This is a genomic window from Sphingomonas sp. M6A6_1c (genome assembly GCF_053345135.1).
Genome location: NZ_JBKEZO010000005.1, coordinates 1 through 55,387, shown reverse-complemented (window position 1 = coordinate 55,387; position 55,387 = coordinate 1). Strand labels below are relative to the sequence as shown.

General features: G+C 66.3%; 54 protein-coding genes, 1 tRNA gene and 1 other annotated feature (1 of these 56 cut by a window edge). Of the genes, 19 read left to right on the top strand and 36 right to left on the bottom strand.

From position 1 onward, the window contains the following. Positions 1–131 carry the final stretch of a restriction endonuclease gene (locus ACLBWH_RS11405; protein ID WP_447798903.1) on the top strand. Its footprint begins 1,012 nt before the window's first position, so only the last 131 of its 1,143 coding nucleotides appear in the window; its start codon lies beyond the left edge, outside the window; the stop codon is at positions 129–131. 197 nt (positions 132–328) lie between these two features. On the opposite strand, the gene ACLBWH_RS11400 is transcribed toward ACLBWH_RS11405, so the two are convergent. The 3 genes from ACLBWH_RS11400 to ACLBWH_RS11390 form a co-directional block, all read right to left on the bottom strand. After that, positions 329–1,522, bottom strand: coding sequence for a hypothetical protein (locus ACLBWH_RS11400; RefSeq protein WP_447798902.1), 1,194 nt, complete (start codon positions 1,520–1,522; stop codon positions 329–331). Positions 1,523–1,801: 279 nt separating this feature from the next. Then, positions 1,802–2,935, bottom strand: coding sequence for a DNA cytosine methyltransferase (locus ACLBWH_RS11395; RefSeq protein WP_447798901.1), 1,134 nt, complete (start codon positions 2,933–2,935; stop codon positions 1,802–1,804). After that, the gene (locus ACLBWH_RS11390) at positions 2,932–3,870 is read right to left on the bottom strand and encodes a hypothetical protein (protein ID WP_447798899.1); all 939 of its coding nucleotides are present in this window, start codon (positions 3,868–3,870) and stop codon (positions 2,932–2,934) included. Before ACLBWH_RS11390 ends, ACLBWH_RS11395 begins: the two co-directional genes overlap by 4 nt. Positions 3,871–4,180: 310 nt before the next feature. On the opposite strand from ACLBWH_RS11390, the gene thpR reads away from it, so the two are divergent. Continuing rightward, positions 4,181–4,717, top strand: a complete 537-nt coding sequence (gene thpR / locus ACLBWH_RS11385; RefSeq protein WP_447798897.1) for an RNA 2',3'-cyclic phosphodiesterase — start codon at positions 4,181–4,183, stop codon at positions 4,715–4,717. 516 nt (positions 4,718–5,233) lie between these two features. Here the strand turns inward: thpR and ACLBWH_RS11380 are convergent. The 3 genes from ACLBWH_RS11380 to ACLBWH_RS11370 all read right to left on the bottom strand — a co-directional run bounded on the left by ACLBWH_RS11380 (position 5,234) and on the right by ACLBWH_RS11370 (position 8,367). Further along, positions 5,234–6,160 carry a metallophosphoesterase family protein gene (locus ACLBWH_RS11380; RefSeq protein WP_447798896.1) on the bottom strand — a complete coding sequence of 309 codons (927 nt, stop codon included), beginning with the start codon at positions 6,158–6,160 and terminating at the stop codon, positions 5,234–5,236. Positions 6,161–6,218: 58 nt separating this feature from the next. Beyond that, entirely contained in the window at positions 6,219–6,467 is a 249-nt protein-coding gene (locus tag ACLBWH_RS11375; protein ID WP_447798894.1) for a hypothetical protein, read from the bottom strand. Positions 6,468–7,317: 850 nt separating this feature from the next. Further along, complete coding sequence (locus ACLBWH_RS11370) at positions 7,318–8,367, bottom strand: LysR family transcriptional regulator (RefSeq protein ID WP_447798892.1); 1,050 nt, start codon at positions 8,365–8,367, stop codon at positions 7,318–7,320. On the opposite strand from ACLBWH_RS11370, the gene ACLBWH_RS11365 reads away from it, so the two are divergent. Then, the gene (locus ACLBWH_RS11365) at positions 8,360–9,217 is read left to right on the top strand and encodes an alpha/beta fold hydrolase (protein ID WP_447798890.1); all 858 of its coding nucleotides are present in this window, start codon (positions 8,360–8,362) and stop codon (positions 9,215–9,217) included. The genes ACLBWH_RS11370 and ACLBWH_RS11365 overlap by 8 nt on opposite strands. Before the next feature lie 564 nt (positions 9,218–9,781). Here ACLBWH_RS11365 and ACLBWH_RS11360 read toward each other — a convergent pair. Beyond that, positions 9,782–10,738, bottom strand: a complete 957-nt coding sequence (locus tag ACLBWH_RS11360) for an AraC family transcriptional regulator (protein WP_447798888.1) — start codon at positions 10,736–10,738, stop codon at positions 9,782–9,784. 59 nt (positions 10,739–10,797) lie between these two features. Here ACLBWH_RS11360 and ACLBWH_RS11355 point away from each other — a divergent pair, with 59 nt between their 5' ends. From ACLBWH_RS11355 to ACLBWH_RS11345, 3 genes are all read left to right on the top strand, one after another. Continuing rightward, a complete protein-coding gene (locus ACLBWH_RS11355) occupies positions 10,798–11,685 on the top strand; it encodes an SDR family oxidoreductase (protein WP_447798887.1) in 888 nt (295 codons plus the stop codon). 67 nt (positions 11,686–11,752) lie between these two features. Next, entirely contained in the window at positions 11,753–12,403 is a 651-nt protein-coding gene (locus tag ACLBWH_RS11350; RefSeq protein WP_242141143.1) for an NAD(P)-dependent oxidoreductase, read from the top strand. Between the two features lie 339 nt (positions 12,404–12,742). Then, on the top strand, positions 12,743–12,985 hold the full coding sequence (locus ACLBWH_RS11345) for a hypothetical protein (protein WP_447798886.1): 243 nt from the start codon (positions 12,743–12,745) through the stop codon (positions 12,983–12,985). Positions 12,986–13,017: 32 nt separating this feature from the next. Here ACLBWH_RS11345 and ACLBWH_RS11340 read toward each other — a convergent pair whose 3' ends face one another. From ACLBWH_RS11340 to ACLBWH_RS11275, 14 genes are all read right to left on the bottom strand, one after another. After that, positions 13,018–15,180, bottom strand: coding sequence for an integrase (locus ACLBWH_RS11340; RefSeq protein WP_447798884.1), 2,163 nt, complete (start codon positions 15,178–15,180; stop codon positions 13,018–13,020). After that, positions 15,177–16,964, bottom strand: coding sequence for a hypothetical protein (locus tag ACLBWH_RS11335; protein ID WP_447798882.1), 1,788 nt, complete (start codon positions 16,962–16,964; stop codon positions 15,177–15,179). The genes ACLBWH_RS11340 and ACLBWH_RS11335 overlap by 4 nt, the downstream gene beginning before the upstream one ends. Beyond that, positions 16,961–18,310 carry a tyrosine-type recombinase/integrase gene (locus tag ACLBWH_RS11330; RefSeq protein WP_447799433.1) on the bottom strand — a complete coding sequence of 450 codons (1,350 nt, stop codon included), beginning with the start codon at positions 18,308–18,310 and terminating at the stop codon, positions 16,961–16,963. Before ACLBWH_RS11330 ends, ACLBWH_RS11335 begins: the two co-directional genes overlap by 4 nt. Positions 18,311–18,430: 120 nt before the next feature. Further along, positions 18,431–18,931 (bottom strand): tail tape measure protein, encoded by a 501-nt coding sequence (locus tag ACLBWH_RS11325; protein ID WP_447798880.1) that lies wholly within the window; start codon positions 18,929–18,931, stop codon positions 18,431–18,433. After that, positions 18,924–19,073, bottom strand: a complete 150-nt coding sequence (locus ACLBWH_RS11320; protein ID WP_447799431.1) for a phage tail assembly chaperone — start codon at positions 19,071–19,073, stop codon at positions 18,924–18,926. Before ACLBWH_RS11320 ends, ACLBWH_RS11325 begins: the two co-directional genes overlap by 8 nt. A 47-nt stretch (positions 19,074–19,120) precedes the next feature. Beyond that, the gene (locus ACLBWH_RS11315; RefSeq protein ID WP_322850001.1) at positions 19,121–19,438 is read right to left on the bottom strand and encodes a gene transfer agent family protein; all 318 of its coding nucleotides are present in this window, start codon (positions 19,436–19,438) and stop codon (positions 19,121–19,123) included. Continuing rightward, on the bottom strand, positions 19,435–19,842 hold the full coding sequence (locus ACLBWH_RS11310) for a phage major tail protein, TP901-1 family (protein WP_322850002.1): 408 nt from the start codon (positions 19,840–19,842) through the stop codon (positions 19,435–19,437). The genes ACLBWH_RS11315 and ACLBWH_RS11310 overlap by 4 nt, the downstream gene beginning before the upstream one ends. Positions 19,843–19,854: 12 nt before the next feature. After that, entirely contained in the window at positions 19,855–20,238 is a 384-nt protein-coding gene (locus ACLBWH_RS11305; RefSeq protein WP_447798878.1) for a tail completion protein gp17, read from the bottom strand. Further along, the gene (locus ACLBWH_RS11300) at positions 20,235–20,426 is read right to left on the bottom strand and encodes a hypothetical protein (protein WP_447798876.1); all 192 of its coding nucleotides are present in this window, start codon (positions 20,424–20,426) and stop codon (positions 20,235–20,237) included. The genes ACLBWH_RS11305 and ACLBWH_RS11300 overlap by 4 nt, the downstream gene beginning before the upstream one ends. Continuing rightward, positions 20,423–20,548 (bottom strand): hypothetical protein, encoded by a 126-nt coding sequence (locus ACLBWH_RS11295; protein WP_447798874.1) that lies wholly within the window; start codon positions 20,546–20,548, stop codon positions 20,423–20,425. Before ACLBWH_RS11295 ends, ACLBWH_RS11300 begins: the two co-directional genes overlap by 4 nt. Further along, positions 20,536–20,838 carry a DUF6127 family protein gene (locus ACLBWH_RS11290; protein ID WP_322850007.1) on the bottom strand — a complete coding sequence of 101 codons (303 nt, stop codon included), beginning with the start codon at positions 20,836–20,838 and terminating at the stop codon, positions 20,536–20,538. Before ACLBWH_RS11290 ends, ACLBWH_RS11295 begins: the two co-directional genes overlap by 13 nt. After that, positions 20,835–21,938: a phage portal protein gene (locus ACLBWH_RS11285; protein ID WP_447798872.1), complete on the bottom strand. Its 1,104-nt coding sequence runs from the start codon at positions 21,936–21,938 to the stop codon at positions 20,835–20,837. Before ACLBWH_RS11285 ends, ACLBWH_RS11290 begins: the two co-directional genes overlap by 4 nt. 281 nt (positions 21,939–22,219) lie before the next feature. After that, entirely contained in the window at positions 22,220–23,545 is a 1,326-nt protein-coding gene (locus tag ACLBWH_RS11280; protein WP_447798870.1) for a DNA-packaging protein, read from the bottom strand. Next, entirely contained in the window at positions 23,542–24,054 is a 513-nt protein-coding gene (locus tag ACLBWH_RS11275) for a hypothetical protein (protein WP_322850010.1), read from the bottom strand. Before ACLBWH_RS11275 ends, ACLBWH_RS11280 begins: the two co-directional genes overlap by 4 nt. A 407-nt stretch (positions 24,055–24,461) precedes the next feature. On the opposite strand from ACLBWH_RS11275, the gene ACLBWH_RS11270 reads away from it, so the two are divergent. Next, positions 24,462–25,160 carry a PAS domain-containing protein gene (locus ACLBWH_RS11270; protein ID WP_447798868.1) on the top strand — a complete coding sequence of 233 codons (699 nt, stop codon included), beginning with the start codon at positions 24,462–24,464 and terminating at the stop codon, positions 25,158–25,160. A 241-nt stretch (positions 25,161–25,401) separates the two neighbouring features. Here the strand turns inward: ACLBWH_RS11270 and ACLBWH_RS11265 are convergent, their stop codons facing one another. The 4 genes from ACLBWH_RS11265 to ACLBWH_RS11250 form a co-directional block, all read right to left on the bottom strand. Beyond that, complete coding sequence (locus tag ACLBWH_RS11265; protein ID WP_447798866.1) at positions 25,402–25,689, bottom strand: hypothetical protein; 288 nt, start codon at positions 25,687–25,689, stop codon at positions 25,402–25,404. 47 nt (positions 25,690–25,736) lie between these two features. Continuing rightward, positions 25,737–25,955: a hypothetical protein gene (locus ACLBWH_RS11260; RefSeq protein WP_447798865.1), complete on the bottom strand. Its 219-nt coding sequence runs from the start codon at positions 25,953–25,955 to the stop codon at positions 25,737–25,739. Positions 25,956–26,061: 106 nt separating this feature from the next. After that, positions 26,062–27,006, bottom strand: coding sequence for a diaminopimelate epimerase (gene dapF, locus ACLBWH_RS11255; RefSeq protein ID WP_447798863.1), 945 nt, complete (start codon positions 27,004–27,006; stop codon positions 26,062–26,064). A 74-nt stretch (positions 27,007–27,080) separates the two neighbouring features. Then, the gene (locus ACLBWH_RS11250; protein WP_447798861.1) at positions 27,081–27,512 is read right to left on the bottom strand and encodes a DUF6456 domain-containing protein; all 432 of its coding nucleotides are present in this window, start codon (positions 27,510–27,512) and stop codon (positions 27,081–27,083) included. 86 nt (positions 27,513–27,598) lie between these two features. On the opposite strand from ACLBWH_RS11250, the gene ACLBWH_RS11245 reads away from it, so the two are divergent. The 3 genes from ACLBWH_RS11245 to ACLBWH_RS11235 all read left to right on the top strand — a co-directional run bounded on the left by ACLBWH_RS11245 (position 27,599) and on the right by ACLBWH_RS11235 (position 30,772). Then, positions 27,599–28,162 (top strand): helix-turn-helix domain-containing protein, encoded by a 564-nt coding sequence (locus tag ACLBWH_RS11245; RefSeq protein ID WP_322850016.1) that lies wholly within the window; start codon positions 27,599–27,601, stop codon positions 28,160–28,162. 74 nt (positions 28,163–28,236) lie between these two features. Next, the gene (locus ACLBWH_RS11240; protein ID WP_447798859.1) at positions 28,237–30,093 is read left to right on the top strand and encodes an ABC-F family ATP-binding cassette domain-containing protein; all 1,857 of its coding nucleotides are present in this window, start codon (positions 28,237–28,239) and stop codon (positions 30,091–30,093) included. Positions 30,094–30,442: 349 nt separating this feature from the next. Then, positions 30,443–30,772, top strand: a complete 330-nt coding sequence (locus ACLBWH_RS11235) for an ArsR/SmtB family transcription factor (protein WP_447798857.1) — start codon at positions 30,443–30,445, stop codon at positions 30,770–30,772. Between the two features lie 66 nt (positions 30,773–30,838). Here ACLBWH_RS11235 and ACLBWH_RS11230 read toward each other — a convergent pair whose 3' ends face one another. The 6 genes from ACLBWH_RS11230 to fucP all read right to left on the bottom strand — a co-directional run bounded on the left by ACLBWH_RS11230 (position 30,839) and on the right by fucP (position 36,206). Continuing rightward, positions 30,839–31,114, bottom strand: a complete 276-nt coding sequence (locus tag ACLBWH_RS11230) for a DUF3297 family protein (RefSeq protein ID WP_322850019.1) — start codon at positions 31,112–31,114, stop codon at positions 30,839–30,841. 95 nt (positions 31,115–31,209) lie between these two features. Beyond that, on the bottom strand, positions 31,210–31,575 hold the full coding sequence (locus ACLBWH_RS11225) for a hypothetical protein (protein WP_322850049.1): 366 nt from the start codon (positions 31,573–31,575) through the stop codon (positions 31,210–31,212). A 161-nt stretch (positions 31,576–31,736) separates the two neighbouring features. Further along, complete coding sequence (locus ACLBWH_RS11220) at positions 31,737–32,468, bottom strand: SDR family oxidoreductase (protein WP_447798856.1); 732 nt, start codon at positions 32,466–32,468, stop codon at positions 31,737–31,739. Further along, positions 32,465–33,676 (bottom strand): UxaA family hydrolase, encoded by a 1,212-nt coding sequence (locus tag ACLBWH_RS11215; protein ID WP_322850021.1) that lies wholly within the window; start codon positions 33,674–33,676, stop codon positions 32,465–32,467. Before ACLBWH_RS11215 ends, ACLBWH_RS11220 begins: the two co-directional genes overlap by 4 nt. Then, on the bottom strand, positions 33,673–34,959 hold the full coding sequence (locus ACLBWH_RS11210; protein WP_416222424.1) for an aldo/keto reductase: 1,287 nt from the start codon (positions 34,957–34,959) through the stop codon (positions 33,673–33,675). The genes ACLBWH_RS11215 and ACLBWH_RS11210 overlap by 4 nt, the downstream gene beginning before the upstream one ends. After that, positions 34,956–36,206, bottom strand: a complete 1,251-nt coding sequence (gene fucP, locus ACLBWH_RS11205) for an L-fucose:H+ symporter permease (protein ID WP_447798853.1) — start codon at positions 36,204–36,206, stop codon at positions 34,956–34,958. Before fucP ends, ACLBWH_RS11210 begins: the two co-directional genes overlap by 4 nt. Positions 36,207–36,717: 511 nt before the next feature. Between fucP and ACLBWH_RS11200 the strand changes: the two genes are divergently transcribed. From ACLBWH_RS11200 to ACLBWH_RS11180, 5 genes are all read left to right on the top strand, one after another. Then, positions 36,718–37,500 carry an IclR family transcriptional regulator gene (locus tag ACLBWH_RS11200; RefSeq protein ID WP_322850023.1) on the top strand — a complete coding sequence of 261 codons (783 nt, stop codon included), beginning with the start codon at positions 36,718–36,720 and terminating at the stop codon, positions 37,498–37,500. Further along, positions 37,497–38,417 carry a GDSL-type esterase/lipase family protein gene (locus ACLBWH_RS11195; RefSeq protein ID WP_447798850.1) on the top strand — a complete coding sequence of 307 codons (921 nt, stop codon included), beginning with the start codon at positions 37,497–37,499 and terminating at the stop codon, positions 38,415–38,417. The genes ACLBWH_RS11200 and ACLBWH_RS11195 overlap by 4 nt, the downstream gene beginning before the upstream one ends. Then, positions 38,417–39,214 carry an SGNH/GDSL hydrolase family protein gene (locus ACLBWH_RS11190; protein WP_447798848.1) on the top strand — a complete coding sequence of 266 codons (798 nt, stop codon included), beginning with the start codon at positions 38,417–38,419 and terminating at the stop codon, positions 39,212–39,214. The genes ACLBWH_RS11195 and ACLBWH_RS11190 overlap by 1 nt, the downstream gene beginning before the upstream one ends. Beyond that, positions 39,211–40,893, top strand: a complete 1,683-nt coding sequence (locus ACLBWH_RS11185) for an alpha-L-fucosidase (protein ID WP_447798846.1) — start codon at positions 39,211–39,213, stop codon at positions 40,891–40,893. Before ACLBWH_RS11190 ends, ACLBWH_RS11185 begins: the two co-directional genes overlap by 4 nt. A gap of 49 nt (positions 40,894–40,942) precedes the next feature. After that, positions 40,943–40,998, top strand: a sequence feature (sul1 is cis-regulatory element that is thought to sense ions involved in sulfur or methionine metabolism; They are found in Alphaproteobacteria). A gap of 67 nt (positions 40,999–41,065) precedes the next feature. Further along, positions 41,066–42,547 (top strand): SulP family inorganic anion transporter, encoded by a 1,482-nt coding sequence (locus tag ACLBWH_RS11180; protein WP_447798845.1) that lies wholly within the window; start codon positions 41,066–41,068, stop codon positions 42,545–42,547. Positions 42,548–42,557: 10 nt separating this feature from the next. On the opposite strand, the gene ACLBWH_RS11175 is transcribed toward ACLBWH_RS11180, so the two are convergent. Together ACLBWH_RS11175 and ACLBWH_RS11170 are read right to left on the bottom strand one after the other, a co-directional pair. Further along, positions 42,558–43,565: a ferritin-like domain-containing protein gene (locus tag ACLBWH_RS11175; RefSeq protein WP_447798844.1), complete on the bottom strand. Its 1,008-nt coding sequence runs from the start codon at positions 43,563–43,565 to the stop codon at positions 42,558–42,560. A 25-nt stretch (positions 43,566–43,590) separates the two neighbouring features. Further along, positions 43,591–44,595 carry a ferritin-like domain-containing protein gene (locus tag ACLBWH_RS11170; RefSeq protein ID WP_447798843.1) on the bottom strand — a complete coding sequence of 335 codons (1,005 nt, stop codon included), beginning with the start codon at positions 44,593–44,595 and terminating at the stop codon, positions 43,591–43,593. Between the two features lie 274 nt (positions 44,596–44,869). Here ACLBWH_RS11170 and ACLBWH_RS11165 point away from each other — a divergent pair, with 274 nt between their 5' ends. The 3 genes from ACLBWH_RS11165 (at position 44,870) to ACLBWH_RS11155 (ending at position 49,913) form a co-directional block, all read left to right on the top strand. After that, entirely contained in the window at positions 44,870–47,539 is a 2,670-nt protein-coding gene (locus tag ACLBWH_RS11165; protein WP_447798841.1) for a TonB-dependent receptor, read from the top strand. 3 nt (positions 47,540–47,542) lie between these two features. Continuing rightward, complete coding sequence (locus ACLBWH_RS11160; RefSeq protein ID WP_447798839.1) at positions 47,543–48,643, top strand: Ca2+-dependent phosphoinositide-specific phospholipase C; 1,101 nt, start codon at positions 47,543–47,545, stop codon at positions 48,641–48,643. Positions 48,644–48,770: 127 nt separating this feature from the next. Further along, on the top strand, positions 48,771–49,913 hold the full coding sequence (locus tag ACLBWH_RS11155; protein ID WP_447798837.1) for an endo-1,4-beta-xylanase: 1,143 nt from the start codon (positions 48,771–48,773) through the stop codon (positions 49,911–49,913). A gap of 15 nt (positions 49,914–49,928) precedes the next feature. On the opposite strand, the gene ACLBWH_RS11150 is transcribed toward ACLBWH_RS11155, so the two are convergent. After that, positions 49,929–51,128 carry an MFS transporter gene (locus ACLBWH_RS11150; protein ID WP_447798835.1) on the bottom strand — a complete coding sequence of 400 codons (1,200 nt, stop codon included), beginning with the start codon at positions 51,126–51,128 and terminating at the stop codon, positions 49,929–49,931. 251 nt (positions 51,129–51,379) lie between these two features. After that, positions 51,380–53,833: a glycosyl hydrolase 115 family protein gene (locus ACLBWH_RS11145; RefSeq protein WP_447798833.1), complete on the bottom strand. Its 2,454-nt coding sequence runs from the start codon at positions 53,831–53,833 to the stop codon at positions 51,380–51,382. Positions 53,834–53,927: 94 nt separating this feature from the next. On the opposite strand from ACLBWH_RS11145, the gene ACLBWH_RS11140 reads away from it, so the two are divergent. Continuing rightward, positions 53,928–55,220 (top strand): SGNH/GDSL hydrolase family protein, encoded by a 1,293-nt coding sequence (locus ACLBWH_RS11140; RefSeq protein WP_447798831.1) that lies wholly within the window; start codon positions 53,928–53,930, stop codon positions 55,218–55,220. 68 nt (positions 55,221–55,288) lie between these two features. Here ACLBWH_RS11140 and ACLBWH_RS11135 read toward each other — a convergent pair. Beyond that, positions 55,289–55,365, bottom strand: a tRNA-Met gene (locus ACLBWH_RS11135). Positions 55,366–55,387 lie beyond the last annotated feature (22 nt).

Here is a 55,387-nt window from a genome sequence, read left to right as displayed (position 1 = left end):
GCGCGATGCTCGTGACGACCTCATCTTTCTCCCAAGACGCGCATACCTTCCAGCGGCGCCACGCATTCCAGCTCTCGCTCCATGACTATGGAAATGTCGCGAGCTGGATCCAGCGCCACAAAGCGCACTGATTCGCGGCTCCCGCCGATTCAAGTCGGTTCGCAGGAGCTCGTCGCGCCCAAGACAGGCGAGTGAGCGTACGCGCGAACATCCGTCAAGCAGCAGGCAGGTCCGGTGGCCGAGCGGAGATGCTGCTTGCCAAGATGGAGACCGTGATCGTCGTGTGGCGGGCGCGGTTTGCTAGTAAAAAGGGGTTCAACATCGCAGGTTATGACCTGCTCGGCAGGACCGGTTCGATCTTGCCGAGCGCGGTGCCGGTGGCACCTGTCAGCTGATAGACCTGCCATCCCAAGCCCTTGATGTCCTCGGTCACAGTGAACTGCGTGACGATGGTTTGAAAGCGGCACTCGCTGCTCGAAAAATAGTCGAGATAGACAGCGAACCCGGCTTCATCGATCCCGAGATTAGGCCGCTCGACGATGAGCAACGCCGGGGCGACCGAAGCGACACTCGCCATGTGCGTGATCGCAAACTCCATAATGACGCGCCCCTGTTCGCCACCCGACAACGTGCCGAAAGCCACCTCCACGCCGCTTTGAAGGGTGCAGCGCAGGACGTTCTGCACCTCGCCATCGTCGTCGGCATCGCGCTCGAACCGCGCTGCGCGCAGGTAGAAGGTCGTGCTGTTGATCATTGTAGCGAGCGAACGGACGCTGATCTCGTCCAGATGAAAGAGACCCATCATATTGGTGAGATCGTCTTCCGCGCGATGATCGCGGCGCTTGGTCAGGGCGGTCATAGCGATGCGATGATGGTTGAAGGCCACTCGGCGGCTATCAAGGTCAAATCGGACCGCGCCATTGCCCGTCTCGATCTCCAGACGATGTTCGCCGGGTGCATCGAACAGCAGCGCATAGTGCAGCGGATGGGGTTTCATCCACCGCCACAGGCGGCGTGGGCTATCAAGCACCGACAGCCAGTCGAGCAGCGCGGTCTTGCCGCTCTCATTTGCACCGATGAGGAACGTCGTCTTGCCGAACTCAATCGTCGCGGGTTCAAAACGTGGCGATGCTAGCAACGTCAACGAGCGCACGAATCCGAAAGCGGTCGCGCGCCCGCTATGCTCATAGGCGGTGCGATACTCGTGAAGCGCCTTCCAGCTCTTGAGCACCGCGACCAGGTACCGCTCGCCGCTATTCTTGTCGATCAGATCGGCGTGATGGCCGCACATCCAGATACCGTTGGTGATCGCCTTGAGTTGTTCCGAAGTTAGTAACCCCTGCCCGCGTGGGCCATATTCGGATGCGGCATAGATGTGCGCGGCCTTGCCGCTGTTTTCGATCTGGTCGTCTTGCTCGCCGGGACCGATGGTCAATCGGTTGCAGCCCGGAAAGGCGCAGCGATAGGCAGCGCGCTGCGCGAGCTTGAGACGGATCGGTGCCGTGAATGCTTCGCGTGCCATGCTTCCCCCTGACGGCCCGCTAAAACACCGATCCCGACTACGCCAGCGTCGTTGCATTGACAACCGGCACCCGCCACCTCCGCGTGAGTAGGCAGCAGGTGCCGCGAATTTCCCCCAGACAACATGGCGGCGTTTCCGCGCCGCCTTTGCCTTATGCCGCGAGCGGTAGCGACTCGCCTTCGCCGGGCCAGTCTTTATTTGGCCCCGGCTTGCAGTTCGCTTCCGCGGCGATGACACTCAAAACTGCAACGCCCCGCGGGCAGACCCCGAAGCTACGAGTCACTTCTTGCCCAGCGCAACCTTTCCCAGCGAAGCACCACGCATGCGAGAAGTCCGCTGCGCCTTCCGTTCTGCGTCGGTTAGCGTGATCGCCGGCTCACGGTTGGAAGGATTGCCAGCAAGAGCGGCCACATCGCCAATCCACCCCATCTGATCGGCAAGGCATTCCGCGAATGCTCGCGCTAATGGTGGCGGCACAGCGTTTCCGACCTGGCGATACTGCTGCAGGCGCGGGATACGATCGGGCCAGAGGAACTCGTCCGAAAACCCCTGCAACCGTGCACTTTCGCGTACGGTGATGACCCGATGGTGCTTGTAGTGAACCGGGCGAAGTGGACTGAAATTTCCCGATCCTGCCCGTAAGGTATACGACGGGCGTTCAGGATGAAGCCGGTCATGAAACGAGCCGCGTTCGCGTTTTCCTGGTTGCAACGTGCTGAGGCGTGCAATCATGTCCTCTGAATGCGCCGTCGGTTCGTGATTGAAGATTCCAGTTTCACCGAACTCGCCTGCATCCGGCAAGTCATCAATCGCAACTGACGACGACACGAAGGGCTGTTCTTCCGTTCCGTGTGTTGCCGCGGGAAAGCGAACATTCTTTCTCCCCCGCGCGCCGATCACGACGAGGCGCTTACGATTTTGCGGAACGCCAAAATCTGCCGCCGACACAACCGCGTGATCTACGGCATAGCCCAACGCGCGCAGTTCGGCTTTGATGTCGTCGAGGAACGCGCCGTTGTCAATCGATGCAAGATTTGGGACGTTCTCCAGCATGAAAGCAGACGGTTTGAGCTCGTCCACGATGCGAATGAAATGTCCGATAAGGTCGGAGCGGATGTCTCGCTTGCCCTGGCGCTTGCCGGCGATCGAAAATGGCTGGCATGGCGGTCCGCCGATTACGAAATCGGCTCGCTCGATCCCGGCAAGCTTTAGGAGTTCCGCTCCGGAGGCGAGATTGAGGTCTGTGATGAAGCCGCGGCTTCCGCGGTATGCGTGGTTGTAATTGTAGGCATCGACGGCACGAGCGTCGAGCTCGAAGCCAGCGGCGACATTGAGGCCTGCATCAAGGAAGCCAGTCGACAGCCCACCGCAGCCGGCAAAAAGTTCAATTCCGGTCGGCATCTTCTTCGTCATTGCTTGGGTACATTCGTTGCGCGGATCATGGCCAACTGAGCCTCCGAGGTGTTGATAGCGTAACTCGCAGAACGAATGATCCGAAGATCGCCCGGGCGCGCAGCAATATTGAATTCCATGAGATGAACGGCCGATTGGTAATCGACCTTCAAGGCAAGCGGCCGGACCTTCAGTCCTGGGAAATAGTGCGCCGCGTATTGGATCATGTTGAATATCTGGACCCGGTTCAGCTCGTCCGAAACGGCCTTTGCCTCGATTGGAAAAATGACCGGCACGTCATCGTCGCCAGAGGCGATTCCAACGTCAATAGCGTCAAGCTCCGCCTGCCCGATCCCTGGAACGCTCTTGCGGACATGCGAGCGAAGCCGATAAATTTTCATGCCAGTGAAGTGGTCGAGAAGCTGGCAGTAGCCGACGACCGACAGCAGCGCCTGCTCGTCCATTTCAGCCACCGTTTCCGGTAACAGCCGTCGCACTGGCATCGGCGTTTGGTCGATCGCTGGAGTTAGTTCGCAAACCGGAACTTCCAAAATGCCGCTCGAAGCCTTCTCGAACTGATAAAGCCCTCGCCCGATCGCGCGCAAGACGTGGAAGCCCTTGGAAAGGATTTCCTCGGGCAGCACAGTTCGTGATCGCATACGATAGACGACATCGGCGGCGTTGCGTGCGGAAATGCTATCAGGATTCTCTGAGACGGCCCGCACTGCCTCGACAGCGGTGCGGACATCGTCGAGCGAGAACACGACCGTTGCAGCGCCGGGCCGCCAACGATCCTGAAAAAGCTTCAATACGACCGGAACATACACCTTCGAGTTTCTGCCGTGGCTTTGAAGGCTTCTACCCTTTGGTGCTGCCACGACGGGCGTAACTGCGTCCTTCTTTGTCGCAAGACGGCGCTTGGGCGCGGTCGCGTCAAGGTCGGTTTCGTCAGTCATGGATCCCCGCTAGCACATCTGGAACGTAATGAGAACATTCGATCCAGTTTCCGTCGTACCCGAGCGATGCCGTTGCGTCATCATCTGACCTTGGCTCGTGGAAAATATCGGTCCTGCCTGACTGGCGATGACGGCGCACCGTTGGTCGATCCGGTAACCTGACGGACTCAGATACCCTGCGCATAACACCATCAATTGACGATGGGCGCGCCGGAACGCGCCTGATTCTACGCGTGGGCATTTTGAGCGATGCCCGCTCCCCTGGTACGCGGGACGCTGGCAAGTCAGACTACTCATGGTAGTGAAGGTGATGAGCCAGCGCCTCTTCATCGGTATTCGACCCCCCACTGTGGTCCGACAAGCGCTTATGGATACGATGAAGGGGCTCGAAGGCGCGCGCTGGCAGGGCGATGAGCAACTGCATCTGACCTTGCGCTTCATCGGTGAAGCCGATCATGACGTCGCAAATGATCTCGCGGCGGCCTTGGCGTGCATAGTAATGCCGTCATTCAAGTTGGAGCTGGACGGCGTATCGCATTTTGATCGCAAAGGCATACCCACCGCTATCTGGGCACGGGTCCCGCCCACTCCCGATCTTCAGCGGCTACGGACAAGAGTCGAGCATGCGTGTGAACTGGTGGGATTGGGCTGCGAAGCTCGCCACTTCACGCCACATATTACGATTGCACGGCTGCCGCGTTATGCTGGGCCGATTGCCGATTGGCTGGCCCAAAACATCGGCTTAAGTTTCTCCTGGCAAGCAGAAGGATTTACTTTGTTTGAAAGTCACCTTCTGGAGTCCGGGGCGCAATACGAAGTTATCAAGCATTATCGCTCGGTGGACTGACCCAAGCTCACCGTTCAGGAAAGTATACAAATCTCCTCCGATAATGTGCCTTTAGACTATGCTTCCGATTTGAGCTCCTCGTTACATTGGGCGCATGGCGTGATTGTATCACCGCGCTTCCCCGAAAATAATAAGAAATCTGACTTTGGGTCGGGGCGACACTGCCGTTACGAACCCGTATAGCGGCTGTGACAGGGGAAATTCTGATGGCTGAGCCTATTGACGATATCGTGACATGGTCGACGAAGCTGTCGCCATGGCGTCGTGACTGTTTGAGGCGGCTCGCGCTGGCAGATGAGCTCCTCCAACAGGATCTGACCGACCTGTTGGGTATGGTGAAAGCCACCGCAGGCATCCCGATCGAGACATCACCGCCTGTAGCCAACCCGTTTGAAAAAGCCCATTTCGGCGGAGGTGCTAAGCAGGCCGTCGTTCTTAAAAGGATGGCCAATGTCGAGAATATCAATCGCCTGATCCCACAGGCAGGCCTGTCATTCTGTCCGAATAATCTCACCGTCATCTACGGCCGCAATGGAAGCGGAAAGAGCGGGTTTGTGCGCATTCTGCGTACTGCGTGTCGGACCCGCATCGAAAACGCGGCCAAACTGCGTGTACTCGCTGACGTCTAGCCGCGGGATCGATCTCCGCCAGCAAGCGACCGCATTCGCTGTCGAACGCCGCGCAATCATTGACCAGCCAGTCGCGGCGAAGCCATTGGAACCGCCCCGTGCGCAGCGGAGTGACCTCGGGATCGCGCCCGTCGGCAAGATTCACGAGAAGGGCATGGCCTGGTTCGTCGCGCTGGAAGCGATCCGTCTCGGGGCTGCCGGCATACCATGTGCGCGCGTCCACCCTCAAAACGCCGTGCCAATCTCCGAGCGCCAGATAATCCAGATTGGACCGGCGCGCTCGATCGGGTGCGATTTGGTTCTTGGTTTCGCCCTGGCTCCCAAAATCGTGGATCGAACCATGGGCGAGGCCAATGCGCAAGGTCGCGCCTGGTGTCTCCATCCCGTCGAATTGCGCGGTCGGATCCTCCAGGTTGTGACGATGAGTCAGCGGCGCAGGCAGCACCCATACCCCCGGCTCCAGTTCTTGCGGCCGCGCCTTCGACAGGATGCCAATTCCCTGGCCTGCGCGCTGACGCACGCGGTCCCACAAACCGCCGTTTCGCGCGAAATCATGATTGCCGGGTAGCAGCCACCATTTTACATCATAGCGACCCATGCGCGAAACCGCTTGGACGATCGTGCGGTCCTCCGGCCCCTCCGTGTCGAAGATATCGCCAGCCACCAAAATATGTCCAACGCCGAACTCCGCCGCGGCTTTTCCGATCGTGTCGATAGCGTCAAACCGGGCATCGCTCAGTGCTGCGCGTACATCCAGTTCAAAGCGCCCAAAGGGTTTGCCGAGCTGCCAGTCGGCCGAATGTAGAAACTTCATTGCGTCACCATAGACCAGCCGTCTCGCGCAGCGAGACGGAAGTTTCAAAGCGGTCAAATCAGGTGTGCGAGCCCAACGCTTCGTAGATCCGTTGAGCGATCGCATAGTCGATTTTCGTCGCTCCGCTATGCGGTGAAACCGAGATAAACGCACTAATTTCCGCAGGCGTAAAGGACCACGTTGCCGGCAAACCGAGCTTGCGCTTGGCGGCACCATCGGCGGAGTTGCAATCGCCACAGATCAACGTCTTGGGAAAGCGACCGGCACCATGACAATGATGGCCGGTGAGGGTGACCGTGAACCCCATGCCATACTCGTCCGCGTGGCGTGCGCGCCACGATGGCCCCCGGATTTCGGTCCACCGCACTAGCTCCTGCGCGGATCTTTGACATGATGGGCACCGCCATTGGGTCTGAACGGCTTCCAGGTATAGGTTCCGGCAGTGCATGCCTGTGAAGGCAGCAAGCTCATTCTCGTTTGGCACTCGGGAGAATTTGGCGGTCTTTGGCATAATGAGGCTACCTCTGACCATCATACAGAAACCGCCGCCGGCAACCGCGCCAAGATAGCAGCGGGAAGTAATCACAACGAAGACGGTGTCGGCAGCCGACCGAGCAATCGAGCCTGCGGGTCTCGCTCTGCAAAATAGCCTCCTAGCTGTCGTCGCACCTTCTAAGACCAACTGTCGACTTACGCCATCTTAGTGCCCGAAAGCGGTCGGGATGCTATCCACCACCGGCGATCGTCGCTGTCTATGGCCTCGCGGTATGAACGAACGGCGCATTACCGCGATCACCGCCCGAAAACGGACAGGCCGCTTTCCACCCAAAATGATCAATATGCTGGTGTCAAAACCGAGCGGTTCTGACACACCAGGAAGCCGCACCAACGCGAGATGAGCGAACGGCAGACACTATGCCTGCAAAAAAAGGGGCCGCCAACGTCTGCATCTGTGTCGCCCGGACAGAATGGAAGAGCGGCAGCTCCCGACCAGATGTCGTCGTTCGCTGGCTCTATCGGGAACGTCTCGTTCTGACAGGACCGGTCATCCGCGGGTTGCGAAGTTGCCAGTCGGGAGCCGCCCAATCGGGAACGGAATTCAGGAACGCGCATAGCTCGGGTGGCTGGTAGCGCGACCTAAGGGGGCGGCTGTCCCGCTATGGTTCCGAATTGGGAAAGTCAGCCGCAGCGCCGCGCAGGACGTTCGTCAGGGCAGACGATAGGAAGTCCGCCACGCGTCGAATCCGGGCATTGCTGCGGACCTCTTCACTCATCACCAGCCAGACCGGTAAAGCGCCCAGCGTGATGCCGGCATCTATCTGTTCGAGATCGGGGTGGCGGTTCGCCAAGACAACCTGCGCAATCGCGATACCAGCCCCCGCCAGCAGCAGGTTCCAGGACAGCATCGCGTCATCGGTGCGAAGCGCGAAGTCTTCGCGCGCCCGGGGAATGATGTGCCCGGCAAAAGCCCGGATCAGGAAGTCGCCGCGATCGAGACCGATGAGATCATGATGGCGAAGGTCCTCGCGCGCGGCGACGCGACCTTTGCGATCGAAATAGGCACGCGTCGCGAACAGACCCAGTGGCGTATCCCCCAATTTGCGGGCGATGAGTGCGTTCTGCGTCGGATCGGCCATGCGGATGGCGATGTCCGCGTCGCGGCGAAGCAGGTTCTGGTTGGTGTCCGAGGCGACGATCTCGATCTGGATGGTCGGCTCCGCCTGCCGCAACGCACCGAGAATCGGCGGCAACATCAGGTTGGCAACTATGACCGAAGCCGTGATCCTTACGGTCCCGAATAGCTGTTGAGAGCGGCCCCGCGCCTTAAGGTTCAACGCCTCGGCCGCGGCGCCCATAACGCGGGCATCGTCGATCAAGCGTAATGCCGCATCGGTTGGGTCGAGGCCTTGGGCCGAACGGGTGAACAGGATGACGCCCAGCACCGTCTCCAGTTCGCGAACGTGTCGGCTCAATGTGGGCTGGGTCGTACCGATGCGCTTCGCCGCCGTGGACAGCGAGCCACCTTCGATAACTGCGAGGAAAGAGCGCAGAAGCGTCCAGTCGAGGCTATTCAATTTTGAAACGACCTTATCCCATATTCGACAATAACGATGCAAAAATAGAACCGCTAAATGGAGGACGTCAACAACGGGGTCGCGGCCGAGGCGGTGATCCAAAATAGCGAACAAAGAGAAGATCATGAACATCGCCCCCCCGCAAACCCAGTTCATCACAACCGAAGGCGGCCGCGTTGCCTTCGAAGACACGAGCGGCACCGGCCCCGTCATCCTTGCCATCCCCGGCATGGGCGACCTGCGCTCCGAATATCGCCTAATCCGCCCCTTCCTGCAGCAAGCAGGCTACCGCGTGATCACGATCGACGTGCGCGGCTTCGGTGAAACCTCGGCGAAGTGGAGCGACTATTCCGCGCGTGCTGTTGGCCGTGACGCGGTTGCGCTCCTCAAACATCTCAATGCTGGTCCGGCGACCATTCTCGGAAACTCGTTTGCCGCCGGCTCGGCGCTCTGGGCGGCGCAAGATGCGCCGGAGCAGGTCAACGGCATCGTCATGCTGGGGCCGATCGTCCGCGATCTCGAAGCGTCGTTCGTCCAGAAACTATCGTTGAAAATCGGTTTTGCCGGACCTTGGAAAGTCGGCTTCTGGACGATGTACTGGAACAGCCTCTTCCCAACCAGCAAGCCCGCCGATCAAGCCGAGGTCAAGGAGGCGATCAGGCAAAATCTTCGCGAGCCAGGTCGGATGGACGCCCTGCTGGCGATGCTGACATTGTCGAAGGCCGATACTGCGGCGATCCTCGAAGAGACCAAGGTGCCGACGCTCGTCGTGATGGGCACCAAGGACCCCGATTTCGCCGACGCGGTCGAAGAAGCGCGCATGCTCGCGGGCCAGTTGAAAGCGGAGACGATGATCGTCGATGGCGCGGGTCACTATCCACATACCGAGATGGCGGATCTCGTTGCACCACGAATCTTGGCCTTCATCGATGGCCTGCCGCGCAATGGTATCAAAGCTGCGAGCACGGCTGCAACGCGCTAAGGGGCTTATTACAGAACGCGCCCGTTCCCATTTCTTGATCCTTTTTTGGTAAAGGAGGCGGCACTGCGCAACTTGGGGGATTGTTGCCCGCCTTCTCGAAGGCGGACTTTCGCTCAACCTAACTACAGACCCGATCATCCAAAGCGAAGATAGGTCCAGCCAGCAAACGTCTTCTTCCGTTGAAAGCTGTCGTGCGGAGCTCGATCCGGCTACGGCCGCTAAGTCCCATTTACCGCCCATTGAACGTGCGGCAGCAGCCGACCAGATATTGCCGTTCACCTGTGTTGGTCCGAACGTCCGGATCTGTCGGAAGCCGCCGATCGAGCGACACTAACTGCCGGACAGTAAACGCCGCAGGCATTGTCGTTCAATCGATCACCCGCGCTTTCCAAACCTGCGGGAAGCGCGACTGTCCCGTTTCTCCATCTCCGATGCGCCATTTCGGGAAAACACGATCGGGAACAGGTTCGAGAAAGCCAAGCCTTCCATCCGGGTGCCCGCGCATGCAGTCACGGGCTGCCCCGCATCGGGTTCCTGTGCGGGAACGCTTGCAGATTGCACGAGCTAGGTGGCAAGGGCCGATCGGTGGCTATATTGGCGAGGCGTGCACCCCATCTCTCGTCGAAACGCGAACACAAACGCGCTTTCAGACTCGTAGCCGAGCCGGCCGCCAATCGTCCCGACTGAATCTGTGGAAGCCACCAAGCGATCTGCCGCAAGCAACATTCGCCAGCGGATCAAATACTCCATCACCGACACGCCGACCTTTTCCTTAAAGCGCAGGGCGAAGGCCGAGCGCGACATGCCGGCGCGCTCCGCCAGCTGCTGGACGGTCCATCGCTGTCCCGGCTGCTCGTGCATCGCCGTCACGGCTCGGCTCAACTGATCGTCCGAGAGCGCGGACAACCAGCCCATGCCTCTGCCCGCATCTTGGGTGAGGTGCAGCCGAAGGATTTCGACTAGGATCGTCTCGGCAAGGTGTGCGGTCACGAGTACGCTTCCAGGCCGCGGCCGCCGCAGCAACGCCATCATTCGATCGAGATAGAACCTTAGGACGGCACGGTCCTCGCCGTCGCTGACATGCAGCACCTTGGGAAGGGCGTCTGTCAGATAGGTCGCGAAGCCTGGTCTGAATGTGAAGATAGCGCCGAACAGGCAGGCCGCGCCGCCACCCCGAAGCGAGAGGATGCGGCCGTTCAGGGGACCATCCATCTCGGTGTAGATGTCGCGGGGCGCGATCGCGGGATCGCTTGCCAACAAAAACGTGCGGCCGTGCGGAAGGGCGAAGAAGTCGCCCTCGCTAACTTCCAACGGCTCCGATCCGTCGCCAAGGGATAGCCAGCAGCGACCCGAAACCATGGCGAAGCAACGGAACGCGCCGTCGGCTTCAAAGGCATAAGACCACTCCCCGCCGATATCGAGCCCACCGGACATGAACCCGCTCGTTTTCACCAGCGACAGGACATCAGACAGCGGATCAGTGCCGAGAATGGACGATCGCGATATAAACGTGGAGTGCATGATATAGAATGTATGCCGCTGCTAGTCCAAATCCAACGGAGAGATTGGAAGGATCGGGAATGCGCATATTCGTGACCGGAGCGACCGGCTTCATCGGTTCGGAGCTTGTGAACCAGCTGGTTCAAGCCGGACACCAGGTTCGCGGCCTTACGCGCAGCGATACGGGTGCGGAGCAGTTGCAAGCCGCCGGCGCTGAGGCGCATCGCGGAAGTCTGGAGGATGCAGCGAGCCTGCGGAACGGTGCCAGCGGCATGGATGCCGTGGCGCACCTTGCCTTTGGCCTCGACATGGCGAAGTTCGCCGAGAGTGCTGCGACGGAGATCAAGGCGATCGAGACGTTGGGATCATCGCTGGAAGCAGGCAAGCTGTTGATCGTGACGTCCGGCCTCGCCGCCGTCGTCAGCGAGCCAGGGCGACTGCCGATCGAGACGGACCCGCCCGGCACGCCGCCCTCGATCCCGCGCCGGCCGGATCAGACCGTGCAGTTGCAGGCCGCGAAGGGTCTTAACGTCGGGATCGTGCGGATGTCCCAGATTCACGACACCCGTAAACAGGGGATCGTCCAGTTTCTGACCCAGATCGCGCGGGCGACGGGCATCTCCGCCTATGTCGGGGATGGCACGAGCGGCTGGGCGGCTTGCTCGCTTGCGGACACGGCGCGCTTGTACCGGCTCGCGCTGGAGAAGAACGCAACCAACGCGACCTACCATGCCGTTGCCGAAGAGGGCGTGTCGTTGAAGGAGATTGCGACGGCTATCGGCAAGGGGTTGGGTATTCCGGTAGTATCGCTCGCCCCACAAGAGGCGGAAGCGCATTTCGGACCGATCGCGCAGTTTGTCAGCATGGACCTCCAGGGTTCGAGCGAACTGACCCGGCAAGCCTTGGGCTGGATGCCGGACGGCCCAGGGCTGATCGAAGACCTCTCCAGGATGAACTACGCAGTCTGACCGGCGACGGCCGACGGGTCGACGGCGTTGGCCCATACTCATTCGTCAAGCAGAACAGGATTTCAGAATGGCTCGGCAATCGACGTTCTTGGTGCTTGGCGCGACCGGCGGAACGGGCAAGCACTTCGTCACTAAGGCGCTGGCAGACGGTCACAGGGTACGGGCGCTGGTCCGATCGCCGGAGAAGCTGCCGGCGCGACCCGCGAACCTTGAGGTGCTGCACGGTTCGATCACGGATGTGATCGACACCGACGCGCTGGTGGCGGGCATCGACTTCGTCGTCTCGATGCTCGGAGACAAAAACCTCCAGAAAGACGCCAAGATCAACACGGCGTTCGTGAAGCGGCTCGTGCCGTCGATGCGACGGCACGGCGTGAAGCGCTTCCTCTACCAGGCCGGAGGCCTTAGTCGCCCCCATGGCGGGCATCTTCCGCCGCTCTTCTGGGCAATCCGGCATACCCTTGCCCGTGGCTTCCTTGGCCAGCACCAGGATAATGAAGCGGTGATGGCGTATCTGGCGACCGAGGCGCGTGACATCGAGTGGATCATCCATCGTGCTGGCATCGGTTCGGACGGGCCATCCAAGGGTGTACTGGAACGATCGCAGACGAAGTTCAGCGTCGCGACACATGCGGACTGCGCTGAGTACAATTACCGCACGATCGCCGACGCATCGGCCGTGCATACAGCTGACCTCAGCCATTACACCTCAAGCTAGTTGGCGGTCGTCCCCGTCATCGCTCGCCAGCAGCCGGAGCGGATAGCCATCTCACCGAACTCAGTTTCTTGAAGGCCGCTTTTCCCGAAACTCGATCCTTTTCGGGACGCTCGCGACCGGCAGCTATTGGTCGAGCCTGCCGTTTGCCGAAATTTTGCAAACGGCGGGTTTGTCCCACTCTCAGCCCATCGCTGCCGGCCTCGGCGGGCGCTAAACGGCGCACTTTGCCGAGATGAACAGATGTCTGAAGTTAGGAACTGGGAAAGCACCGCTGAATGTCGTGTTGTGGGTCTGCTCAGCCTTACTGATCGTGGTGCTCGCGCATCCTCGCGCTCGCTCATGATGGTGGACGTCGACCACGCCGACATCTACCAAGTTATGGCCTACGCGCGGATCTACGGGTGCGAGAGGACGGTGTTGCTGTACCCTGGGCACGACGGACTGGTCTCGCCCATGCCGATCCACCACCGGGTAGGACAGATAGGTGGTCCGGTACGGATCACGATAGCGAAAGTGGATGTCTCGAGCCACGATGCCGCGCTTGCCGAATTGAGTGCTCTTGTGGCGCAGGTGCTGAACTGAGGCACTCAGGCAGATAACTGAAGTAATTTGACCTACGGTTTCAGCGGATCGATTGCTGCAATAACGGCGCTCAGACGTTCAAGCTCGCTCTGAAGAGCGTGTCGCTGAATTTTAGAGATGTGCCGCTCGTGTAAATGCGTGCTGGCATCAACGGCCGCGCGTTCCCAGGCGGGGCGATGACGGGCAGTGATGCAGGCGTTCGGACAGCGGGTCGGCTCGCACAAGGTGGTGAGTGGCTGCGTGGGCTCGAGGGTCGTCACGCGCTTAAGACATAGCGCGGTCGCGGGATCGAAAAAGCAATCAGCTAGCACACCGACGTGGAGAGTGCGCGCAACGCTGGCGAGCATGACGCGCAGCCGTGGGCGGTCCGCGATCATGGCAGGCAACGGGCCTAGCCTGTCAGCCGCATCATCGAGCGTCCGAGCGATGCGCGGTCCCGCTGGCCCTGACATGGAGGCCCCGCCGTGCCGCTGGTCGAAATAGTCGAGTATATCGTCAATCTGACCAAGTCGACGCTGCGTCTCTACCTCGGCGCGAAACCCCGATGCGCTGGTCCCGGCATAGCCCTCGAAAGCGGCGACCGAGGCGTGCTTGTACTGGATCATGCCAGCGATCGTGCCGAACGGACGGTTGGCGATATGCCATGCGATCGTGCGTCGGAACTGCCGCGTCGTAATGCGCCACGGCTTGCTATCAGGCCCGGGCGGGATGCCCGGCGCATCGACACTGCCGAAGGCGGTGTTGATGTGGTCGCGAAAGGCGTTGAGCTGGCGCACGACCTCACTTGATAAATACGTCTGGCTGGCTGCGCGTGGGTGAAGCACCGGCCAGAGCGTGTCATTACCAGTCTTTCGTGCCGCGTGTTCCGACAATCGTTCGAGCACCGCGATCGCCTCGGCTACTGGTTCGATCGTCACCCAACTCGCCGATTGACCGGTGTTCGATTTGCCCTTGTAGACGGTTGATCGGACCCGTTGACGCTCTACGAGACCGTCCTCGCTGCGCGTGATCGAAAGACAACCGCGCCGCATGGCCTGCACCTCGGAATCGCGCATGCCTGTTAAATAGGCGCACACAACATACGCGGCCGTCTGCAGCATCTTCTCCTCGATCGCCAAAGTCTTCGTGTCGAAGCGGGCGCGCCAGGGCTGACCACTTTTGAGATCAATTGAGATCGGTGTGTCCATGCCGCCGACCTCGGTACCGAGCGATTCAACCGCTTTCCGAATGACATCCGTCGTGCCGGTAGTGAGCGTCAGATGCATGGCTGGTTCGGCCACGGCGTCGATACCTGCATGCAAGTTTAGGAGATGAAAATTGATCGACGGGATAGCTTTTCCGGTATGGGCATCAACGCGCAGGGCGCCAAAGTGCGGATTCGTCCAGATCGGCACGCCACGTCTTTGCTGAGCCCGACGCACGAGATAACGCTCGAGGCGCGAGCGCTGCCGAAGGCGGCGCATCGCATCAGGCAGCCCCCGTTCGGCGGCAAGCAGCCGAGCCCGGCGCGCCTCAAGCCGATCAATCTCTGCCCTAGCGGCAAGAATATCGGTTGCGAAAACGGAGATATAGCGCATCGACCAAGCCAGCAACGGCGTGATGATCTCTTCCGGCATGCGTGGTGTCCGATTCTCGCGCACGTGCCGATATCCCGCAACGCGCGCAGCCGCACGCCCGGCCCAGGGCTCGAATCCGAGACCAGTTCCAGACAAATGGTCCCTGAGATGGTAGAGGTCAGTGACAACCTGCAAGAGTTGAGCGACGATGATGGGGCGCCGTACAGGATCATTCCGCAGGTCGCGCGCATACGCATCAATCAGCGCCTGATCGATGTGGCCGAAGTCGAGCCTCCCAATACGCACCCGCACGAAGTCGTAGAATCGGCGAGCCTGGTTAAATGCCTGTCGAATGCTGGCGGGTGCCAGCTTCGGACGGCAGCCAGGGAGATCGATGTTGAGGCGGGCATAGAGATAGGCGCGCATCGCCGTAATTACATCAGCATGTTCGAGGACATCGAAATGCACGGTGACGTGGCAGCGCCGAGCGTTCTCTCGAAAGACAGCGGGTCCGAGATCCCAGCTCGGGTCGCCGACGCGCGACAGCTTTTCACGGACGTAGCCCGCCTTTAGGGGCGCGCTTGCCAGCACGGGGCGATCATCGAATGCGAGCACGTGGGCATGGACGGGCGCTCTCATGCACGTGCCTCCGGCGGCAGATAAAGCTGCTCGCTCTCCATCTGCCGGCGCGCATCAAGGATAACGGCATCGGAGAAGGCTGGCAGAACCTGCTCACTGATGCGAGCATGGATGCGGCCGAACTTGGCCGTCCAGTCGTTCGCCGGCAGGCTCCGCCGCTGTTCTTCAATGAACGAGAGGAAAGCGATGATAGCGGGAAGCTTGCGCACGGTGATGACAGCGTTGGAACAATCGAGGCAGCCCCAAAAGGGTTGCGGACAGGGCGAACCCGATGCAGCGAAGGGACTGCTATGGAAGCCAGCGCAGGCGGCGAGCCAAACATCCTGTTCGCCGTCGAGTAACGGACCCACACTATCGGGCGGCATCAGCGACGCGGCCTGTTCGGGCGCTTGGCGCAGCGCCTGCTCGACAATGGGCGGAAGCACCGTCGGGCTGGCTGCGGCGACCACTTCACGAAAGGCATCGGCGACGGCCACCTCGTGGAGGGGGCGGAGCGTCGGCAGATCGGCATAGTGACGCGCTGCGACCTCGCGGGAGTGGCCTACGGCAAAGCGTGCCATATGCCCCTCAGTCTTGGTATACCACAGTGCCTTATGAGTTTTGCGGAGGCGGGCCAGTACTAGGTGGAGTGGCTTACTATCATCATCGACAATATTATGCTGTGCTACCCAAGCATTGATCCAATGTGTCGGATAACCAACACCAGCCCGCAAGCCGCCAGCGCTGTGATAAATCCAAAGACGATCATCGGCCAGATGCCTGCGGCTAGTCGCCGTAACGTCGATCAGGCGACGGATCAGCCCTCCAGGCGTACCGCTGCCGCCGTCGCGGATGCGCATGCTCTTATACTCGGCGCCGTGAGCGCGGCGCTTCAGATAGCGCAGCTCTACCGTGCCGGCATGAGAGTTCGTGAGACAATCCACCGTTAGTGCTTTTAGGCACTCGGGCTCAAGGCCAGTATCGAGCGCGAGCAACACGAGCAGCGCTGGCAGATCGCGCGCGAGCAGATAATGTCGAGAATGAAGGTTTTCGATAAGCCTCGTGGTTGGCAAGTTGCGTTGCCTGCGCATGTCATAAAGACGCTTCATCGCGGGATTGTCTGCGCATATAAGTCCCTGCTGCCCGATAATTGCTTCGACATCGGCGTACGCGGAGGTGATGACTGGATCACCTTCGTTCGTCCGATCATCTGAATTAAGACGGCGGAACATCGCTTCGACATCGGTCCTCGCTGCGTCGCGCAGTGCACGAGCAACCAACGGACTGTAGGCATCGCGGGGGATTGAGCAGCCTGCCGATGTGGCCAGTGTATAGCGAAGCCTCGCATGGAGGTCGGGCACAATCTGATTAGGCCGGTCTGCCTCAATTGCGCGTAGTGTGTTGATGATCTTTCCGGTCAGTACATGCCTGAATATTGCGCTCATCCCTCTTTGTTCGAGAACAGACGTGAAGCCATCAATATGGATTGCGCGCAGATCGCTAATCCCGGCCACCTCCGGCGCCCCTTTGCCAAGCCAAGCAAAAAAGCGACGGTAGACCTGAACATACTGTTTGATGACGCTGGCAGCTCCGATCGGTCCTCCTAGCTTGGCCGACCGCCTAAGCGCACCGGCAAAGGCGATGGCCAGCGGGCGAGGATGGAGCCCAGTCATATCTACCATTACCGTCCCGCCATGCCGCGCCTCGATAGTGAATTTGAGCCCAAGTACCGTATCTGGTTGCGGATGCTCCGGCGTGATCGGCGCGAAAGCGACGGGCCTACCCTTGCGAGGACGCTCGCTCATGCGCCTTGCGGTCCCGGCAGCAACGCCAGCAGCTCCTCGACGGCTGCGTCCACCGTATCGGCACGGGTCGCGATATGGTCGAGGTAGATATAAGTGGTGGTAAGGGATGCATGCCCAAGCAGGCGTTGCACCTGTTGTAGCGGGTCACCCAAGATCAGCCGATAACTCTCCGCCGCCCCCGCCGGCGAGGCCGCTTCGCACAGCCGCTGCTGGATAAGCAATGCGAGCATATGGACTGCGAAGGTGTGGCGAAGCTGGTGCGGGCTGATTGACAGCGGGAAGCCGTCCGCAGCGCACCGGTTGCAAGCACGAGCGAAGATCACTTCCCACGAGTTAGGACGGACAGGCTGCCCGACCTCGGTCAGCCATAGCGCTGCCGGCTCGAGGGGCTGTCCATCTTCGTCGCAAAGGATCAGGCGACATCGTTCCTCTGGGGTACAGACATCGCGCATGCGGTCGAGATTGCCTCGGGTGACATGGATCGGCCGTTCGAGCTTGGCCGCGCCGTCGCGTGTCGCGAACTTGACCACGCCAGCAGCACGCTCGACGGCAGCATAAGCTCCGATCTGACGAAGCAACCGACGCGGGACCAGAACGCTGCGTCCTCGGTTACCTTTGGTGAGCGGTGGCGGGAGATGTAGCCAAAGCTGCGCCGTCGGGTCGCCGTTGCGCTCGATCGAAGTAATTTCGGCGGCGAGTAGGCCCGACGCCTCCTCGAGGCGCAGACCCGTGGTGACGAGTAGATCCGCGAACAGCGCGTTGCGTAGCCCGTTCCGATCGCGAGCGCCCGGGCGCTCCGCGCCGTCTGTGGTGAGGCTTCGCAGGCCGACTTCGCGGAAAATGCGGTAGTCGTCCATTGTGACGAACCGCACATTCGATCGTTTGGTGACACGTTCATAGGCATCATTACGTGCCGCGATCATGCCGCGACGACCACCGTGCGCCGGTCGCCATAAGGCGCGGCGACTGAACGGAACGTCGGCGATCAGCCCTTGCTGCTCGCCCCATCGATAAAGGCGATCAAGGCTGGCGACGGCCCGATTCCAGCTTGCCGCCGTGATCCGCTGATCGGCCTCGTCGCGGCGTCGCTCACGATGATAGGCGGTCACATCGTGTCGAGTCGCGGTCCAGACGGTCTTGCCGCAGGCATCGAGAAACCGAAGCCAGACCACAACGTCGTAAGCATACGCGCGAAGCGAGTGCCGCGAACAGACACCCGACAGCGGCAGGTCGAGAAAGAAGCGGTCGAGATCGGCATCATAGAGAGCGTTGCCGCGCAGGATAAGCGGTACGTGCGCATCGAGGCCTTTGGCCGCTCGGCGTTCACAAACGGTAACGGTTAACATCCCTGCGAAGCCCCCCCTCAGACGCTCAACTCCCACCAACGCACCTTTTGGTTCGAAGGTCATCATTTGATCCCCGCCGGCTTCTGGTCCAGCGCTAGGGCCAGTCCGATAACTGCCTACCTAAGGCGTCCCAAGCAGACCGCTATACGATGTCCCGGATGGCGCAGACTGTCCAGATAACGGCCCGCGCTCGCCGACGACATAGCCGCGCCCCGGTGCCACCGGTCCGCCCGTCGCCCGGCCGGGCAGCCCCAGCCCGAGCAACAGGTCGGACAACGACGTCGGCACCCCGGTCCCGAAACAGCCCCCGCCGGACGGCCACGGCCCGTCGCGCGGTCCGCCTCCGCCGGCCCGCGATCCCCCCAGCACCGCCCCGACGCCGGCGTGCAGCGCCGCCTTGGCGATCTGCGCCATCGCCGCCAGTGCGACGCCCTTCAGCTCCTCGAAACCGAACGTGCCGCTGCGCACCGCGTGCAGCAGCGCGGCCTCGATCGACCGCCCCGCCCGCTCCGCCCCGGCGCCGAGCGAGCCTTCCAGCGTCCCGCGCATCGCCTCCACCTCGCGCGCGAACCCCGCCGTGTCGGCGTGCACGCCGACCATCATCCGCTCCACCTCATCCATCCGGAAACGCCTCCCGCATCGCCGCCAGCGTCGCCGCGTCGGGCGGTGTCACCACCGCGCCGCCGCCGCTCGCCGCCGCCACCACCGCCGCCAGTTCGGCCGGCGTCGCGCGCCAGAAGGCGTCGGGGCTCCACCCTAGCATCGCCCCGGCAGACCCAGCCAGCCGCACCGCACATGCCGCGAAGTCGCTCACCGCCCCGCCAATATCTGGTGGAGCAGGTCGCGCAGCACCGGCGTCAGCTTCGCCAGACCGACCCCGATCAGCGCCTCGCCCAGCGTCTCGCGTGTCATCCCCTCGGGCGGCTCGCGCAGGCAGTGCCAGAACAACGCCACCAGCTCGCCGATGCGCAGCTTGCCGTCGGTCGCCCGCACGACGAGGTCGAACAGCGAGCCCAGCTCCTGCTCCGCCGCGACCAGCGCCTGGAACGACGGCCGCAGCACCATCTCGCAGCCGTCGACCCGCAGCGTGCATTCGCCGCGCGCCGGGTTCGCGCCCGCGCCGCTCACGACGCCACCACCGGCCCGGAACTCTCCAGGCTCACCGTATAGGATCGCTCGCCGTTGAAATCGCCGGCATAATCCAGCTTGGTGACCAGGAAGCGCCCGGTCATCGCATCGCCGCTCTCGAAGCTCAGCCGGTAATCGTCGATCGTGCCCGCGAGCGCGCTCGCCTTGATCCGCGCCTCGGCGGCGGAGCCGGTGAACACCCCCGCGCCCGACACGCTGACGCTGCGCACCCCGGCGCCCGACAGCAATTGCCGCCAGCCGCCCGAATCCTTGCTGGTCACCACCACCGCTTCGCCGTTGACGCTCAATTGCGTCGTGCGCAGCCCCGCCACCGTCGCGAACGCCGGCACCGCCGCGCCGTCGCCGACCTTGAGCAGGAACGCACTGCCCCGTTCCACCGCCATCGCCCGTCTCCTTCAGTTGATCCGAAACATCCGCACCGCGAACGTGCTGGTGCCGATCCAATGCTCGGTCTTGCCGCGCACCAGCCGGCTGCGCGCCAGCCGCAGCCCGCCGAGCCGCCACCCCTCCGCGCCGAGGTCGGCGGGCATCGCCTCCATCGCCGCCTCGACCGCGACGATCAGCGCGCGCAGCCGGTCGGGCTGTTCGCCGACATCGGTATAGGTCACCGCGATCGTCCCGACCCGGCCGCTGACGCCGCTCGCATCCGCCGCACCCAGCACCGGATCGTCCAGCGTCACCCGCGGCATCGCCGCGCGCAGCGGCGGCGCGGCGAACACCCGCGTCCGCCGCCGCAGATGCGCGAGCGTCGCCGCGTACAGCACCGCCCCCGCGCTCACGACCGCGCCTCCGCCGTCAGCCGCATCCGCCGATACGGTCGCCACAGCGCCGCCACCGCGGCGGGCGGCTCGACCCGCCCGTCGCGATGCTCGGACAGATGCGCGGCGAGCAGCACGACGCCCTGTTGCAACGGCGCGGCGAGCAGGTCCCAGCTCGCCGCCAGCCCCGCGGAATAAGCGACCGTCACCGCCGCCCCGCTCCGCACCCATCCGCAAAGGCCCCCGCGCGCATCACGTCGCCCGCGCGGTCGGCACGGTCGAACAGCGCCGCATAGCCCGCGAAGCGCACCGGCGCGGTCACTCCAGCCATGCGCGGAACCCCAGCTTCACCGCCAGCCCCGTCAGCAGCAGCGCCCCCGCGATCCGCAGCAGCCACCCCGCCGCCGCCTTCCACACCGAGCGCTTGGCGTCGCGCCACGCGCCGAGCAGCTCGCGCAGCGCGGCCAGGTCGCCCTGCGCCTCCTCGTCGCCCAGCCCGAGCCGCTTGAGCGCGCGCATCGCCGACAGCTCGCCCGCCTCCTCGGCGATCGCGCGCATCGTCGCGATGTTGCTGCCCTCGCGCGCCGCCTGCGCCATCAATTGCGCCAGAACCTCGCTCATCGTCCTACTCCCACCATCATGCGTTTCTCCTCGTCCGACAGGAAGCCGGCCGCCGCGACGCTCGCCCACAACCGCTCGCGATCCTCGCTCAGCGCCGCGACGCGATCGAGGTCGACCGCAAGGCTCGCATCCTCGAACCAGCCGTCCAGCCCCTGCGCCAGCGCGGCGAGGATCGTCTCCGCCAGCGGCAGCACGGTCAGCCGCCACAGCGCCCGGTTGGCCTCGCGATAATTGGCGTAGGTCGCATCGCCGGGCAGCCCGAGCAGCATCGGCGGCACGCCGAAGGCGAGCGCGATCTCGCGCGCCGCCGCCGCCTTCAGCCCGACGAAATCCATGTCGGCGGGGCTCAGCGACAGCGGTTGCCAGCGCAGCCCCCCCTCCAGCAGCATCGGCCGCCCGGCATTGCCGGCGCCGGCGAAGCCCGCCTCCATCTCCGCCTTCAGCCGTTCGAACTGGTCGGGCGCCAGCGCGCCGCCGTCGCCGGGATCGTAGACCAGCGCGCCCGACGGCCGCGCCGCATTGTCGAGCAGCGCCTTGTTCCAGCGCGCCGCCGCATTGTGCACCGCGACCGCCCCCGCCGCCGCGCCCAGGCAGCCCATGCCGTAATGATCGTCGACCGGGTTGAAGCTGCGGATATGCACCACGTCGGGCCGCGGCCCCTCGGCATCCAGCCGCGTCCGCCGCTCGCCGACCCGATAGACATAGGCGGTCGGCCAGCCGCTCGCATCCAGCTCGACGGTCACCCGCTCGGGCCGCAGCGCATAGAGCGCCGCCACCCCGCCGCCGCCGTCGCGCAGCAATTGCACATAGGCGTTGCCGTGCAGCAGCACCTGCGCCGCCGCGTTTTCCAGCAGCGCCTGCCCGCCCGAGCGTGCCGCGACCAGCGCCGCCAGCGCCGGCACGCTCGCCGCGATCGGCGCCGCCGCGACGCTCTCCGCCACCAGCTTCACCGCGCGCTGCGCGATCGCATTGCCCGCGAAGGCCTCGCGCACCTGCGCCTCATACGACCGCGGCCACTCGCCGAGCGCCACCCCCGTCCCCGTACGCGACAAGGCCGGCCGCCCGCCCTCGCGCGCACCCCTGCGTCCGAACAACCGCATGATGATCTCCCGTGATGTAAAGGATGGCCCAGTTCCTCCCTCGCAGCGGAGAGCGACAGGAAGGCCGGCATCCCCCAATTCCTCCCTCGCTTTAGCGGGGGAGGGGGACCGCCGGCCGCAGGCCGGTGGTGGAGGGGGCGTTTCCGCAAACGCTGAGCTCACCGTATCCTCCCCCTCCGTCACGGCTTCGCCGCGCCACCTCCCCCTGGCGGGGGAGGACTTAGGGACCCTCCCCAAAGCGCCGCTTCGCGTCTTCGCGCGAACACCCTCCCTCAGCCCCCTTACAACCCCCGCACCCCCGCCCGCGCGCGCCGACCGAGCATCAGCTCGCTCATCGCCCACACCAGGGCATCCGCCCGGTCCGGCGACCGCCCCGGCCCGTGATAGCCGCCGCCCGCGACCAGCCCGCACATCTCGTCCTCCAGCGCGGCGAACCGGCCGCAATGCCGCACCCGGTCGCGTTCGTAGAGCGTCGCCACCGGTTCGGCGCGCGCGACCTTGCCGCGGCTCGCGCGCACCAAAGTCACCGGCAGCGCGACGTCGGCGGCGAGCAGCACCGATCGCACCATCTGCCCGCCCTGATTGGCCTCCGCCACCACCCGGTCGGCACGATGCCGCGCCGCGCAATCCGCCACCGCGCGCGCCCAGCCCTCCGGCGACGCCGCCGCCACGCTCGCATCCTCCAGCACATAGGCGAGGCCGTCGCCGTCGCGCCCGACCGCGACGATCCCGCAGGCGTCGCCCGCGCCGGCATCGCTGCCCGCCGGCGGATCGACGCCGATCACCACGCGCACCAGCTCCGCGGGCGCGACGCCGCGGCTCGCCTCGATCCGCGCCCGCGACCACAAGGCACCGGCGAGATCCTCGATCATCTCGCCGTCCAGCTCCTGCCGGCCCAACAGCGTGCCGCCATAGGCGTCCTCGACATGATCGACGAAGGCCGCCGGCAGGAACGGATTGTCGCGCGTCGCCCCGCGCGTCTCGACCAGCCCGCGGGCGCGCAGCACCCGCTTCATCAGCGCGGTCGGCCGCGGCGTCGTCGTCACCACCACCCGCGGTTGCACGCCGCGCCGCAGCCCCATCAGCAGATTGTCCCAGGCGGCATCGCCGCGCCGCCATTTGGCCAGCTCGTCGCACCAGGCGGCGCTGTGTTCGGGGCCGCGCAACTGATCCGGCACATCCGCCGAATAGATCCGCGCCACCGCGCCGTTGGGCCAGCGGACCTCGCCCCGCGACACCGTATAGCGTGGCGTCTGCCCGGTCTTGGCGACGGCGCGCACGCCGCTCGGCCCCTCGATCATCACCCGGCGCACGTCCGCCGCGGTTGCGCCGACCAGCGCGATCTCGGCGCCGTCGTCGGCACCGGCGACCGCGGTCACCCATTCCGCCCCGGCACGCGTCTTGCCGAAGCCGCGCCCGGCGCGGATCAGCCAGATCCGCCAGTCGCCCGCCACCGGCGGCGCCTGCCCGTGCTGCGCCCAGCCGCCCACCCAGCGCTCCGCAAGCTCGCGTTGCATCGGCCCCGGCAGCGACCGGACCAGCCATGTGCGGTCCGCCTCGGACAGCCCGGCGAGCGACGCGAAGATATCGGTCGTCGCGTCGCTCATGCCGCCGTCTCGTTCTGCTTGCGCTTGGCGAGCGTGGCGAGCCGCCGGAGGATCAGCGCATCGCTCTCCTCGCGCGTCGTCACCTGCCGCGGCGGTTTGCCGCGCTGTTCGCGCCCGGCCCGCCGCTGGTCGTGCCAGATGAGCAGCCGCAGCCCATGGTCCCAGTCGAAGCGGCCCGTGCCGGTGTCCGCCGCCGCCGCATCGCCGCCCGACAGGACATAGGCCATCGCCTGCGTCTCGATCGTCAGATAGCCCGCGTCGAGCGCCGCCCGCCAGGCTTCGCGGAAGGCGGCGTTGGTCCGCTGCCGGTAATAGGCCTGCGCCGGATCGATCCCGATTCGCCGTGCCGCCGCGCTGATGTTCCCGGTGCGCGACAGATGATCCATGAATGCGTCGGTCAGCGCCGCCGTCCACCGCACGCGTCGGCCGCGCTCGGGCAGCACGATCGTGATCGTCTCGCGTTGGTCGGGCGTGGCCCCGTCTTGGTCTGCCGCGATACCTACCGCCATCTTTCGCCCCCCGTTCGCCAAAACGCGATCGGGCCGGCAGCGGCGGGGCTTCCACCCCGACCGCTCCGGCCCGACCCGCAATTCCTCATCGTTCCTGTTATGTACCCGAACAGCGTGACGATGTCAAGCGTTTTGTACCAAATAGGATAGTACGGTTTTCATCCGTGCTGTTGCTATTCCACTGGTTGAAGGAGAGTTTGTAGCTTGCGATAATCACACGCATTCGCGCATCGACCTGTCCAACAAATTGTGTCACAAACGGGTCCATCGCAGCATAGGATGTGACTCCCGGCCGCCGTCTCGCGCAATTCTGCGGCGGCCATGGCTCGGGTGACATCGATCAGGACGGGCCGTTCGGCAATGACCAGAAAACGTACATCGCTGAACGGAAAAGGCTTTTTATGAGGATGGCATTGGGTCCGGCCGCGCATGGCCTGATCGCCGGCGACCTTACCGTGGCCGAAGTCGATTCGGCCTATGAGGCGATTCTCGGTCTGCCCCGCGACGCGGTGATCGGCCGCAATGTGTTGGACACGCTGGCCGAGGCCGACCGCACCGCCGCCGAACGCCATTTGCGGCGCATCCTCGACACCGGCGAACCGCGATTCTTCTCGCAGCGCCACGTTCGCCCCGACGGCAGCGCGCTCTGGGTCAATCTGCACGTCTCCCGCATGGGGGTGGGCGACGACCACAAGCTCGCGGTGACCTGCCAGCCGCTGCGCGAACAGACCACTTCGCCTTCGACGGTCGAATCGCAATGGCGGATGGCGCGGCTGCTGCTCACCGCGATCCGCAGCGGCAAGCAATCCTTCGGCCAATCGCTCATCGGCAATCCCGCGACCGAGATCCTGCTCAGCGCCTATGTCGCCGAGGCGGAGGCGAAGGCGATCCAGGGCGGCGAGATCGCGACGCGGATCGCGGTGGACTGGCTGCTCGCACGGCGCTGGCTGCTCGCGCTCGGCAACGCCGGCTTCATCGAACTCGAACGCCCCGGCCCGATCATGGAGGATACGCCGATCCGTTTGAGCCCGCAGGCGCTGACGATGCTGGAGGCGATCTTCGGCTCGCTCCTCGCCGTCGCCCAGGGCGCACCGGTCGAGGCCTAGATAGGTTCGACGTTCCATAGATTCCTCCCCCGCCAGGGAGTGCCGAGTTGAACGGCCCCCGGCCGTTCAAGGTCATGCCGGGGGCATGACCGACCCGGCACTGTGGCATGCCGAAGGCATGACGGAGGGGGAGGTAAGCGATATCGTCGGTTGCCGAGTCCTTCCCCCTCCGTCACGGCTTTGCCACCCACTTCTCCCGTGCGGAGGAGGAATTTACGAGAGGTCGATCGGTCCTGACCGGTCAGCGCGATCGCGTCGCCGCGCGCGACCGCAACGCCAGCCGTGCCCTTGCGAGCCATCCGCGCGGTATGGGGGGTCGCAACGAGTCGCCCAGCAGCGGCTGGAACTCATGCGGCTCGAACGGCACGTGCGCCAGATCGAGCATCAGACCGGTGACGTCCTTCGACAGGCTGGCGTGATTGTCGGCATCGTACGTCGCGCGCAACGCCTGCCCCAGCGGCTGCAGCTTGGCGTCCTGCCCGCGCAATCGTTCGGTATCTTCGTCGTCGCCGGTACCGCTGCCGTCCATGATTGCCGCCCTCGTCCATCCGCTCAACGAACGGCGCGGCCAGTGGTTCAGTCCGGACGCCCCGGCTTGTCCGCAGGTCCACCGGCGCCATCGCCGCCCGGCGGGTCGCTGTCGGCCACCGCCGTCTCGCCGCCGCCGTAGCAGCGATCGAGATAATGGTTGGCGATGATGTAATGGGCACGCACCGCCTCGGGGTGGGTGGCGCGCTGCGCCAGCTCCAGCTCGGTCTCCGCCCGTGCGTAGAAATAAGTCGTGTCGTCGCGCATGTCCGTTGCTTTCCGGCGATACGTAGATCGCAAATCCTATAGGGTGGCGGTGGCCGCGCCGATCAATGGGGGCGCCGCTGCGGCGGCGGCGATCCGCCCGACCGCGTCAACGGCTCGCCGCATCGGCGAGTCCCGCCCAGGCGGCGATCTCGGCATCGCAATGGCCGTGGACGATCAGGTCCCCCGCGCGCTCCGCCGCCAGATCGACCGTCACCGTCCCGCGCCATTCCCAGGTCGCATTGCCCGACAGGCTGACCATCGCGTCGCGCGCGACCTCGGCACGTACCAGCCCGCCCTTGTTGAAGACGGTGATCGGCGCATCATAGGCCAGCCGTCCGGTCAGGCACGCGGCGAAGGCGGAGGCCGCCATCGCGCTGCCGCAACTGTCGGTCAGCCCGACGCCGCGCTCGAACGTCCGCACGAACAGGTCGCCCCCCCGCATTTCGACGAACGACACGTTGGCGCGATTGGGCAGCCAGTCCGGCGCCGCCTCGCACGCGCTGCCCAGCGCGACCAGCTCCGCCTCGTCGACGCGATCGACGAAGCTCACCAGATGCGGATTGGGCATCGCGACCGCGGTGAACAGCCGCGCGCTGCCCAGCGGCGGCACGACCGCCTCGACGATCCGGGCTCCCGCGCCGTGCAGCGGCCAGGCTGCGGCATCGAGCCCCGCCGGCCCCGCCGTCTCGCGCACCGTATAGACCCCCGGCTCCAGCTCGGCATCGCGCACCACCGCGGCGCTCGACGTCTTGAGCCTCACCTGGCCTGCGTCGATCCCAAGCGCCTCGAACCCCAGCCGCGCCACACACCGCAGCCCGTTGAGGCACGTCTCCGCCTCGCTCCCGTCCGAATTGTACATGACCATGGAAAACTGATGTTCTTCATCGCCTTGGCCGAGCAGGAGCAGGCCGTCGCCGCCCACCGGCCCGCGCCGGTCGGCGAGCGCCCGCGCCACCGCCGCCCATTCCGCCGCGGCCAGATCGATGGCGCGCGCATCGATCAACGGAAAATCGTTGCCTGAGCCATGGCATTTCACGAAATCGAACTTCACCACACCCGTCCCGTTGCGGCCCTATGGACCGCTTATGTTCTCGTCTCGCCGCGCCGATACACCCGCGGTGGCGGTCACGGCAAACGATAATGATCGGCCAGCCGGTCGAGCGCGAGCGTCAGCACCAGCCGCCCGGCGCGCGCCGGCCAGCCCAACGCCTTCTCCGCCACGGGCAGCCCCTCGCCCGCGCAGATCACCCGCCACGCGACATCGGCGAGCCCCTTGCCCGCCGCGGCCAGCGCCGCGTCGAACCGGCGTTTGGCGGCGATCTGCGCCGTCGTCGGGTCGAGCCCCGCGCCGCCGCCGCCGTCGACCCGCGCCACCCAGCGCATCGTCACCCGCGGCCCCAACGCCGCCGTCTCGTAATCGCCGCGCAGCCGCTCCCCCGCCTCGAACTGCCGCGCATCGACCAGTCCGCGCGCGCGCAGCCAGCCAAGCGGCGATTCGGCGACGTTCACCGTCACGCTGCGCCCCTTGCCTACCGTCCGTTCGACCAGCTCCCGCATCACCGCCTCCTTCCGAGTCGCAACCCACTTGCCACAACGTCAGCTTTGTAGGACAGGGAAATAACCGCAGCGGTTAGGAGGCAGAGATGATTACCGCCATTCGTGAGGTGCGCAGAGCGAAGAACCTGACCCTCGAGGAGGTCGCGCGCCGCTGCGTTCCGCCGACGACCGCGCAGACGATCGGCCGGCTTGAAACCGGCACGCGCACCGTCTCGGTCGCCTGGCTCAACCGCATCGCCGCCGCGCTGGGGGTCGCGCCCGCCGATCTCGTCACCCTCCCCGACCGCGCGACGCTGCCCGTCGCCGCGACGCTCGATGCCGAGGGCGCGCACGCCCCGCGTCAGCCGCTCACCCTCGTCCCGCCGCAGCCCGCCCCCGGCGGCGTCGCGATCAGCGTCACCGGCGGCATCGGCGATTATCGCGCCGGCGACGCGATCTGGTGCGAGTTGCGCGCGCCCGACCGGTTCGACCAAGCGCTCAACCGCGACGTCCTCGTCCCCCTCCCCGCCGGCCGCTTCCTCTTCGCCCGCCTCATCGGCCGCGACGGCGACGCGCTGCTCCTCCTGCCCCTAACCCCCAACGCACGTCCCACCTCGGTCACATCACCGGCATGGTTGGCGCAGGCCTCCCGCCTGATCCGCACGTTATAGGCTTCACGCGAACCAAATCGTCGGGGCCAGCGACCCGCTTTAGCTGCACCGCAACATCTGCTACAGGCGCACGCATGCTCAACCTCAACGGCATCACCGTGCGCCTCGGCGGCCGCACGATCCTCGACGGCGCGACCGCGGCGCTGCCGCCCGGCGGGCGGATCGGGCTGATCGGCCGCAACGGCGCCGGCAAGTCGACGCTCGTCCGCGTCATCGCCGGCATGCTGGAACCCGACGACGGCTCGGCCGACATGCCCAAAGGCGCCCGCCTCGGCTATATCGCGCAGGAAGCGCCCTCGGGCACCGCGACGCCGTTCGAGACGGTGCTCGCCGCCGATACCGAGCGTGCCGCGCTGATGATCGAATCGGAAACGAGCGAGGACCCCGAGCGGCTCGGCGACGTCTACGAGCGCCTGATCGCGATCGACGCCTATACCGCGCCGATGCGCGCCGCGCAGATCCTGCTCGGCCTCGGCTTCGACGAGGAGATGCAGCAGCGTCCGCTCGACAGTTTCTCGGGCGGCTGGAAGATGCGCGTCGCGCTCGCCGCCCTCCTTTTCTCCCAGCCCGACCTGCTGCTGCTCGACGAGCCCTCCAACCACCTCGATCTCGAAGCGGTGATGTGGCTCGAGGATTTCCTCGTCGGCTACAAGGCGACGATCGTCGTCGTCAGCCACGAGCGCGACTTCCTCAACAACGTCGTGGACAACATCCTCCACCTGCAGAACGGCAAGATCACGCTCTACGCCGGCGGCTACGACAGTTTCGAGCGTCAGCGCGCCGAGCGGATGGCGCAGCTCGCCGCCGCCAAGGCCAATCAGGACGCGCAGCGCGCCAAGCTGCAGGATTACGTCGCGCGCAATTCGGCGCGCGCCTCGACCGCCAAACAGGCGCAGAGCCGGCAGAAGATGCTCGCCAAGATGCAGCCGATCGCCGAGCTCGCCAACGATCCGTCGCTGTCGTTCGACTTCCCCGATCCCAGCGAATTGCGCCCGCCGCTCATCACGCTCGACATGGCGAGCGTCGGCTATGCCGAAACGCCGATCCTCAAGCGGCTCAACATGCGGCTCGACCCCGACGATCGCGTCGCGCTGCTCGGGCGCAACGGCAACGGCAAGACCACGCTCGCCCGCCTGCTCGCCGCGCAATTGACGCCTATGGACGGCGACATGAATGCGAGCGGCAAGATGAAGGTCGGCTATTTCACCCAATATCAGGTGGAAGAGCTCGATGCCGACGACACGCCGCTCGAACATATGACCCGCATCATGCGCGGCGCCAGCCCCGCCGCGGTGCGTGCGCAGCTCGGCCGGTTCGGCTTCTCCGGCGACAAGGCGGTCGGCAAGGTCGGCAAGATGTCGGGCGGCGAGAAGGCGCGGCTCGCGCTGGCGCTGATCACCCGCGACGCGCCGCATCTGCTCATCCTCGACGAGCCGACCAACCATCTGGACGTCGATGCGCGAGAAGCTTTGGTGCAGGCGCTCAACGCCTATACCGGCGCCGTCGTGCTGGTCAGCCACGATCGGCACATGCTGGAGATGACCGCCGACCGGCTCGTCCTGGTCGACAACGGCACCGCGCGCGAGTTCGACGGCACGCTCGACGATTATATCGCCTTCGTGCTCGCGGGCGACAAACAGCCCGAGCAGAAGGGCAAATCGGGTACGAAGAAGGAAAAGGGCAAGCCGCTCGACCGCGACGCCGACAAGGCGCGACGCAAGGCGATCCGCGATCGCGAGGCGGAGATCGCCAAGCTCACCACCGACCGCAATGCCATCGACCGCGCGATGTTCGATCCTAAGACGGCGGAACCGCGCTACGCCAAGTTGGCGATGGGCGAGTTGATGAAGCGCCGGGCGGACGTACAGGCGCAGATCGAGACAGCGGAAGCGGCATGGCTGGAAGCTACCGAGGCACTGGAGACGGCTTAGGGAACGGGTGCTCCGTTAGACCACGAGACGGATCGACGATCACGGCCGCATCGCATGCACGAAGGCGCGGAGGTGTAAAGCGTGCATCCTATCCTCCCGTCACCCCGGCCTTGCGCCGGGGTCCCGCTTCTTTTTCTCTCCCGGCGGGAAGCGGGATGCCGGATCAAGTGCGGCATGACATAGCCCGTCATAACGGCGCGTTCGTGACATCGTCACCACCGCATGCTACCTGTAAATCCCGATCGCGCCGCCGCCCGCCCCCAGCGCAATGCAACATCGCGGTTGCACTTAGATCCTTCCAATAATAAGCAACTTCACGGTTGCATCAGGCGCAGCCGAAAGGTTGCCGATGTCCTCCCCCACGCCGATGCCGAAGCCGGTGCAGGCCGCCCGCCTGTTCGCGGCGCTATCGGACCCGACGCGGCTGTCGCTGCTCATCATCCTGCGCAGCGGCCCCGGCCGCTCGATCGCGCGCCTGTCTGCCAATGCCGGCATGACGCGCCAGGCGGTCACCAAACATCTGCGCGTGCTCGAAGACGCTGGTCTCGTCACCGCCGAACGGCTCGGCCGCGAGACGCATTACAGGAGCAAGCCCGGTGCACTCGACGCCGCGCGTCGTACACTGGACGCCATCGCTGGCGATTGGGCGGCGCTCCGCCCCCCGCCCGCCGCAAGCTGACGATACCGGACAAAGAAACGGCGCAGGAGTTACCCCCCGCGCCGCCCTCATGTCCTGAAACGGGGTTCAGCCCTCGGCGTCGGCCTCGTCCGCGGCACCCGCCGCCGGCCGCTCGAACCACGCCTCGATCTCGCCCGACAGCTTCAGCGTCAGCGGCCGGCCGTGGCGATCGACCTTCTTGCCCAGCGCGACGCGGATCCAGCCGGCGGGGCGGTCATATTCCTCGACGTCGCGGCGCTCGACGCCCTTGAAGCGGATGCCGATGCCGCGCTCCAGCGCGGCCTGGTCGAAATAGGGGCTCGACGGATCGGTCGACAGGCGATCGGGGGGCGTATCGGTCATGTCGCCGCGCTTAGCGGCATCGCCCCGGCCCCGCTACGAAAAAGCGGCGCGGACAGGATGTCCGCGCCGCCTTCCCGACGAAACCGCTGCAAGCCTTAATAGCCGTAGCCATATCCGTAACGTGGGCCGTAATCGTAATACCGCTCGCGGACGACCACGCGCGGCGGCGGGGGCGGCGGCGCGTAATATTCGTCGCGATAGACCACCCGCGGCGGCGGCGGCGGCGCGTCGTAATAATAGCCACGGTCGTAATAACGATCGCGGTTGTTGCCCGCGACCGCCGCACCGATGCCAAGCCCGACGATGCCGCCGAGCAACGCACCCGCCGCGACGCTGCCGCCGTTGCCGCGGTGATAATGGCGATAGCCACCCCAACGCTGCGCATCCGCCGGCGCGGCCGCCGTCAGCGCGGTCGCGGCGAGCGCGATCCCCAGACCTGCCTTCTTCAACATCGCATTCATCACGTCGAACCTCCTCTAACACGACGCTCGGAGTATCTGGTCCAAACGCACAGAGCGGCGAGCGTGTTGCATATCGTTTAGGCGAGTCGGGCTGAACCGAGGCGGAATGCCCCGTTCATCCGCGGTTTAGGCGGCGTGCCCAGCGAAGGTGCGGCCGCGGCTCAGTTCACCCAGCCGCCGTCGATGACATGCACCGCGCCGGTGGTGAACGCCGCCTCGTCGCTCGCCAGATACAGCGCCAGCGCCGCCACCTCGTCCGCTTGGCCCAGCCGCCCCATCGGCTGGCGCGCGACGAACGCCGCCTGCGCCGCGGCATAATCGCCGGTGTCGTGCAGCCGATGCTGCAACGACGGCGTGTCGACCGTGCCGGGGCAGATCGCGTTGCAGCGGATGCCCTGGCCGACGAAGTCGGCGGCGACCGCCTTGGTCAGGCCGATCACGCCCGCCTTGGTGGTGCCGTAGGCGAACCGGTTGGGGATGCCCTTCACCGAACTGGCGATCGAGGATACGTTGACGATCGCGCCGCCGCCGCCCGCCAGCATCGCCGGCAGGAAGGCGCGGACGGTGCGATACATCGCGGTCATGTTGATCGCGATCGCCTGCGCCCATTCCTCCTCGCTGCAATCGAGGATGGTGCCGGCGTGGACGATGCCGGCGACGTTGGCGAGCACGTCGATCCGCCCGATCTCCGCCGCCAGCGCCGCCACCGCCGCGCCGTCGGTGACGTCGAGCGCGCGCGTCTCGCACCCCGGGACGTCGGCGAGCGCGTCGCGGTCGCGGTCGGTGGCGATCACCCGCGCGCCTTCGGCGGCGAACCGCTCCGCCGTCGCGCGGCCGATGCCCCGCGCCGCTGCGGTGACCAGCGCCACCTTGCCGTCCAATCGTGTCGTCATACTGCCGTCCTGCGTTGGGCGATCGGCAGGCACGCCGGGCCGATCGGGTCGAAAGCCTTGTAGGTGAGAATGAATTCGCGGTGGCCCAGCTCTTCGGAGACGCTGCGCTGGCCGCCCGCGACGGCGAGCACCGCATCGACGATCTCGGCACCGACCTCGTCCAGCGTCGCCGCGCCTTCGAGGATGCGGCCGGCATTGATGTCCATGTCGGCGGCGAGGCGACGCGCGGTCTCGGGATTGGCACACACCTTGATCACCGGTGCGATCGCCGATCCCACCACCGATCCGCGTCCGGTGGTGAAGATCGTCAGATGGCAGCCGGAGGCGATCATCTCGACGATCTCGGCATTGTCCGAGATATTGGGGAAGCCGAAGCGCGGCTCGCCGTCGGGCACCACGTCGAGCAGGTAGAGCCCGCCCGCCGGCGGCACGTCGCCAGGCTTGATGATGCCGCTGATCGGCGAGGAGCCCGATTTGGAATAGGCCCCCATCGATTTCTCCTCCTGCGTCGTCAGTCCGCCCTCGGCATTGCCGGGGGCGAAGCTGCCGAAGCCCATGATGGTATAATAACGTTCGGCCTTGGCGACGCTGGCGATCAGCTCCTCGCCCAGTTCGGGGGTGATCGCGCGATCGGCCATGATCCCCTCGCAGCCGACGAGTTCGCCCGTCTCCTCGAAGATGCAGGTCGCGCCGGCCCCGACGAGCGTATCGAAGGCGCGGCCCACGGCGGGGTTGGCGGTGATGCCGCTGGTGCCGTCCGAGCCGCCGCAGATCGTGCCGACGACGAGTTCGTCGATCCCCATCGCCACGCGCTCCACGCCGGCGATCTCGGCCTGCACCCGCGCCACCGCGGCGAGGCCGGCGGCAATCGTCGCCGCGGTGCCGCCCGTCTGCTGGATGACGAGCAGCTCGGCCGGGCGGCCGCTCGCCGCGACCAGCGCCTGCAACCGCTCGCGATCGAAGCTCTCGCAGCCGAGCGAGACGATCACCAGCCCGCCGACGTTGGGATGCGTCGCCACCGCCTCCATCACCTTGGCGGCATAGGCATTGGGGTAGCAGCCGGGGAAGCCGATCAGATGGACGTCGGGATCGTCCGCCTTGTCGACGATCCGCCGCGCGACGTGATGCGCGCATTCGACCAGATAGGCGACCGCGACGGTGTTGCGGATGCCCTTGCGGCCGTCGGCGCGGGCGTAGCCGCGGATCATGCCCGCGCCTCCGTCACCGTCGCGCGCGTGTGGCTGGCGATATAGTCGCTCTTCATATTGTGCATATGGACCCAATCGCCGGTATCGGCCGCCGCGGTCATCGACCCGATCGGCGCGCCATATTTGATGACCTTGTCGCCCAGCGCGAGGCGGCGGCGCGCGATCTTGTGGCCGACGGTGATCCCCTCGCGCGCCGGCACGGTGCCGCCGCCGATCGGCAGCACGTCTCCCGCCGCGATCGGCGCGACGCAGATCAGGACGTTGTCGTCGGGGTGAAGCAGGATCAACTGGTTGGTCACGGGCGACATCGGCTCCGGTTGCGGAAGGGGATCGAGCAGCGGCCACGCGGCATCGGGCACCGGCGTCGCGATCCGCGCCACCATCGCCGCGACCTGATCCGCGCCGACCAGCCCGGCGACGACGCAGGCGACCGCCGGGTGGCGCAGCGGGAAATGCAACGCCGCGGCCGGCAGCGCCACCCCCGCCCGCGCACAGGCGGCGGCGAGCGCCCGCGTCCGCGCGACGATCGCCGCATCGGGCGCCGCATAATCGTAATGCAGCCGCTGCGGATCGGCCTCGGCCGGGTCGGCGGCGAGGATGCCGCTATTGTACGGGCCGCCGACGATCACCCGCACGCCGCGTTCGGCGCAGCGATCGAGCAGCGCCGCCGCGCTCCGGTCGAGCAACGTATAGCGCCCGGCGAGCAGGATGACGTCGAGGTCGACGCGGTCGAGCAGTTCGTCGCACACCGCGATCTCGTTGACGCCGATGCCGATTCCCCCGACCGCGCCGGCCCGCTTCAGCGCCACCATCGCCGCATGCCCGCCATCGAGGAAGGCGGCGAGATGGCGGGGATGATCGTCGCCATGCGTCATCCGGCCGAGATCGTGCGCGAACAACAGGTCGACGCGCTCGCGGCGCAGCCGCGCCAGGCTCGCCGCGAACGACGCGCGGATCCCGTCCGCGCCGTAATCGAACGCGGGCTCGAACGGATCGGCATCGACGAAGCCGTGCCGGCTGCCCTGCGCCGCGGTCGGCACCAGCAGCCGCCCGACCTTGGTCGAGACCAGCGCCCGCCCCGCCGGATCGTGCACGGCCAGCGCCGCCCCCAGCCGCCGCTCGGCGAGGCCGAAGCCGTAATGCGGCGCGGTGTCGAAATAACCGATGCCGGCAGCGAGCGCCGCGGCGACCGTCGCCATCGCCTCGTCGTCGCCGACCGCGCGATACAGATTGCCGATCGCCGCGGTCCCCATGCCGAAGCGCGGCAGCAGCGGCGCGCTCACGCCGTCACCGCCGTCACCGCCGTGTCGCGATGCAGCCGCGCAAACAGCGCGACGCCGACGAAACAGGCGGCGGGCACCAGCATCGCGAAGCGGATCGACCCCAGGTCGGAGACGAACCCCATCGCCGCGGTCAGCACCGCGCCGCCGATGATCGCCATCACCAGCAGCGACGCGCCCGGCTTGGTCAGCGGCCCCAGCCCGCGCAGCGTCAGCACGAAGATCGTCGGATACATGATCGACATCAACGCGCTCGACAGCACCAGCGCGGCGACGCCGGCCGGCCCGCCGACGAAGGCGGCGACGGCGCACAGCAGCGCATCGATCGCCGCGAAGATCAGCATCAGCCGCGCGCCCGAGATGCGCGCCATCAGCGCCGCGCCGACGAACCGGCCGGCCATGAACAACGCCAGCGACAGCGTCAGCAGCCACGCCGCGCGCTGCGTCCCGAACGACGGCAGCTCGACCGCGACGTAGCGGATGAGGAAGCTCCACACCCCGACCTGCGCGCCGACGTAGAGGAACTGCGTGCCCACCCCGGCGAGATAGCGCGGCGACGCCAGCAATTTGCCATAGGCGCCGGGGGTGCGCGCGTCCGGTTCGCTCGGCCGTGTCGCGACCGCGGGAAAGCGCGTGACGACGATCACCGCCGCCCAGGCGAAGACGAGCAAGGCGATGACGAGATACGGCAACCGCACCGCCGACGCCGCGGCGACGTCGCCCGCGCGCTCGTCGGCGAGGATGAAGGTCGCGCCGAGCGTCACGCCGGCGATCGAGCCAAGGGGATTGAACGCCTGCGCGAGGTTGAGCCGCCGCTCGGCGGTGGCGGCGCTGCCGAGCGCGGCGACCATCGGATTGGCCGCGGTCTCGAGGAAGGCGAGGCCGCTGGCGATGACGAACAGCGCGAGCAGGAAGAAGCCGTAGCTCAGCATCAGCGATGCCGGCCAGAACAGCAATGCGCCGATGCCGAACAGCACCAGCCCCTGCACCACCGCGGTCTTGTAGCCGAACCGCTGCATCACGATCGCGCCAGGAATCGCGAAGCAGAAATAGCCGAGGTAGAAGGCCGATTGGACGAGGCCCGATTGCAGGTCGCTCAGCGTGAACACCGCACGGAAATGCGCGATGAGGATGTCGTTGAGATTGTTGGCCATGCCCCACAGGAAGAACAGGCCGATGGTCAGCAGCAGCGCGCCGCGACCGGCAGGCGTTGTGCCATCATCGTCCTGTACGGCGACGCTCGGGTTCATTATGCCTCTCCCACGCTCTCTCCACGAACGGTCGCGGTTCGCGGGATTTGGCCGTGAGTCTATGCCCTCCGGCCGCGATATGAAATGTAAAAATCACTTTCATCTGCGGATTTTCCTTGCCACGATCGACGCTTAGGTGACGGGAGTGACGAGGACGATGACCAAACCGTTTCCATGTTTACCCCGTCACCCCGGACTTGTTCCGAAGTCCACTCTGCGGCGAGGAGAACGGCGTGAGGCGCGGGCATCCTCCCGAGGGACGGTGGCCCCGGAACGGGTCGAAACTTCGAAAAAACACCTCATGCACCCCGGCGAAGGCCGGGGCCCAGTCGGTAAGGCCGTCGCAAGTCATTACAAACCTTCGCCCAACTGGACCCCGGCTTCCGCCGGGCTACAAGCTTGGCGCGTCACGGACCGATTTCCGCAGCGGTCTCGAACAAGTCCGGGGTAACGGACGGATGGGGAAACGGCGGCAAGCGTCGACGTAAGAACAACGACCGGGGGAGGACAGATGACGACCAAAGCGCGCTACCAGGCGCCGGCACTCACCAAGGGGCTAGAGATCCTCGAACTGCTCGCCGCGTCGAGCGTGCCGCTGACCATGTCCGATGTCTCGACCGCGCTCGGCCGCTCGGTCAGCGAGATCTTCCGCATGCTGCAGGTGCTCGAGGCGCATCGCTACATCGCCCGCGGCGACGACGGCTATCGGCTCACCAACCGGTTGTTCGCGCTCAGCATGGGCCAGCCGCCGGTGCGCGATCTCGTCTCCACCGCGCTGCCGGTGATGCGCACGCTCGCCCGCGAGACGGGGCAGAGCTGCCACCTCGTCGTCGTCTCGGGTGCGGAGATCGTGGTGATCGCCGGGGTCGAGGCGCCGGGCCTGTCGGGGTTCGCGGTGCGCGTCGGCTATCGCCGGCCGCTGCATCGCTCCGCCTCGGGCCGTATCCTGCTCGCCTTCCAGCCCGAGGATACGCGCGCGGCGATGCTCGACGAGGTGCGCGCGACCGGCGACACGATCGACGACGCCGCGCTCGCCGGCCAGCTCGCCGCGATCCTCGCCGAAGGCTGCGGCACGACGCCGAGCCCGCTGCTCAACGGCATCACCGACCTGTCCGTCCCGATCCTTTCGTTCGGCGCCGCCCGCGCCGCGCTCACCGTGCCGTTCGTCGACGGCCCCGGCAGCCTGGTGCCGATCGCCGCGACGCAGGACGTGCTGCGCGCCGCCGCCGCCGCGATCGCCGAGGCGCTCGACCCGGCGCTCGGCGATCTCTCCGGCAAGGGCGAGGCGACATGATCCGCCGGACGACGGCGACCGCCCTCGCGCTGGCGGCGCTGCTGCTCGCCGGCGGCGCGCAGGCTCACGACTATCCCAGCGGCGCGCCGGCGCGCGACTATCCCAGCGACGCGCCAGCGCGCGATTATCCCAGCGACGCGCCAGCGCGCGATTATCCCAGCGACGCGCCAGCGCGCGACTATCAGAGCGCGCCGCCGCGGCGCACCGCGGTGGAGAAGGATTGGGGTCCGTGGCTCGGCCCCTATCGCGCACGGCTGGTGCCGGTGCTGATGGAGGATTTCGGCGAACGCTATCTGTATGCGCCCGCCAACGCCGCCTTGCCGCCGCCGCGGCCGGGCGAGCAACGCGTCGTCTTCCTCGGCGATTCGATCACCGACCGCTGGGATCTCGCCGCCGGCTTTCCCGGCGCGCCCTACGTCAATCGCGGCATCGGCGGGCAGGTGACGGCGCAATTGCTGCTGCGCTTCCTGCCCGACGTCGTCGCCTTGCGACCCGCGGCCGTGGTGATCCTCGCCGGCGTCAACGACGTGCAGGGGGTTCTGCAACGCGAAACCCCCGAGCAGATCGAGGATCATTGGCAGGCGATGGCCGACATCGCCGACCGCCACGGTATCGCATTGGTGTTCGGCGCGTTGCTGCCGGTCAACGATTACACCCCCGCCGCGCGCGACGTCGTGCGCGAGCGCAAGCCCGCCGAACTCCACGCGCTCAACCGGTGGCTGCGCGGCTTCTGCGAACGGCGCGGCTATGCCTTCGCCGATTACGAAACCGCGCTCGCCGACGACAGGGGCCTGATGCGCCGCGACTATACCGTCGACGGCATCCACCCGCTCGCCGCCGGTTACGCCCGCATGGCGCCGGTCGCCCACGCCGCAATCGAGGCCGCGCTGGCCAGCAAGACGAAGAGGACCCCCTGATGCGCTATCCCAAGCTTCTCGCCGCCGGCCTGTGCCTGACGGCATCCGCCGTATCGGCGCAGACCAACGTGCCCGGCGATCCCTATGCCGGCGACCCCGTCGGCATCGTCGCCGATCCCTGCCCCGCCCACCCCAAACCCGCCGACGGACAGGCATGGCAGATGTGGAAGCTCCACATGCTGACGCGCGACCACGGCCAGCTCTGCCGCTATCGCGCGCAGAATGCCGCGCTCACCGAACCGGCGCGCGTCGTCTTCATGGGCGATTCGATCACCGACAATTGGATCGGCGCCGATCCGTCGCTGTTCACGCACGGGCTGGTCGATCGCGGCATCGGCGGCCAGACCACGCCGCAGATGCTGCTGCGCTTCCGCCAGGACGTGATCGCGCTGCGCCCCAAGGCGGTGCACATCATGGCCGGCACCAACGACATCGCCGGCAACACCGGCGCCGCGACGGTCGAGACGGTACAGGGCAATATCGAGACGATGGCGGAGCTGGCGCACGCGCACGGCATCAAGGTGATCCTCGCCTCGATCCCGCCCGCCGCCGCCTTTCCGTGGAGCCCGGAGATGCGCCCGGCGCCGCAGATCCTCGCCTTCAACCGCTGGCTGCGCGGCTATGCCAGCGCACATGGCTATACCTATGTCGACTATCACGCCGCGCTGACCACGGCGGAGGGCGGCATGAAGCCCGGCCTCGCCAGCGACGGCGTCCATCCGACCCCGGCGGGCTATGCGATCATGCGTCCGCTCGCGCTCGCCGCGGTCGCCAAGACGCTGGGTGGCGGTCGATGAGCGTCGATCGCCGCGGCTTCCTTGCCGGCAGCGCCGCACTCGGCCTCGCCCAGGCGACACCTGCCATAGCCGCCGCCGCGCCGCCGCACGCGGCGCTGCGCCCGGTCAAGGTCGCCCCGCCGCAACGCTTCACCGCCGACTGGCAATCGCTCGCCGCCGGCTATTCCGCGCCCGACTGGTTCCGCGACGCCAAGTTCGGCATCTGGGCGCATTGGGCGGCGCCTTCGGTCCCCGGCATCGGCGACGATTGGTATGCGCGCAACATGTACCTTCAGGGTCACCCGACCTACGACCATCACCTGAAGCATTACGGCCATCCCGCTGACACCGGTTTCATGCAGATCCAGAACCAGTGGCGCGCGGAACAATGGGACCCGGCCGAGCTGCTCGACCTCTACAAGGGTGCGGGCGCACGCTATTTCATGGCGCTCGCCAACCATCACGACAATCTCGACTGTTTCGCCTCGACGCATCAGCCGTGGAATTCCACACGCGTCGGCCCGAAGAAGGACATCGTCGGCATCTGGGCCGGACTGGCGCGCGAGCGCGGGCTGCGCTTCGCCGTCTCCAACCACAGCGCCCACGCCTGGCATTGGAACCAGATCGCCTACGGCTACGATCCCGTCGGCCCGCGCCGCGGCCAGCGCTACGACGCCGCGACGCTGACCCGCGCGCAGGGCCGGGGCGCATGGTGGGACGGGCTCGACCCGCAACAGCTTTATACCGGTCCGTCGATGGCGGTGCCCGACGGCATCGGCTCGCTCGCCGAAGCCGGCGCGTGGCATGCCGCCACCGACGGATTGTGGAACGAGGGCGTGCCCCCCGATCCCGACTATGTCCGCCGCTGGACTTTGCGCTGCCGCGAGCTGATCGACAGATACGAACCCGACATGCTCTATTTCGACAATCACGATCTGCCGCTGCAACAGGCCGGGCTCGACATCGCGGCCTATTTCTACAACCGCAACATGGCGCGCCACGGCGGCCGGCTGGAGGGCGTCGTCACCGCCAAGGAAACGCCGCCGCAGCGCCGCATGGGCCTGGTCGACGTCGTCGAGCGCGGGCAGAAGAGCTTCATCGACCCCTATCCGTGGCAGACCGAGACCTGCCTCGGCAATTGGTTCTACGGCGCGCAATATGAGCGCGAGAACCTCTACAAGACGCCCGCCAAGGTGCTGCACACGCTGTGCGACGTCGTGTCGAAGAACGGCAACATGATGCTGAGCGTGCCGATCAAGGGCGACGGCACGATCGACTCGCGCGAACGCCAGATCGTCGGCGAGATCGGTGCGTGGATGCGGATCAACGGCGCGGCGATCTATGCCACCCGCCCGTGGCGCATCCATGGCGAGGGGCCGGGCGGCGCCGGCGCGGGCAGCTTCTCGGAGGGCGGCCGCGACACCGGCTACACCGCGCGCGACATCCGCTACGTCACCCGCGGCAAGGCGCTGCACGCGCTGGTGCTCGGCTGGCCTGCCGACGGCGTCGCGCGGCTGACCCTGCTCGGCCGCGACAATCCGGTCGGTCGCGGCGAGGTGCGCCGCGTGTCGCTGCCCGGCAGCAGCGCGCCATTGCCCTTCACCCGCACCGGCGATGCACTGGAGGTGCGGCTGCCCGCCGCCGCGCACCACGCCATCGGGCTCGCGCTGATCGTCGAGGGGCCCGGGCTGGTCGACTGAGCCCGCCTATTGCGCTGCAGCACGGATCGGTTTAGGCGGCCGGCATTCGCCTGGACCCGGTGCAATTCCGGGTGGCTATTCCGGCCGCCGATCCGCCGGACAACGCAACCGCTCCCGAACATTGACGCGTCGCCGCCGGCGGCGCCGGAGCGGTCATGCGGATTTTCACGTCATGACCAGTCTTTCCCTATCCCGTTACCGCGCCGAATGGTTTTCCAGCGCCGCCGGCGCGCGGCGCGACGTGCTCGCCGGCATGGTCGGCACCTTCGCGCTGATCCCGGAGGTCATCGCCTTCTCCTTCGTCGCCGGCATCGATCCCGAAGTCGGCCTGTTCGCCTCCTTCGTCATCGGCATCGTCATCGCGATCGCCGGCGGCCGCCCGGCGATGATCTCGGGTGCCGCCGGCTCGGTCGCGCTCGTCGCCGCCGCGCTCGTCCACGCGCACGGCCTGCAATATCTCCTCGCCGCGACCCTCCTCGCCGGCCTGCTCCAGGTCGCATTCGGGCTATTCAAGCTCGACGTCCTGATGCGCTTCGTCTCGCGTTCGGTGCGCACCGGCTTCGTCAACGCGCTGGCGATCCTGATCTTCTCGGCGCAGCTGCCGCAGATGATCGGTGTCGACTGGCACACCTATGCTATGATCGGCCTCGGTCTTGCGATCATCTATCTGGCGCCACGCGTGACCAATATCATCCCCTCGCCGCTGATCTGCATCGTCGCGCTCACCGCGGTCAGCATCGCGCTGCCGATGCCGCTGCGCACGATCGCAGACCTCGGCCGCCTGCCTGCGTCGTTGCCGCAGTTCGGCTGGCCGTCGGTACCACTCGAATGGCAGACGCTGACGATCCTCGCGCCTTATGCGCTGGCGATGGCCGCGGTCGGGCTGCTCGAATCGATGATGACCGCCAGCGTTGTCGACGACCTGACCGAGACGACCAGTTCCAAGGCGCGTGAATGCAGCGGGCTCGGCCTCGCCAATATCGCCGCCGGCCTGTTCGGCGGCATCGCCGGCTGCGGCATGGTTGGCCAGACCGTCGGCAACGTCCGTTATGGCGGCCGCGGCCGGCTGTCGACGCTGGTCGCCGGCGTGTTCCTGCTCGTCGTCATGGTGCCGCTGCGCCCCTGGGTCGCGCAGGTGCCGGTGGCGGCGTTGGTCGCGATCATGATCATGGTGTCGATCAGCACCTTCTCCTGGGGATCGTTGCGCGATCTCGTCCGTCATCCCAAGACGTCGGGCGCGGTGATGCTCGCCACCGTCGCGGTGACGGTGACGACGCACGATCTGTCGGCGGGGGTGGCGGTCGGCGTGCTGCTGAGCGGCGTGTTCTTCGCCTTCAAGGTCACCCGGCTGATGGAGGTGACGGTCAGCTACGATGCAGAGACGGATACGCGCGACTATCGCGTCGCGGGGCAGATCTTCTTCGCCAGCGCCGAGATCTTCGCGGATCGGTTCGATCTTGCCGATACCGCCCGGCATGTCCGTATCGACCTGACGCAGGCGCATCTGTGGGACGTGACCGCGGTCGGCGCGCTGGAAGAGGTGGTGACCAGGATGCGCCGCCACGGCATCGCGGTGGAGGTGGTCGGCCTCAACGCCGCGAGCGCGGTGCTGGTCGACCGGCACGCGCAGACGATGCGCGTGCCGGCGGCCTGACCTCCCGCCGTTATGCGGCGGTCGAGGTCTTGATGTTGCCGTTGAGGCCGGCGGGGAAGAAGCCGCCGCTGCTCACCGCGCCAGCGTTTAGGTACGCGACGTTGAGAACGTCGCCCGCCGTCCGGCCGAACACGATGCCGTTGCTGTCCGCGGGCACGATATTGGACGCCGCACCGCCGTTGATCGTCGTCGGGCTGATTCCCTGATCGTCGTCGAAGCCGTTGTCGACGGTATCGCGCGCATTGGAGATCAGGTCGGCGTTGGTGCGCAGCGCCGGCATCGCCAGTCCCTTGCGGTACAGCAACGTGCGGATCAGGCCCGAATGATAGGCCTCGACCGCTAGGATGCCGGCCGCCGCGTCCAGGATCACCTTGTTCGAGATCAGCGACGCCGATCCCTTATAGGCGGTGACTCCCACGTCGGACAGCAGCATGCCGCCGAGCAGCCAGTTCTCGTCCGAGGCGTAGGGATTGAACGTCCCTGTCGCGCCGACCACGCCGGCGGCACGCGCCGCGGCGGTGAACGCGCCATTGGCACCGCCGTCGATGTTGATCGCCGGCATCGCTACCGCCGACGAACCGAGTTGCTGGCGCAGGAAGGTGACGTGGAGGTTCTCGTCCGCGGCGATCTCGCGGGCATAAGCAGCCACCGTGGCGTCCTGGAACGGTACCTGCGCGCCGCCGGTCACCGAACCCTGCGTGCCGGTACCGGCCTGCAACGTCGTGTTGAGACCGCTGCCGAAGGCGGCGAACGTATAATAATTGGCCTCGAGATATTCGAGGTTCAGTGCGAAGTTGAGCACGTCGACATCGCCGGCCGGCAAACCGGCGGTGGGCGTCGGCGACGGCGTCGGCGTGACCGGCACCGACTTGTCGTCGTCGTTGTCGCAGGCGGCGAGCAGCGACGCACCGGCGGTCGCGGCAACGGCGGTGCCCGCCATTTTGATGAAGCGGCGGCGTTCGTTGCGCCGGCGCTCGGCGATGTCGAACCCTTCGAGAAGCGTTTCACGATCGATCATAGGAAATCCCCTTTGAACCCGAGGCTCAGGCGTTGTTGGCGCTGCTGCGGATGGTGCCGTTGACACCGGACGGGAAGAACCCGCCGGCGGTGACCTGAGCCTTGTTCAGGTAGACGATGTTGAGGACCTGCCCGGTCGTCCGGCCGAAGGCGATGCCGTTGCCGTCGGTGGGCGCGATGTTCGAGGTCGGACCGGCGCCCGAGCTGACATAGGCGATGCCCTGGTCAAGGTCGCTGGTACCGTCGAGGCTGTCGCGTGCATTCGAGACCAGTTCGGTATCGCCGCGGATCGTCGAGGCCTTCAGCCCGACGTTGCCGCCGAGTTGATCGATCGTCGTGCGGATCATGCTGGCATGATAGGCTTCGGCAGCGAGGATGCCGGCTGCGGCATCGAGATAGGTCTTGTTGGTCAGCAGCGACGACGCGCCCTTATAGGCGGTGACGCCGACGTCCTCGAACAGGAATGCGCCATAAAGGAAGTTGAGGTCCGAGGCGTAGGGATCGAAGATGCCGCCGGCGGGAACGAGCGTTGCCGCCTGTGCCGCCACGCTGAACGCGCTGGTCGCCGACACGCCGATGTCGATCGCCGGCTGGGCGACCGCGGCCGTTCCCAATGCGGTGCGCAGGAAATTGACGTGGGCGAGTTCGTCCTCGGCGATCTCACGCGCCATCTCCGCGAGCAGCGAATCCTGGAATGTTACCTGCTTACCGCCGACTGCGGCGACCGGCGTACCGACGCCGGTGATCGACGTCGCCGGGATGCCGCGACCGTAGACGGCATAATAATAGAAGTTCGCCTCGAGATATTCGAGGTTCAACGCGAAGTTGAGAATGTCCGCATCGGTCAGGGTTTGCGCCTGCGCCGGACTGCTTACCAAAAAGGCGCCGGCCCCGACGGCCGCCGCCCCTACTGCCGCCTTGAAAAAGGCCCTTCGGTCCTTGCGCTGTTCGGCATGCGTCGCAAGCGCGTCGATCGGACTGACATCGTGACTCACGCTGAGAACTCCCCTTTGTGTTGAGAACAGCAACATCCGGACCACGGTTCCGTTCCAGCATTATCGTCGCCGACTCCAAATCATCTGAGCGTCTAGACTTCAATCAATATGACTTCGGCCGTTGTTTGGTCGTCAAGGTGACACCAGACGATTATGTCTATCTCGGACTATATTGCAGTATCAACGATTGTGCGGCGCAGCGAAACTCGAGCAGAGTGTCCGTCACGAAACTGAAATTGGTATTACTTTGGCGTGTAACCTTCTCCTCCTATCGGCGGGGCGAACGGCACAAAGCCGAGGGGGAATATGCATGCTTCGCACTTCGCGCCTGATTGGCGCCACGCTGCCGCTTACGCTCGCGGCACTGCTCGCCGCGCCGACCGCAGGCGCGCAGACCCGGTCGACGGATACGACCGACGCGGCAGCCGGTGATACGGTGACGGGTAACGCGGAGCAGGATCGCGACATCGTCGTCACCGGCAGCTATGCGCGCAGCATCGCCGCCGCCACCGAAGCCAAGCGCAAGGCCGCTTACGGCCTCGATTCGATCGCCTCGACCGACATCGGCAAATTCCCCGCGCAGAATGTCGCCGAGGCGTTGCAGGTGGTTCCCGGCGTCGCGATCACCCGGCCGCGCGGCGAAGGGCTGTACGTCAGCGTCCGCGGCCTCGGCCCGCAATTCCAGAACACGTTGGTCAACGGCCGCACCGTCGCGCTCAACGACCTGATCGAGAACGGCGGCGCCAACGGCCGCCAGTTCCGCTTCGAGATGCTGCCTGCCGAATTCGTGTCGAGCATCGACGTGATCAAGACGCCGACGCCGGACATGAACGAGGGCGCGCTCGGCGGTAATATCGACGTCAAGACCTTCCATCCGCTCGACATCGGCACGCGCACGACGCTCAACTCGCGCTACACCTTCACCGCGCAGACGCACCGCGTCGAGCCCAATGCCACACTGCTGACCAGCTATCGCAGCCCGGACGAGACGTTCGGCATCCTCGCCGGCGCGCAATATTGGGGCAAGCAGGTCCGCAACGACCGCTTCATCAACTTCGGCTGGAACCTCGACAAATTCACCAAGCCTGAGGCCGGCGCCCTACCCTCGGGCCTGTACACGCCGACGCGGACGCGCCCGACCGTCGAGACCGAGGACCGCAAGCGCCTTTCGGGCATCGTCTCGGCGCAATGGCAGCCGACGCCCGCGCTGCGCACGACGCTCGACGTGATCGCGACCCGGCTCGACGTCGCCTATGACGAATTCGGCATCGACATCTATCCCGACGATCCCGGCACCTCGGTGGTCGCGGGGTCGCAGAAGGTTGTCGGCAACACCGTCGTCGGTGCGACGATCAACAACGCGCGCTTCATGGCGTCGCGCGAATACAGCCTCAACCGCCACGACCTGCTGACCATCGCGCTGCGCCAGAGCTTCGACCAGGATCGCTGGCACGCCTCGGCCGACGGCAGCTGGTCGAGCGCGCACAGTTATCACCCGAGCAATGCCGAGGGTACGGTGCGCAGCCGCGCGCAGTTCATCGCGCCGCTGACCTATGACGCGTCGGGCGGCTACAAGGTGCTGCCGACGCTCACCACCACCCGCGACCTGTCCAATCCGGCGAATTACACGGTATCGCAGTTCAACATCGCGCCGAAGGACAGCAAGGATTGGGACGCCTACGGCCGCGCCGACCTCGGCTATGACGTCGGCGACGGCCTGCTGCGCAAGATCGCGGCGGGCGGCGAATATCACTGGCGCAAGCGCGACTATCGGCGCCGCGACTTCCTCGTCAACACGGTGACGGGCCAGCCGCTGTCGGTGCTCGGCTCGGGCGCGTATCAGCAACTGCCCTATGACGACTTCCTCGCCGGCGTCACCGGCAACAGCCCGCGCACCTGGCTCGTGCCCGTCACCAAGGCCTATTATGACGCGCTGTTCACCCCGGCGATCGCCAATGCCGCGCTCACCCCGGCGGACCAGCGCTCGTCGTTCGTCACCACCGAAAAGATCGCCGCCGCCTATATTCGCGCCGATTACGGTGTGATGCTCGGCTCGGTCGAGGTGACCGGCAACATCGGCGCGCGCTACGTCCACACCGATCAGGTCGCGAGCGGCACGCTGACCACCGGGAGCACCCCGCAGGCTGTCAGCTATCCGAGGTCGTTCAACGATGTGCTGCCAAGCTTCAACCTGCGTGCCGAGCTGACGCCGCGACTCGTCGCCCGCCTCGCCGCAAGCCGCGTGCTGACCCGGCCCAACATCACCGACTCCGCACCGCGCATCACCGTCTCGACCGATGCGGCGACCGCGAGCGGCGGCAACCCGCAGCTCAATCCCTTCCTCGCGACGCAGTTCGACGGTTCGCTCGAATGGTATTTCAACCGTCGTGGCGCGCTCACCGGCGCACTTTTTTACAAGAACCTCGACGACTACATCACGGCGCAGAACGTCAATATCGACATTCCCAACCGCGGCACCGTGCTACTCAGCACCTCGGTCAACGGCGGCAAGGCGAAGGTCTACGGCTTCGAGGCCGCCTATAATCAGGTCTTCACCTTCCTGCCCAAGCCGCTCGACGGTCTCGGTTTCCAGGCGTCCTATACGCACACGTCGGTGGAGGCGAACTACACCGCCGGCAATCGCGTGCTGCGCAACGAGATGCTCGGCCTATCGAAGCAGAGCTACAATCTGGTCGGCTTCTACGATTACGGTCCGGTGTCGGCGCGCCTTTCCTACGTCTGGCGCGACAAATATCTGTCGGGCACCGGCAGCACCTCCCAGGCGCCGACCTTCACCGCGCCGTTCGGTTCGCTCGACGGCAATCTGTCGCTGCGCGTCACGCCGCAACTCATGTTCAGCGTCGAAGGCATCAATCTCGCCGGCGCGCGCGCTTACACCTACAACGACGACACATTGCGCTTCGGCGAGATCAATTATTACGGCCGGACGATCCTGTTCGGCGCACGGGCGGAGTTCTGATCGATGCGGCTTCGCTCCCTCGCCCTGCCGTTGCTGACGCTCGCCGCGTTCGGCAGCGCCGCCGAACGGCCGCCGCAGGCGATGAACGACATCCAGGTCATCGGCTCGCACAACAGCTTCAAGGCGCGCATCCCGGCTGCGGTGATGGCCCGGCTGCGTGCCGCCGACCCGAAGCTCGCCGAGGCGCTCGATTATTACCACCTGCCGCTAACCCGCCAGCTCGACGCGGGCGTGCGCCAGCTCGAGATCGACGTGTTCGCCGATCCCGAGGGCGGCCGCTATGCCGATCCCAAGGGCGAGGGCATCGCCCGCGCCGCGGGTGAGGCGACCGGCTTCGACCGACCCGCGATGCTGCGCCCGGGCTTCAAGGTCTTCCACATCCCCGACGTCGACTATCTCTCCACCTGCGTGACGCTGCGCCGCTGCCTCGGCGAGATCGACGCATGGTCGCGCGCGCATCCGCGCCACCTGCCGATCATGATCACGATCAACGCCGCCGACACGCCGGGCAAGGATGCGCGGGTCAGCCCGCCGCTGCCGCTCGACGATGCCCGCCTGCTCGACGCGCTGGACACCGAGATCCGCGCCGCATTGCCCGGCAAGCGCCTGATCACCCCCGACGAAGTGCGCGGTACGGCCGCCACGCTGCACGCGGCGGTCACCACCCGCGGCTGGCCGACGCTCGCCGCCGCGCGCGGCCGTGTCTATGTGCTGTTCGACGTGCGCGACGCGGTCTCCGCCGTCTATCGCGCCGGCCATCCCTCGCTCGCCGGCCGCGCGATGTTCGGCTGGTATCCCGACGACCAGCCGGAAGCGGCGGTGGAGATCGTCCAGGACCCTGTGGCCGACGGCGCCGCGATCCGCCGATGGGTCGCGCAGGGCCTCATCGTGCGCACCCGCACCGACGCCAACACCGTCGAGGCGCGCGCGCACGACCTGCACAAGGCCGCCGCCGCTGCCGCGAGTGGCGCACAGGCGGTGAGCACCGATTATTACCCCGGCGCGCCCGATCCCGCCCATCTCGCCTTCCGCGTCACCCTGCCGGGTGGCGCGATGGCCCGGTGCAATCCGATGCGGAGCGCCCCCTGCCGCCTCGCGCCCTGATCCGTTTGCGGCGGCAGTCCGCGGTTCAAGCCTCAGTTCTGACACGGTTTTCTTTGCTCTAGGATGACTTGACCAAAGAACCGGCGGCGCCAATGATCGCGCTAACAAACGATCGAGAGGACCGCTTATGCCCCCGTCACGCCGCGAGCTGCTCGCCGGTGCCGTCGCCACCGCGGCGGTCGCCGCCGCCGCACCGCTCGCCGCCGCCGCGGCGCCCGACAGCCTGCAGGGCATCGCCGCGCGGCGCGGGCTGCGCTTCGGTACGGCGGTGCCATGGCAGGCGGATGGCCGTGACGGTGTGCCCGTCGCCGATCCGGCTTATGCGCGGCTGATCGCGGCGCAATGCGGGCTGATCGTCGCCGAGAACGAGATGAAGTGGCAGCATCTCCGCCCGACCCCGACAACCTTCGCCTTCGCGCATTTCGATGCGATCATGGCCTGGGCCGAACGCGAGCATCTCGCGGTGCGCGGCCACAATCTGCTGTGGCATCAGCCGAAATGGTTTCCACGCTGGCTCAACGATTATGATTTCGGCGCGCAGCCGCATGCCGCCGCCGAGGCGCTGCTGACCACCCATATTCGCACCGTCATCGATCGCTACGGCCGGCGCATCGCCAGTTACGACGTCGTCAACGAAGCGGTGCGGCCGGAGGACGGCGTGCTCTACGACACCAGTTTGTCGAAGGCGCTGGGCGGCCCGGAGGCGACGCTCGACCTCGCCTTCCACACCGCGCGGGCGGCGGCACCGCAGGCGCAGCTCGTCTACAACGATTATATGAGCTGGGAGCCGGGCAACGCCGCGCATCGCGCCGGCGTGCTGCGCCTGCTCGAGGGCTTCCGGCGGCGCGGCGTGCCGGTCGACGCGCTCGGCGTCCAGTCGCACCTCGTCACGCAGGGCATCGATGCCGGCGCCGACGCCGCGCGGCTCGAGGGCGACTGGCGGCGCTTCCTCGATGCGGTGACCACGATGGGCTATGGCCTGCTGATCACCGAACTCGACGTCCGCGACAACCATCTGCCCGCCGCGATCGCACCGCGCGACCGGGCGGTCGCCGACTTCACCCGCGCCTATCTCGACATCACTTTGTCCTATCCCAAGCTGCGCGACGTGCTGTGCTGGGGCCTGAGCGACGCACACAGCTGGATCGAAGGCTTCGAACCGCGCCCCGACGGCGTCAAGCGCCGCCCGACCCCCTACGACCTCGCACTCCACCCCAAACCGATGCGCACCGCGATCGCCGCCGCACTGGCGGCGGCACCGGCGCGATAGCGGGGGCGGGCGCGATCAACGTACCGTCGGCGCGCGGCGGCCGAACGCGGCAAACAACAGCCATCCGGTGAGTCCGGCCATGATCTCTAACACGCCGCTGACGACGTAAGCCGCTATCACGCGATCCGGCACGAACAGGCCGCCGGTCATATAGCCCAGGGTGCTGGCGCTGCTCGTCGCGGCGCCATAGATCGCCGCGACCTTGCCGTGCGCACCGGCAGGCGCCTCGTTCTGCAGGATCGTCCTGACCGCGACATTGTGGACACTGTTCGCCGCACCGCCGATCCCGAACGCCGATCCCACGAAGACGAGATCCCCCGTTTCCGTCAAACAGGCGATGCCGATCGCCAGTATCATGCCGTCCATCATCGCCGCCGCGCCGAAGGCAAGCGCAGCAAGATGACGCATCGCGAAGGCGCCAGACGCCGCGGCCCCCGCCATCATCCCGCCGGCCCAGCAGGCGGTAAGCAGCCCGAAGGCAGTCGGACCCGCCGACAAAGAACCGGTGACCAGAAATATGAAATTCACGTCGGCGATGGCGGCGGCATAGACCCCCATCGCGAGCGCCGCGGCGACGACCCCGATCCGGCGGTTGCTCAGGACCTGCCAATAGTCGGAAAGCAGCGCCTTCGTGCCGCCGGCCTGGGTTGTCATCGCTGGTCGCCGTATGCCACTCGCCAGCGCAACGATGGCCAACAGCGCGAAACTGGCCGCATCGATCAGCAGCGCGTTGCCGGCTCCGCTCCGGGCCACCAACACGCCGCCTGCAACCGGGCCGGCGAGCATGCCCACACTGCGGACGAACTCCACCACCGCGTTTGCGCGCGACAAGGTCATGCCCACCCCGCCGGCGACGACGGGGATGAGGGCGAAACTGGCAGCACCGCCGGTCGCGAACGTCATACTGAGAATGCCGGCACCGCCGATCGTAGATGCGAGATCCGGGTGCCACGCCATCCATGCGATGATTGTGGCATCGGCCGCCGCCGTCACGACCAGCAGCCTGGCCGCATCATACGCATCGACCAGCCGGCCGATGACCGGCGCGGCCAGCAATCCCGGCAGCAGTTGGGCGACGAGCAACATCGGTACGGCGGCCGTATTTCGATCGCTTGCCGTCCGAAACATCAGCGTTATCAGCGAGATCTCATCGCCTATCGTCGACAGGACGATGGTTACGAGCAGCAACCATCCCCAAGTTTTCCCGATCTTCATCGCTACCGACCATCGACGCCCTTACGGCGTTTAATACCGCCTCAGATGATCTGCCACCGAGAAGCAACGTCCTTTGAGGATTAGATGGCGCCTATCGCAGGTCGCCTTCCTCCAGATAGAGAAGGAGATCACGCGGAGGACGCAGAGGGGTCGCCCTCGTCGCGATGCACCTCCATGGGAGCTGACTGACGATCCTTCCTACACACTGCTGCGCACGGATAAAACCACCGCCGCGCCTCGAAGGTCACAGCCTAGCCCGCCACCTCGATCCCCTCGATCACCACCTGCGGGTCGACCAGCCAGAGGTGCAGCACGTGCCGTCCCGAACGCGCCACCGGCAGCGTCGCGCCGGCGACGCGGCGATTGTCGGCGACCGCCTTGCCCCAGCGTGCCTCGGTTTCGCCGGCGAGCAAGTCGACGATCACCGGCGCACCCCGGTCGAGGGACAGCGCCACCCGGTGGCGGCCGGTGCCGCGCACGTCGAGCCCCGGCGCGGCGACCACGTCGAAGCGGCGGACACCCGCCGGCAGGTCGATCGTATAGGCGAGCTGCGGCCCCGTGCCGCCCGGCCGCTCGATCGCCGGCGCGGTGACCGGCGTCGCGATCATCGCCGCGCCCTCCGCGGTAAAGCCCGCCACCCGCTGCCAGCGCAGGCCGGCGCCGTCGATCGTCCGGCCGGCGTCGGCGGCGATGCGGCGCAGCGGTGGCGCGACCATCGCCGGCACCGGCAGTGGGGCCGCCACCGTCGCCAGCGCCGGCATTACGTCGGCATCGGGCTGCTGCCAGCCGGTATAGCCGATATGCGTCTGCGCCATCATCTCCGGCCATTTGCCGCCGGCCAGCCCCTCGTAGCGGCGACGCAACGCGGCATCCTCGGCGAAATAGCCGCGCGCCGCCGCCGCCCAGCGTGCCGTCGCCGCCGCGTCGCCGGCGCGTGCCGCGATGCGGTTGGCGGCGACGGCCGCGTAGAGGCGGTGCAGGTTGGTCATCGCCTCGATCCGGTGCAGCACCAGCTCGTCATAAGCGTCGCGCCGCTCCGTCGGGATCGTCATGGCTGTGCTACGCGCCCGCGCCGCCAGCGCGTTCCATTCGCCGAGCACGCGCGTCCAGCCGCCCGCGGTCGTGGCATAGGTGTCGGCGTCGATCAGCTCGGGCTTGCGACGGCTGGCGAGCCGGCCGTAATCGGCGATAAGCGCGCCGATCGCCGCCCCCTGCGCCGTGCCGAACTGCTGCGCCGCCCAGCGCGCCGGATAGGCCTGCATCGCCGCCTCGGTCATCCGATCCGGGTCCCACGCCATCGTCAGGAAGAAGCTGGTCGCATATTCCATCGGCTTGAGGTCGCCGACGTTGACGATCCACAGCCGGTCGGCGCCGAAGCGGTGCGCCATCGCCATCTGCTGCCACACCCGCGGCACCGCGTTGGTGTCGAGCCATTTGTAATTGCGCGGTCCGCCGACGTAATCGAAATGGTAATAGACGCCCGCCCCGCCCGCGCGCCGTTCGCCGGGCGTCGGCAAGCGGCGGATGTTGCCCCAATTGTCGTCGGAAAACAGCAGGGTGACATCGTCGGGAACGCGCATCCCCTGATCGTAATAATCCTGCACTTCCTTATAGAGCGCCCACACCTGCGGCGTGGCGGCGGCGGGCTTGCCGGTCACTTCGGCGATGGTGCGCCGCTGGTCGGTGATGATCCGCTGCAACAGGCCGATCGCAGTGCCCTGCGTCATCGGCTCGTCGCCGTCGCCGCGCATGCCGATCGTCACCGGGTCCTCCGATACGCCGCGCCGCGCGATCCCCGCCCGCCAGAAGGCGCGCAGCCGGTCGGCGTTGCGGGTATAATCCCACGGACCGCCACCCTGCCGCTGCCATTCGATATTGGCGCGCTCCATCGGTTCGTGATGCGAGGTGCCGAGGATGACGCCCATCTCGCGCGCGAGCGGCGCCGAGGCGGGATCGTCCTGCCACAGCGACTTGCCCCACATCGCCGGCCACAGGAAATTGGCCTTGGAGCGCAGCAGCAGCGTGAACAGTTTCTCATAGGCGAGATGGTTGACCCCGCCGAACCGTGCGCGCGCCCAGCCGCCGAACGCCGGCTCCTCGTCGTTGATGAAGATGCCGCGATATTTCACCGCCGGATGGTCGGCGACGCGGCCAGCGGTGACGTAGAGCGTCCGATGCTTTTGCGCGGGCACGTCGGCCCACCAGGTCCACGGGCTGACCCCCGCTTTGGCGCTGATGTCGTAAAGGCCGAAGATCGTGCCGCGCCGATCGGCGCCGACGATCACCAGTGTGCGATCGACACCCGGCAGCGGCCGCTCGACCACCTGTTCGACATAGCCCTCCCATTGCCCGGCGAGACCACCGACGTCGATCTTGCCGGCGCGGATCAGCGCTTCGATGAGCGGACTGCCGAGCGTTCCCGCGATCACCGTTGTGCCCGCGTCCGCCTTGTCCGCGAGCATCACGGTGCCCCCGCCGACCGCGACGAGATCGCCGACCAGGTCGCTGGCCGCGCGCCGCACCCCGGCATCCTCGGCGGCGTCGACGGCGATCAGCGTCGCCCGCCCCGGCGCGAGCAGCGCGACCGCGCCCGGCGCCGCGCGCGTGCACGCCGCCACCGGCCCCGCACATTCCGGTGCCGCCGCGACGACCGCGGCCGGACTGGCCGCGACGAGCATCGCCATCATGATCCGGTGCAGCCGCATATCCTCTCCCGTCCGCCGGTTGTCGCGGTACCTGCTTCGGTGATAACGCTAACACGAAGCCTCGGACAAGAGGCTGGACGATCAGGAGCGGCGAATGACGAAACGGTGGCGCTTTGGCACGATGGCGATCGTGCTGGCGGGTTTGGCAGCCGGCGGATCGTCGCAGCCGCTCCGTTCGACGGCGCCGGCGCGTGCGTTGCCCTCGCCACGATGGGTTCCGGCCTGGGGATCGGCGCAGATGCTCGCCACCGCCGCGGATGCCGAGCGGATCGCCGCGCTCGGCCCGGTGACGATCCGGCAGATCGTCCATCTCTCCGCCGGCGGCGCGACGCTCCGCGTCCGTCTGTCCAACGTAATGAGCGACACGCCGCTGCGCATCGGCGCGGCGCGGTTGGGGCGGGGCGTGCCGGGCCAGCCGCAGGTTGCCGGCAACGTCGCGCTCACCTTCGCGGGCGCTACCGCGATCACCATTCCGGCCGGTGCGGAAGTCTATTCGGACCCACTGCCGCTGGCGACGCATGCTGGTGACGATCTCGCGATCAGCCTGTTCCTGCCCAAGCCGGCGACGCGTCATACCGGCCACCCCGGCGCGCGCGCGACGACCTTCCTCGTGCACGACGACCAGAGCGCGGCGGCGACGCTGGTCGCGCCCGAACGGATCGGCGGCTGGTGGGATCTCGCCGATATCGAAGTCGCCGGCGGCGGCACGCAGGGCGCGATCGTCGCGATCGGCGATTCAATCACCGACGGCCGCGGCGTCCGCGACGACGGCAACGCACGCTGGACCGACGTATTTGCCCGCCGCCTCGCGGCGAACCGGGGGACGGCGGAGCTCTCGGTAGTCAATGCCGGGATCGGCGGCAACCGCATCCTGCTCGACGGCAACGGCCCCAGCCTGATGGCGCGGTTCGACCGCGACGTCGTCGCGCGGCCGAACGTCCGCTATGCCATCGTGCTGGAGGGGGTGAACGACCTCGGCGTCCTCACCCGCGACGCCCCCGCAGACGACGCGACACACCGTGCCCTGATCGCCACGATCACCGCCGGCTATCGCGAACTCGCCGCCCGCGCGCACGCCCACGGCATCCGGCTGATCGGCGCGACGATCACCCCGCTCGTCGGCAACGACTACTACCACGCCTCGCCGCAAACCGAAGCCACCCGGCAAGCGCTCAACGCGATGATCCGCCGGTCGCGCATCTTCGACGACGTCATCGACTTCGACGCGGCGACCCGTGACCCCGCCCATCCGGACCGGCTGTTACCAGCCTATGACGGCGGCGATCACCTCCATCCCAATGAAGCAGGATATCGCGCAATGGCAGACGCGATCCCGCTACGCCTGTTCGAAGCAAGCGATCTGCGGGTGCGTCGCCGGCATCGGTAATGACGCAGTCGACGCCAGGCACAAAAAAGCCTCCGCGGGCATTCCGTCGGAGACGTTACAGGTGAGTATGGTTGCGGGGACAGGATTTGAACCTGTGACCTTCAGGTTATGAGCCTGACGAGCTACCGGGCTGCTCCACCCCGCGACACTGTTTTGGAACGCGAACG

What these genes read in the sequence shown, in the direction of transcription:
- ACLBWH_RS11150 (WP_447798835.1), bottom strand. Translation starts at nt 51,128, where the DNA reads ATGAAGATCGGGAAAACTTGGGGATGGTTGCTGCTCGTAACCATCGTC.
- ACLBWH_RS11200 (WP_322850023.1), top strand. Translation starts at nt 36,718, where the DNA reads ATGACGACCAAAGCGCGCTACCAGGCGCCGGCACTCACCAAGGGGCTA.
- ACLBWH_RS11180 (WP_447798845.1), top strand. Translation starts at nt 41,066, where the DNA reads ATGACCAGTCTTTCCCTATCCCGTTACCGCGCCGAATGGTTTTCCAGC.
- ACLBWH_RS11175 (WP_447798844.1), bottom strand. Translation starts at nt 43,565, where the DNA reads ATGATCGATCGTGAAACGCTTCTCGAAGGGTTCGACATCGCCGAGCGC.
- ACLBWH_RS11285 (WP_447798872.1), bottom strand. Translation starts at nt 21,938, where the DNA reads ATGCGGTTGTTCGGACGCAGGGGTGCGCGCGAGGGCGGGCGGCCGGCC.
- ACLBWH_RS11195 (WP_447798850.1), top strand. Translation starts at nt 37,497, where the DNA reads ATGATCCGCCGGACGACGGCGACCGCCCTCGCGCTGGCGGCGCTGCTG.
- ACLBWH_RS11140 (WP_447798831.1), top strand. Translation starts at nt 53,928, where the DNA reads ATGACGAAACGGTGGCGCTTTGGCACGATGGCGATCGTGCTGGCGGGT.
- ACLBWH_RS11250 (WP_447798861.1), bottom strand. Translation starts at nt 27,512, where the DNA reads ATGCGGGAGCTGGTCGAACGGACGGTAGGCAAGGGGCGCAGCGTGACG.
- ACLBWH_RS11215 (WP_322850021.1), bottom strand. Translation starts at nt 33,676, where the DNA reads ATGATCCGCGGCTACGCCCGCGCCGACGGCCGCAAGGGCATCCGCAAC.
- ACLBWH_RS11170 (WP_447798843.1), bottom strand. Translation starts at nt 44,595, where the DNA reads ATGTTGCTGTTCTCAACACAAAGGGGAGTTCTCAGCGTGAGTCACGAT.
- ACLBWH_RS11375 (WP_447798894.1), bottom strand. Translation starts at nt 6,467, where the DNA reads ATGGGGTTCACGGTCACCCTCACCGGCCATCATTGTCATGGTGCCGGT.
- ACLBWH_RS11330 (WP_447799433.1), bottom strand. Translation starts at nt 18,310, where the DNA reads ATGTTAACCGTTACCGTTTGTGAACGCCGAGCGGCCAAAGGCCTCGAT.
- fucP (WP_447798853.1), bottom strand. Translation starts at nt 36,206, where the DNA reads ATGAACCCGAGCGTCGCCGTACAGGACGATGATGGCACAACGCCTGCC.
- ACLBWH_RS11235 (WP_447798857.1), top strand. Translation starts at nt 30,443, where the DNA reads ATGTCCTCCCCCACGCCGATGCCGAAGCCGGTGCAGGCCGCCCGCCTG.
- ACLBWH_RS11380 (WP_447798896.1), bottom strand. Translation starts at nt 6,160, where the DNA reads ATGAAGTTTCTACATTCGGCCGACTGGCAGCTCGGCAAACCCTTTGGG.
- ACLBWH_RS11185 (WP_447798846.1), top strand. Translation starts at nt 39,211, where the DNA reads ATGAGCGTCGATCGCCGCGGCTTCCTTGCCGGCAGCGCCGCACTCGGC.
- ACLBWH_RS11270 (WP_447798868.1), top strand. Translation starts at nt 24,462, where the DNA reads ATGGCATTGGGTCCGGCCGCGCATGGCCTGATCGCCGGCGACCTTACC.
- ACLBWH_RS11190 (WP_447798848.1), top strand. Translation starts at nt 38,417, where the DNA reads ATGCGCTATCCCAAGCTTCTCGCCGCCGGCCTGTGCCTGACGGCATCC.
- ACLBWH_RS11145 (WP_447798833.1), bottom strand. Translation starts at nt 53,833, where the DNA reads ATGCGGCTGCACCGGATCATGATGGCGATGCTCGTCGCGGCCAGTCCG.
- ACLBWH_RS11275 (WP_322850010.1), bottom strand. Translation starts at nt 24,054, where the DNA reads ATGGCGGTAGGTATCGCGGCAGACCAAGACGGGGCCACGCCCGACCAA.
- ACLBWH_RS11220 (WP_447798856.1), bottom strand. Translation starts at nt 32,468, where the DNA reads ATGACGACACGATTGGACGGCAAGGTGGCGCTGGTCACCGCAGCGGCG.
- ACLBWH_RS11360 (WP_447798888.1), bottom strand. Translation starts at nt 10,738, where the DNA reads ATGCACTCCACGTTTATATCGCGATCGTCCATTCTCGGCACTGATCCG.
- ACLBWH_RS11325 (WP_447798880.1), bottom strand. Translation starts at nt 18,931, where the DNA reads ATGGATGAGGTGGAGCGGATGATGGTCGGCGTGCACGCCGACACGGCG.
- ACLBWH_RS11350 (WP_242141143.1), top strand. Translation starts at nt 11,753, where the DNA reads ATGGCTCGGCAATCGACGTTCTTGGTGCTTGGCGCGACCGGCGGAACG.
- ACLBWH_RS11390 (WP_447798899.1), bottom strand. Translation starts at nt 3,870, where the DNA reads ATGACTGACGAAACCGACCTTGACGCGACCGCGCCCAAGCGCCGTCTT.
- ACLBWH_RS11335 (WP_447798882.1), bottom strand. Translation starts at nt 16,964, where the DNA reads ATGAGCGAGCGTCCTCGCAAGGGTAGGCCCGTCGCTTTCGCGCCGATC.
- ACLBWH_RS11280 (WP_447798870.1), bottom strand. Translation starts at nt 23,545, where the DNA reads ATGAGCGACGCGACGACCGATATCTTCGCGTCGCTCGCCGGGCTGTCC.
- ACLBWH_RS11290 (WP_322850007.1), bottom strand. Translation starts at nt 20,838, where the DNA reads ATGAGCGAGGTTCTGGCGCAATTGATGGCGCAGGCGGCGCGCGAGGGC.
- ACLBWH_RS11395 (WP_447798901.1), bottom strand. Translation starts at nt 2,935, where the DNA reads ATGACGAAGAAGATGCCGACCGGAATTGAACTTTTTGCCGGCTGCGGT.
- ACLBWH_RS11160 (WP_447798839.1), top strand. Translation starts at nt 47,543, where the DNA reads ATGCGGCTTCGCTCCCTCGCCCTGCCGTTGCTGACGCTCGCCGCGTTC.
- ACLBWH_RS11240 (WP_447798859.1), top strand. Translation starts at nt 28,237, where the DNA reads ATGCTCAACCTCAACGGCATCACCGTGCGCCTCGGCGGCCGCACGATC.
- ACLBWH_RS11155 (WP_447798837.1), top strand. Translation starts at nt 48,771, where the DNA reads ATGCCCCCGTCACGCCGCGAGCTGCTCGCCGGTGCCGTCGCCACCGCG.
- ACLBWH_RS11260 (WP_447798865.1), bottom strand. Translation starts at nt 25,955, where the DNA reads ATGCGCGACGACACGACTTATTTCTACGCACGGGCGGAGACCGAGCTG.
- ACLBWH_RS11295 (WP_447798874.1), bottom strand. Translation starts at nt 20,548, where the DNA reads ATGGCTGGAGTGACCGCGCCGGTGCGCTTCGCGGGCTATGCGGCGCTG.
- ACLBWH_RS11340 (WP_447798884.1), bottom strand. Translation starts at nt 15,180, where the DNA reads ATGAGAGCGCCCGTCCATGCCCACGTGCTCGCATTCGATGATCGCCCC.
- ACLBWH_RS11245 (WP_322850016.1), top strand. Translation starts at nt 27,599, where the DNA reads ATGATTACCGCCATTCGTGAGGTGCGCAGAGCGAAGAACCTGACCCTC.
- ACLBWH_RS11345 (WP_447798886.1), top strand. Translation starts at nt 12,743, where the DNA reads ATGATGGTGGACGTCGACCACGCCGACATCTACCAAGTTATGGCCTAC.
- ACLBWH_RS11370 (WP_447798892.1), bottom strand. Translation starts at nt 8,367, where the DNA reads ATGTTCATGATCTTCTCTTTGTTCGCTATTTTGGATCACCGCCTCGGC.
- ACLBWH_RS11230 (WP_322850019.1), bottom strand. Translation starts at nt 31,114, where the DNA reads ATGACCGATACGCCCCCCGATCGCCTGTCGACCGATCCGTCGAGCCCC.
- ACLBWH_RS11400 (WP_447798902.1), bottom strand. Translation starts at nt 1,522, where the DNA reads ATGGCACGCGAAGCATTCACGGCACCGATCCGTCTCAAGCTCGCGCAG.
- ACLBWH_RS11165 (WP_447798841.1), top strand. Translation starts at nt 44,870, where the DNA reads ATGCTTCGCACTTCGCGCCTGATTGGCGCCACGCTGCCGCTTACGCTC.
- ACLBWH_RS11225 (WP_322850049.1), bottom strand. Translation starts at nt 31,575, where the DNA reads ATGAATGCGATGTTGAAGAAGGCAGGTCTGGGGATCGCGCTCGCCGCG.
- thpR (WP_447798897.1), top strand. Translation starts at nt 4,181, where the DNA reads ATGAGCCAGCGCCTCTTCATCGGTATTCGACCCCCCACTGTGGTCCGA.
- ACLBWH_RS11310 (WP_322850002.1), bottom strand. Translation starts at nt 19,842, where the DNA reads ATGGCGGTGGAACGGGGCAGTGCGTTCCTGCTCAAGGTCGGCGACGGC.
- ACLBWH_RS11265 (WP_447798866.1), bottom strand. Translation starts at nt 25,689, where the DNA reads ATGGACGGCAGCGGTACCGGCGACGACGAAGATACCGAACGATTGCGC.
- ACLBWH_RS11320 (WP_447799431.1), bottom strand. Translation starts at nt 19,073, where the DNA reads ATGCTAGGGTGGAGCCCCGACGCCTTCTGGCGCGCGACGCCGGCCGAA.
- ACLBWH_RS11365 (WP_447798890.1), top strand. Translation starts at nt 8,360, where the DNA reads ATGAACATCGCCCCCCCGCAAACCCAGTTCATCACAACCGAAGGCGGC.
- ACLBWH_RS11355 (WP_447798887.1), top strand. Translation starts at nt 10,798, where the DNA reads ATGCGCATATTCGTGACCGGAGCGACCGGCTTCATCGGTTCGGAGCTT.